The organism is Bradyrhizobium elkanii WSM2783, from assembly GCF_000472865.1.
Lineage (GTDB): Bacteria > Pseudomonadota > Alphaproteobacteria > Rhizobiales > Xanthobacteraceae > Bradyrhizobium > Bradyrhizobium elkanii_A.
On the sequence record NZ_AXAP01000026.1, the window covers coordinates 1 to 55,571 of the forward strand.

General features: G+C 63.4%; 56 protein-coding genes (1 of these 56 running past the window's edge). 25 read left to right on the top strand and 31 right to left on the bottom strand.

Annotation, left to right across the window (positions count from 1 at the left end; translation table 11 throughout):
• The 3 genes from YY7_RS58325 to YY7_RS0122060 all read right to left on the bottom strand — a co-directional run.
• A partial coding sequence (locus tag YY7_RS58325; RefSeq protein ID WP_283807016.1) for a helix-turn-helix domain-containing protein occupies nt 1–207 on the bottom strand: 207 nt, incomplete at its 3' end.
• A 61-nt stretch (nt 208–268) separates the two neighbouring features.
• Nucleotides 269–535, bottom strand: a complete 267-nt coding sequence (locus YY7_RS0122055) for a hypothetical protein (RefSeq protein ID WP_349642669.1) — start codon at nt 533–535, stop codon at nt 269–271.
• A 283-nt stretch (nt 536–818) separates the two neighbouring features.
• Nucleotides 819–1,145: a hypothetical protein gene (locus tag YY7_RS0122060; RefSeq protein WP_028165132.1), complete on the bottom strand. Its 327-nt coding sequence runs from the start codon at nt 1,143–1,145 to the stop codon at nt 819–821.
• 103 nt (nt 1,146–1,248) lie between these two features.
• On the opposite strand from YY7_RS0122060, the gene YY7_RS0122065 reads away from it, so the two are divergent.
• From YY7_RS0122065 to YY7_RS0122075, 3 genes are all read left to right on the top strand, one after another.
• On the top strand, nt 1,249–1,647 hold the full coding sequence (locus YY7_RS0122065; protein WP_028165133.1) for a metallopeptidase family protein: 399 nt from the start codon (nt 1,249–1,251) through the stop codon (nt 1,645–1,647).
• Between the two features lie 81 nt (nt 1,648–1,728).
• Nucleotides 1,729–2,334, top strand: a complete 606-nt coding sequence (gene leuD, locus YY7_RS0122070; RefSeq protein WP_028165134.1) for a 3-isopropylmalate dehydratase small subunit — start codon at nt 1,729–1,731, stop codon at nt 2,332–2,334.
• A 37-nt stretch (nt 2,335–2,371) separates the two neighbouring features.
• Nucleotides 2,372–3,157, top strand: a complete 786-nt coding sequence (locus YY7_RS0122075; RefSeq protein WP_028165135.1) for a hypothetical protein — start codon at nt 2,372–2,374, stop codon at nt 3,155–3,157.
• Nucleotides 3,158–3,166: 9 nt separating this feature from the next.
• Here YY7_RS0122075 and YY7_RS0122080 read toward each other — a convergent pair whose 3' ends face one another.
• Entirely contained in the window at nt 3,167–4,045 is an 879-nt protein-coding gene (locus YY7_RS0122080; RefSeq protein WP_028165136.1) for an HpcH/HpaI aldolase/citrate lyase family protein, read from the bottom strand.
• 95 nt (nt 4,046–4,140) lie between these two features.
• Here YY7_RS0122080 and YY7_RS0122085 point away from each other — a divergent pair, with 95 nt between their 5' ends.
• Nucleotides 4,141–4,791: a carbonic anhydrase gene (locus YY7_RS0122085; protein WP_028165137.1), complete on the top strand. Its 651-nt coding sequence runs from the start codon at nt 4,141–4,143 to the stop codon at nt 4,789–4,791.
• 44 nt (nt 4,792–4,835) lie between these two features.
• Here YY7_RS0122085 and YY7_RS0122090 read toward each other — a convergent pair whose 3' ends face one another.
• Together YY7_RS0122090 and YY7_RS0122095 are read right to left on the bottom strand one after the other, a co-directional pair.
• Entirely contained in the window at nt 4,836–5,387 is a 552-nt protein-coding gene (locus YY7_RS0122090) for a TIGR00645 family protein (RefSeq protein ID WP_028165138.1), read from the bottom strand.
• A gap of 40 nt (nt 5,388–5,427) precedes the next feature.
• Nucleotides 5,428–6,462 (bottom strand): aspartate-semialdehyde dehydrogenase, encoded by a 1,035-nt coding sequence (locus tag YY7_RS0122095; RefSeq protein WP_028165139.1) that lies wholly within the window; start codon nt 6,460–6,462, stop codon nt 5,428–5,430.
• 360 nt (nt 6,463–6,822) lie between these two features.
• Between YY7_RS0122095 and YY7_RS0122100 the strand changes: the two genes are divergently transcribed.
• Nucleotides 6,823–7,218: a hypothetical protein gene (locus YY7_RS0122100; protein ID WP_028165140.1), complete on the top strand. Its 396-nt coding sequence runs from the start codon at nt 6,823–6,825 to the stop codon at nt 7,216–7,218.
• 150 nt (nt 7,219–7,368) lie between these two features.
• On the opposite strand, the gene leuB is transcribed toward YY7_RS0122100, so the two are convergent.
• Nucleotides 7,369–8,481: a 3-isopropylmalate dehydrogenase gene (gene leuB, locus YY7_RS0122105; protein ID WP_028165141.1), complete on the bottom strand. Its 1,113-nt coding sequence runs from the start codon at nt 8,479–8,481 to the stop codon at nt 7,369–7,371.
• Between the two features lie 139 nt (nt 8,482–8,620).
• Between leuB and YY7_RS0122110 the strand changes: the two genes are divergently transcribed.
• Nucleotides 8,621–9,811 carry a YbfB/YjiJ family MFS transporter gene (locus YY7_RS0122110; RefSeq protein WP_028165142.1) on the top strand — a complete coding sequence of 397 codons (1,191 nt, stop codon included), beginning with the start codon at nt 8,621–8,623 and terminating at the stop codon, nt 9,809–9,811.
• A 237-nt stretch (nt 9,812–10,048) separates the two neighbouring features.
• Here YY7_RS0122110 and YY7_RS0122115 read toward each other — a convergent pair whose 3' ends face one another.
• The 4 genes from YY7_RS0122115 to YY7_RS0122130 all read right to left on the bottom strand — a co-directional run bounded on the left by YY7_RS0122115 (nt 10,049) and on the right by YY7_RS0122130 (nt 13,354).
• Nucleotides 10,049–10,834 (bottom strand): molybdopterin-dependent oxidoreductase, encoded by a 786-nt coding sequence (locus tag YY7_RS0122115; protein WP_028165143.1) that lies wholly within the window; start codon nt 10,832–10,834, stop codon nt 10,049–10,051.
• A 15-nt stretch (nt 10,835–10,849) separates the two neighbouring features.
• The gene (locus YY7_RS0122120) at nt 10,850–11,479 is read right to left on the bottom strand and encodes a cytochrome b/b6 domain-containing protein (RefSeq protein WP_028165144.1); all 630 of its coding nucleotides are present in this window, start codon (nt 11,477–11,479) and stop codon (nt 10,850–10,852) included.
• A 147-nt stretch (nt 11,480–11,626) separates the two neighbouring features.
• Nucleotides 11,627–12,181, bottom strand: coding sequence for a fasciclin domain-containing protein (locus tag YY7_RS0122125; protein WP_028165145.1), 555 nt, complete (start codon nt 12,179–12,181; stop codon nt 11,627–11,629).
• Nucleotides 12,182–12,592: 411 nt separating this feature from the next.
• Nucleotides 12,593–13,354, bottom strand: a complete 762-nt coding sequence (locus tag YY7_RS0122130) for an SDR family oxidoreductase (protein ID WP_028165146.1) — start codon at nt 13,352–13,354, stop codon at nt 12,593–12,595.
• An 89-nt stretch (nt 13,355–13,443) separates the two neighbouring features.
• Between YY7_RS0122130 and YY7_RS0122135 the strand changes: the two genes are divergently transcribed.
• Entirely contained in the window at nt 13,444–14,973 is a 1,530-nt protein-coding gene (locus YY7_RS0122135; RefSeq protein ID WP_028165147.1) for a malonate--CoA ligase, read from the top strand.
• 31 nt (nt 14,974–15,004) lie between these two features.
• On the top strand, nt 15,005–15,223 hold the full coding sequence (locus YY7_RS0122140; protein ID WP_028165148.1) for a hypothetical protein: 219 nt from the start codon (nt 15,005–15,007) through the stop codon (nt 15,221–15,223).
• A 50-nt stretch (nt 15,224–15,273) separates the two neighbouring features.
• Here the strand turns inward: YY7_RS0122140 and YY7_RS0122145 are convergent, their stop codons facing one another.
• A complete protein-coding gene (locus tag YY7_RS0122145; protein WP_028165149.1) occupies nt 15,274–16,134 on the bottom strand; it encodes a sulfite exporter TauE/SafE family protein in 861 nt (286 codons plus the stop codon).
• A gap of 112 nt (nt 16,135–16,246) precedes the next feature.
• On the opposite strand from YY7_RS0122145, the gene YY7_RS0122150 reads away from it, so the two are divergent.
• The 5 genes from YY7_RS0122150 (at nt 16,247) to YY7_RS0122170 (ending at nt 20,835) form a co-directional block, all read left to right on the top strand.
• On the top strand, nt 16,247–17,170 hold the full coding sequence (locus tag YY7_RS0122150; protein ID WP_028165150.1) for a LysR family transcriptional regulator: 924 nt from the start codon (nt 16,247–16,249) through the stop codon (nt 17,168–17,170).
• 209 nt (nt 17,171–17,379) lie between these two features.
• Nucleotides 17,380–17,778 carry a succinate dehydrogenase, cytochrome b556 subunit gene (gene sdhC, locus YY7_RS0122155; protein ID WP_028165151.1) on the top strand — a complete coding sequence of 133 codons (399 nt, stop codon included), beginning with the start codon at nt 17,380–17,382 and terminating at the stop codon, nt 17,776–17,778.
• Nucleotides 17,779–17,795: 17 nt separating this feature from the next.
• Nucleotides 17,796–18,170: a succinate dehydrogenase, hydrophobic membrane anchor protein gene (gene sdhD, locus YY7_RS0122160; RefSeq protein ID WP_028165152.1), complete on the top strand. Its 375-nt coding sequence runs from the start codon at nt 17,796–17,798 to the stop codon at nt 18,168–18,170.
• 3 nt (nt 18,171–18,173) lie between these two features.
• Nucleotides 18,174–20,015: a succinate dehydrogenase flavoprotein subunit gene (sdhA, locus tag YY7_RS0122165; RefSeq protein ID WP_028165153.1), complete on the top strand. Its 1,842-nt coding sequence runs from the start codon at nt 18,174–18,176 to the stop codon at nt 20,013–20,015.
• Between the two features lie 37 nt (nt 20,016–20,052).
• Nucleotides 20,053–20,835 (top strand): succinate dehydrogenase iron-sulfur subunit, encoded by a 783-nt coding sequence (locus YY7_RS0122170; RefSeq protein ID WP_028165154.1) that lies wholly within the window; start codon nt 20,053–20,055, stop codon nt 20,833–20,835.
• Nucleotides 20,836–20,954: 119 nt separating this feature from the next.
• Here the strand turns inward: YY7_RS0122170 and YY7_RS0122175 are convergent, their stop codons facing one another.
• The 8 genes from YY7_RS0122175 to YY7_RS0122210 form a co-directional block, all read right to left on the bottom strand.
• Entirely contained in the window at nt 20,955–22,199 is a 1,245-nt protein-coding gene (locus tag YY7_RS0122175) for a GGDEF domain-containing protein (protein ID WP_028165155.1), read from the bottom strand.
• 144 nt (nt 22,200–22,343) lie between these two features.
• Nucleotides 22,344–25,688 (bottom strand): adenylate/guanylate cyclase domain-containing protein, encoded by a 3,345-nt coding sequence (locus tag YY7_RS0122180; RefSeq protein WP_028165156.1) that lies wholly within the window; start codon nt 25,686–25,688, stop codon nt 22,344–22,346.
• Nucleotides 25,689–25,782: 94 nt separating this feature from the next.
• Nucleotides 25,783–26,655 (bottom strand): hypothetical protein, encoded by an 873-nt coding sequence (locus tag YY7_RS52395; protein ID WP_051396836.1) that lies wholly within the window; start codon nt 26,653–26,655, stop codon nt 25,783–25,785.
• 97 nt (nt 26,656–26,752) lie between these two features.
• On the bottom strand, nt 26,753–27,124 hold the full coding sequence (locus YY7_RS0122190) for a hypothetical protein (protein WP_028165157.1): 372 nt from the start codon (nt 27,122–27,124) through the stop codon (nt 26,753–26,755).
• Nucleotides 27,125–27,441: 317 nt separating this feature from the next.
• On the bottom strand, nt 27,442–27,876 hold the full coding sequence (locus YY7_RS0122195; RefSeq protein WP_028165158.1) for a cupin domain-containing protein: 435 nt from the start codon (nt 27,874–27,876) through the stop codon (nt 27,442–27,444).
• A 113-nt stretch (nt 27,877–27,989) separates the two neighbouring features.
• Entirely contained in the window at nt 27,990–28,874 is an 885-nt protein-coding gene (locus tag YY7_RS56695) for a LysR family transcriptional regulator (protein WP_051396837.1), read from the bottom strand.
• A gap of 264 nt (nt 28,875–29,138) precedes the next feature.
• Nucleotides 29,139–29,417 carry a hypothetical protein gene (locus YY7_RS60520; protein ID WP_028165159.1) on the bottom strand — a complete coding sequence of 93 codons (279 nt, stop codon included), beginning with the start codon at nt 29,415–29,417 and terminating at the stop codon, nt 29,139–29,141.
• A gap of 273 nt (nt 29,418–29,690) precedes the next feature.
• On the bottom strand, nt 29,691–30,164 hold the full coding sequence (locus YY7_RS0122210) for a DUF1348 family protein (protein WP_028165160.1): 474 nt from the start codon (nt 30,162–30,164) through the stop codon (nt 29,691–29,693).
• Between the two features lie 225 nt (nt 30,165–30,389).
• Here YY7_RS0122210 and YY7_RS0122215 point away from each other — a divergent pair, with 225 nt between their 5' ends.
• The 5 genes from YY7_RS0122215 (at nt 30,390) to YY7_RS58335 (ending at nt 36,787) form a co-directional block, all read left to right on the top strand.
• Nucleotides 30,390–32,534, top strand: a complete 2,145-nt coding sequence (locus tag YY7_RS0122215) for a hybrid sensor histidine kinase/response regulator (protein ID WP_028165161.1) — start codon at nt 30,390–30,392, stop codon at nt 32,532–32,534.
• Between the two features lie 71 nt (nt 32,535–32,605).
• Nucleotides 32,606–33,541, top strand: a complete 936-nt coding sequence (locus YY7_RS0122220) for a glutathione S-transferase family protein (protein WP_028165162.1) — start codon at nt 32,606–32,608, stop codon at nt 33,539–33,541.
• A gap of 17 nt (nt 33,542–33,558) precedes the next feature.
• The gene (locus tag YY7_RS0122225; RefSeq protein ID WP_028165163.1) at nt 33,559–33,942 is read left to right on the top strand and encodes a VOC family protein; all 384 of its coding nucleotides are present in this window, start codon (nt 33,559–33,561) and stop codon (nt 33,940–33,942) included.
• A gap of 129 nt (nt 33,943–34,071) precedes the next feature.
• A complete protein-coding gene (locus YY7_RS63315; protein WP_080663801.1) occupies nt 34,072–34,314 on the top strand; it encodes a hypothetical protein in 243 nt (80 codons plus the stop codon).
• 199 nt (nt 34,315–34,513) lie between these two features.
• Complete coding sequence (locus YY7_RS58335) at nt 34,514–36,787, top strand: OmpA family protein (protein WP_080663802.1); 2,274 nt, start codon at nt 34,514–34,516, stop codon at nt 36,785–36,787.
• A 226-nt stretch (nt 36,788–37,013) separates the two neighbouring features.
• Here YY7_RS58335 and YY7_RS0122250 read toward each other — a convergent pair whose 3' ends face one another.
• The 8 genes from YY7_RS0122250 to YY7_RS0122290 form a co-directional block, all read right to left on the bottom strand.
• Nucleotides 37,014–37,949, bottom strand: a complete 936-nt coding sequence (locus YY7_RS0122250) for a homocysteine S-methyltransferase family protein (RefSeq protein ID WP_028165168.1) — start codon at nt 37,947–37,949, stop codon at nt 37,014–37,016.
• Between the two features lie 225 nt (nt 37,950–38,174).
• Entirely contained in the window at nt 38,175–39,932 is a 1,758-nt protein-coding gene (locus tag YY7_RS0122255; protein WP_028165169.1) for an alkaline phosphatase, read from the bottom strand.
• Nucleotides 39,933–40,124: 192 nt separating this feature from the next.
• The gene (argG, locus tag YY7_RS0122260; RefSeq protein ID WP_028165170.1) at nt 40,125–41,462 is read right to left on the bottom strand and encodes an argininosuccinate synthase; all 1,338 of its coding nucleotides are present in this window, start codon (nt 41,460–41,462) and stop codon (nt 40,125–40,127) included.
• 101 nt (nt 41,463–41,563) lie between these two features.
• Entirely contained in the window at nt 41,564–42,319 is a 756-nt protein-coding gene (locus YY7_RS0122265) for a phosphatase PAP2 family protein (protein WP_028165171.1), read from the bottom strand.
• Between the two features lie 179 nt (nt 42,320–42,498).
• Entirely contained in the window at nt 42,499–42,990 is a 492-nt protein-coding gene (locus YY7_RS0122270; RefSeq protein WP_028165172.1) for a hypothetical protein, read from the bottom strand.
• 142 nt (nt 42,991–43,132) lie between these two features.
• Nucleotides 43,133–44,347, bottom strand: a complete 1,215-nt coding sequence (rlmN, locus tag YY7_RS0122280; RefSeq protein WP_028165173.1) for a 23S rRNA (adenine(2503)-C(2))-methyltransferase RlmN — start codon at nt 44,345–44,347, stop codon at nt 43,133–43,135.
• Nucleotides 44,348–44,411: 64 nt separating this feature from the next.
• Entirely contained in the window at nt 44,412–44,963 is a 552-nt protein-coding gene (locus YY7_RS0122285) for an invasion associated locus B family protein (protein ID WP_433994520.1), read from the bottom strand.
• Between the two features lie 191 nt (nt 44,964–45,154).
• Nucleotides 45,155–45,994 (bottom strand): SDR family oxidoreductase, encoded by an 840-nt coding sequence (locus YY7_RS0122290; RefSeq protein ID WP_028165175.1) that lies wholly within the window; start codon nt 45,992–45,994, stop codon nt 45,155–45,157.
• An 89-nt stretch (nt 45,995–46,083) separates the two neighbouring features.
• Here YY7_RS0122290 and YY7_RS0122295 point away from each other — a divergent pair, with 89 nt between their 5' ends.
• The 3 genes from YY7_RS0122295 to YY7_RS0122305 all read left to right on the top strand — a co-directional run bounded on the left by YY7_RS0122295 (nt 46,084) and on the right by YY7_RS0122305 (nt 49,469).
• The gene (locus YY7_RS0122295) at nt 46,084–47,058 is read left to right on the top strand and encodes an NADPH:quinone oxidoreductase family protein (RefSeq protein ID WP_028165176.1); all 975 of its coding nucleotides are present in this window, start codon (nt 46,084–46,086) and stop codon (nt 47,056–47,058) included.
• A 353-nt stretch (nt 47,059–47,411) separates the two neighbouring features.
• A complete protein-coding gene (locus YY7_RS52410) occupies nt 47,412–48,275 on the top strand; it encodes a hypothetical protein (RefSeq protein ID WP_051396838.1) in 864 nt (287 codons plus the stop codon).
• Nucleotides 48,276–48,293: 18 nt separating this feature from the next.
• Nucleotides 48,294–49,469 (top strand): TAXI family TRAP transporter solute-binding subunit, encoded by a 1,176-nt coding sequence (locus YY7_RS0122305; RefSeq protein ID WP_028165177.1) that lies wholly within the window; start codon nt 48,294–48,296, stop codon nt 49,467–49,469.
• Nucleotides 49,470–49,551: 82 nt separating this feature from the next.
• Here YY7_RS0122305 and YY7_RS0122310 read toward each other — a convergent pair whose 3' ends face one another.
• Nucleotides 49,552–49,941: a YkvA family protein gene (locus YY7_RS0122310; RefSeq protein WP_028165178.1), complete on the bottom strand. Its 390-nt coding sequence runs from the start codon at nt 49,939–49,941 to the stop codon at nt 49,552–49,554.
• Nucleotides 49,942–50,052: 111 nt separating this feature from the next.
• Complete coding sequence (locus tag YY7_RS0122315) at nt 50,053–50,352, bottom strand: 4a-hydroxytetrahydrobiopterin dehydratase (RefSeq protein WP_028165179.1); 300 nt, start codon at nt 50,350–50,352, stop codon at nt 50,053–50,055.
• Between the two features lie 172 nt (nt 50,353–50,524).
• On the opposite strand from YY7_RS0122315, the gene YY7_RS0122320 reads away from it, so the two are divergent.
• Together YY7_RS0122320 and YY7_RS0122330 are read left to right on the top strand one after the other, a co-directional pair.
• Entirely contained in the window at nt 50,525–51,967 is a 1,443-nt protein-coding gene (locus YY7_RS0122320; protein ID WP_028165180.1) for a TAXI family TRAP transporter solute-binding subunit, read from the top strand.
• A gap of 289 nt (nt 51,968–52,256) precedes the next feature.
• On the top strand, nt 52,257–53,804 hold the full coding sequence (locus YY7_RS0122330) for an alkaline phosphatase D family protein (RefSeq protein ID WP_028165181.1): 1,548 nt from the start codon (nt 52,257–52,259) through the stop codon (nt 53,802–53,804).
• Between the two features lie 78 nt (nt 53,805–53,882).
• Here the strand turns inward: YY7_RS0122330 and YY7_RS0122335 are convergent, their stop codons facing one another.
• A complete protein-coding gene (locus tag YY7_RS0122335; protein ID WP_028165182.1) occupies nt 53,883–54,263 on the bottom strand; it encodes a response regulator in 381 nt (126 codons plus the stop codon).
• A 200-nt stretch (nt 54,264–54,463) separates the two neighbouring features.
• Between YY7_RS0122335 and YY7_RS0122340 the strand changes: the two genes are divergently transcribed.
• Complete coding sequence (locus YY7_RS0122340) at nt 54,464–55,225, top strand: Crp/Fnr family transcriptional regulator (protein ID WP_028165183.1); 762 nt, start codon at nt 54,464–54,466, stop codon at nt 55,223–55,225.
• A 336-nt stretch (nt 55,226–55,561) separates the two neighbouring features.
• Nucleotides 55,562–55,571 carry the 5' portion of a translational GTPase TypA gene (gene typA, locus YY7_RS0122345; protein ID WP_028165184.1) on the top strand. Its footprint extends 1,817 nt past the window's final position, so 10 of the gene's 1,827 nt are visible here — the first part of the coding sequence; the start codon lies at nt 55,562–55,564; its stop codon lies off the right edge, out of view.

The following is a 55,571-nucleotide window of genomic DNA, read 5'->3' on the forward strand; positions in this document are numbered from 1 at the left end:
GCGGTATCCGCCTATCTTGCCGGGCGCCACTGAGCCCGTCGCACGATAGCGCTGTGACCACTTCACCACCGAGGACACCGCCACGCCAAATCGCGTCGCAACCGCCCGGCAGCTCTCGCCCCCACTTACAGCTGCAACGACACGTTCACGCAGATCATTGGAAAGAGGTCGGCTCATCAGATGCTGGCCCCCAGACCCAGCCAACATCTTGAATCACAAACCGGCCCGCAGGGGAATCCCTACCGATTCAGCCTAGCCATGAATCGCTCTAGCGGCGCCAGTGGCGGCGAGGATGCGGGCGGTGCCAACGGTGATGGCGGCGGGGCTGCCAGCGCACTTCGGTCGTCCCCGACATCTGCTTCGGAGCATCCTGAACCGCCGCAGCAGCGCCGGGGCTGTTCAGCGAAAGCGCGTGAGCGCGCTCGCCCGGCACGGCAAGAGCAAGCAGTGAACCGGCGGCAACCAGCCCCAGAAGTTTTGTCACTTTCATTTTTTTGTTCTCCCGAACGTCCTCGGATGTCACGTCTGCAACCATCGATTCGAATCGAGTGAGGCTGCCGCGACGCAGGTCGCAAGCGGAAGCGGACGACGTGAATGTGGAGGGAATGAATCTGCGCCGCGGACGTGAACGCAGGACTGCGCGTTTCAGTTCCCTGACAAAGTCAGGAATTCTGGCCGCCCGCGGTATTGGCGATTGGCGATGCGGCTAGAGCATGATCCGGAAAAGTGGAGACCGGTTTTCCGAAAAAGATCATGCTCAAACAAAGAGCTAGAGCGGGATGACGATTCGAAGAAAGTCATCACGCTCCAGCGGGAAGCTAACCGGGACGCCAGTAGCAGTGCATGCGCGGTGTGATCACGGTCCCGCTCGGCCGGTATTCCTGCACATAGTGGGCAGTGCAATCGCGCACGGCGTTCGGGCCCGGATTGTAGCGCGGAATGACATCCGGTTCCCAGTGATCCTGGCGGTAGATCGGAATCCGTCGCAGCGGCCGCCGACGTTGCGCGGAGGTCTCGGAGATGGTGGGCGTAGTCGCCTGCACAGCAGCCCTGGCCGATGGCGCCGTTTGCGCCTGCGCGCTCGCGACCGGCAGCGAGGCTCCCGCCAAAGCCGCCAGTAGCATTCCCATCACGATCCGCCGCATCACGCCCACCCAAAGTCCTGTTCGCGGGCCGTACGGTCTCCGATTGCCGCGACAAGGTCAACAGCGCTGGCGCCCTGTGCGAAACTCGCGCTAAACAGGCGCCATGTGGACCACAGCCAAAGCGCCGTCGCTCGCCGAAATGGAGGTCATGGCGCATGACGTTTTCGAGCGCCTGCCCCAGCGTTTTCGCAGTCTTTGCGAAGGCGTGATCATCCGCGTCGACGATTTCCCGACCGACGAAGTCATGGACGAGATGGGCTGCGAAAGCGAATTCGACCTGCTCGGCCTGTTCCAGGGCATAGGTCTGCCGCACCAGAGCCATGGCGACATCCCGCATTTGCCCAACATGATCTGGCTCTACCGCCGGCCGATCCTCGACTATTGGGCCGAGCACGAGGAGACGCTGGGCCACATCGTCCGCCACGTCCTCGTCCATGAGATCGGCCACCATTTCGGCCTCTCCGACGCCGACATGGAGGCAATCGAGGCTGCCGCAGGCTAGGATTGCGCAAATTAGCCTTTTTCCAGGTGGGTTTTCGGGATAAATAACCGCTCTCCCACCTTGAACCGGGAAGTGCGATCGATGGATAAGTTTACCAAGCTGGAAGGCGTCGCGGCGCCATTGAAGATCATCAATGTCGACACCGACATGATCATCCCCAAGCAGTACCTGAAGACCATCAAGCGCACCGGCCTTGGCAAGGGGCTCTTCTCGGAGCAACGCTACAAGGACGATGGCAGCGAGAATCCCGACTTCGTGCTGAACAAGCCGGCCTATCGCAATGCCAAGGTCCTGGTCGCCGGCGACAATTTCGGCTGCGGCTCGAGCCGCGAGCACGCACCTTGGGCGCTGCTCGATTTCGGCATCCGCTGCGTGATCTCGACCTCGTTCGGCGACATCTTCTACAATAACTGCTTCAAGAACGGCATCCTGCCGATCCGCGTTGCCCAGGAAGACCTCGACAAGCTGTTCGACGACGCTGAGCGCGGCGCCAATGCGACGCTGACGATCGACTTGGCGAACCAGGAAATCCGCGGTCCCGACGGCGGCGCCGTGAAGTTCGAGATCGACCCGTTCCGCAAGCACTGCCTGATCAACGGTCTCGACGATATCGGGCTGACGATGGAGAAGAAGTCGTCGATCGACGACTACGAGGCGAAGGCCAGCCGCGAGCGCGCCTGGGCCTGATCTTTCCGCTCCGGATCATGCTCTAGAGGGACGGCGCATGCGTCCGGACGTCGTTAGCTTCTGGCACGGTCCGCTCGACCGGCTGCGGCTGACCTGCCTGCGTTCGCAGGTCGCCGCCGGCCACAAGGTCACCGTCTACAGTTTCGATCCGCTGCCCGGCCTGCCCGACGGCGTCGGCAATGCGGAGGCCGAGGCAATCCTGCCGCATGCGTTCTCCGAGAAACTGCGCCCGCCGGGGCCGGACGGGAGCTGGCACGGCTGGACCATCCTGCAGTTCAGCGATTTCTTCCGCATGCGGCTGATGACTGAGCGCGCCGGCGTTTGGCTCGATGCCGATGTGCTGCTGCTGAAGCCAATCGAGATCGATCCGGCCAAGCCTTACTTTGCGTGGGAGCGGCCGCGCCAGCTCGGCAACTCCGTGCTTTATCTGCCGCCGGACGATCCGATCGTGCGCGCCTTCGAAGGATTGATGAAACAGGAGGAGCTGACGCCGGAGTGGCTCGCGCTTCGTCATCGCGTCGTCTTCGCGCTGCGACGCCTGCGCGGCGTTTCCGACCGTCTCTCCGACATCCGGATCTCGCTCTACGGGCCGCCGGCGATCACCGCGCTCGCCCGCCGCGCAGGGGAGTTGCAATACGCCCTGCCGAAGCAGTCATTTTACGCCGTGCACGCCGAACCGAAATTGTTCTTCGAACCGCGCGACTTCTCGAAACTGCTCAGCAACCCCGACGTCATCGGCCTGCACATCTCGCCGAAAGGCCGCGGCCGCGAAGCGCCGATCCCGGGCAGTCTCTACGCGTGGGCGGCGGAAAAATTTCGCTAACCCGTCGTCTCAACCCTTCATTGCTGCGATCGCATCCGCGATTGCGATCGTGCGGCGCGCCATCTCGGCGTGGAGTCGCTCCACCATGCGGCCGTCGATCTGGATCGCGCCGCGCGAGGCATTCTCCGGCTTGTCGAACGCGGCGAGGATCTTGCGGGCTTCCGCGACTTCTTCCGCCGGCGGGGTGAAGATCGCGTTGCAGGCTTCGATCTGGCCCGGATGGATCAGTGTCTTGCCGTCGAAACCGAGATCGCGCGCTTGTGCGCATTCGGCGGCAAAGCCATCGACATTGGCGAAATCGCTATAGGGACCGTCGAGGATCTCCAATCCGTGCGCGCGCGTCGCCAGGATGCAATGGGTGATCATCGGAATCATGATCGCACGGCCCGGCTGCATCTTGATCCGCGTCTCCCGCGAAATGTCGTTCGGGCCGAACACGAAACCGGCAAGCCGGGTCTCGGAATCCTTTGAGGCCGCGGCGAGTTCCTCGGCATGCAGCACCGCGCGCGCGGTCTCGATCATGGCCCAGACCCGGATCGAGGCAGGCGCGTTGATGTCGCTCAGGCGGTCGGCAATCGCATTGAGGTCGTCGACGCTGGAGACCTTGGGAACCAGGATGCCGTCGGGCTGCGCCTTGCCGGCCATGCCGATGTCGTCGACCCACCACGGCGTGTCGAGGCCGTTGATCCGGACCAGCACCTCGCGCTTGCCGAAGCCCTTGGCCGCCACAGCCGCAGCAATCTGGTCCCGCGCCAGGCCCTTGGCGTCCGGCGCCACCGAATCCTCGAGGTCGAGGATGAGACCGTCGGCCGGCAGGTTGCGCGCTTTCTCCAGCGCCCGCGCGTTGGATCCGGGCATAAACAACAGGCTGCGGCGCGGACGGGTCATGGTCGTTTCCTTTCGGTCGTTTCCATCCCGCCTATCATTTCGGCCATCGCTCCGAAAGCCTTGTTCCGGTCATCGGCTTGTGGTTAGGCAAGGGCATGGAGCTCTTCCCGAAAAATCTGCTCGACGGCTACCGGGCTTTCGCCACGCAGCGGCTGCCCACGGAACAATCCCGCTACCGCGAATTGTCCGTGCGCGGCCAGTCACCCGAGGTGATGGTGATCGGCTGCTGCGATTCCCGCGTCTCGCCGGAAGTGATCTTCGACGCTGGGCCGGGTGAATTGTTCGTGGTGCGCAACGTCGCCAACCTGGTTCCGGTCTACCAGCCCGACAGCGGCGCCCACGGCGTCTCGGCGGCGCTGGAATATGCCGTCAGCGTGCTCAAGGTGAAGCACATCGTCGTGCTCGGCCATGCCCAATGCGGCGGCATCCGCGCCTTTATCGATAAAATCCAGCCGCTGTCGCCCGGCGACTTCATCGGCAAATGGATGCAGATGTTCATCAAGCCCGGCGAGATCGTCGAGCAGCGCGAGCATGAGACGATGCAGGATTTCACCATCCGGATCGAGAAAGCCGCGGTGTTCCGCTCGCTGGAGAACCTGATGACGTTCCCGTTCGTGCGCGAGCGGGTGCAGAAGGGCGAGACGAACCTGCACGGCGCCTATTTCGGCGTAGCCGAAGGCTCGCTGTTCGTGCTCGACCGGACGACGAAGGAATTCGTGAGTGCGCGAATGGCGGGTAGCGAGTAGTGTAATTCCACTCGCTATTCGCTACTCCCTATTCGCCAATCAACCTAATCCGCCCCGTGGCCGGCGCCCCAGCGGTCCGACAACGCCAGGATCAGGGTCGAGATCACGAACACCAGGTGGATGCCAACCAGCCATCCGAGCTTCTGCGCGTCGAAGATCGCATCAATGTTCAGGAAGGCCTTCAGCACCTGGATCGCCGAGATCGCCACGATCGAGGACAGCAGCTTCTGCTTCAGGCCGCCGAAATCGACCTTGGTCATCCATTCCGGCCAGTCCGGATGGCCGGCGGGATCGATCCGGGAAACGAAGTTCTCATAGCCCGAGAACACCACGATCAGGATCAGATTGCCGGTCAGCGACACGTCGATCAGACTGAGCACGCCAAGGATGATGTCGGATTCCTTGGCGTAGGGCACGTGCAGGATGAACTCCCACAGCAGTGCGACGAATTTGTAGAGCAGCACGGCGAGGCTGACGACGAGACCGAAATAGAACGGCGCCATCAGCCAGCGGCTGTTGAAGATCAGGCTTTCGAAGACGGTCTCAACGCGTTTCAGCCTGGGATCAGGTCGATAGGGAACCGGCTCGTCGGTCATCGATTCCGGCTCCCCGGTCATTCACGATTCGCCGCTATTCTCAGGCCGCCTTTTTCTTGGCGATGAGCAACTTGCGGTTGATCAGGCATTCGGCGATCTGCACCGCATTCAGCGCGGCGCCCTTGCGCAGATTGTCCGACACGCACCACAGCACGAGCCCGTTCTCCACCGTCGCGTCCTCGCGGATGCGGCTGATATAGGTGGCGTCCTCGCCCGCCGCCTCATAGGGCGTGACGTAGCCGCCGGGCTCCTGCTTGTCGATGACGAGACAGCCCGGCGCATTGCGCAGGATGTTGCGCGCCTCATCCGCCGAGATCGGGTTCTCGAACTCGATGTTGACGGCTTCCGAATGGCCAACGAAGACCGGCACGCGCACGCAGGTCGCGGAGAGCTTGATCTTGGGATCAAGAATCTTCTTGGTCTCCGCCATCATCTTCCACTCTTCCTTGGTGTAGCCGTCCTCCATGAACACGTCGATGTGCGGGATGACGTTGAAGGCGATGCGCTTGGGGAATTTCTTGTTGATCAGCTCGTCATTGGTGTAGACGGCCTTGGTCTGTGAGAACAATTCGTCCATCGCGTCCTTGCCGGCGCCCGAGACCGATTGATAGGTCGAGACCACGACGCGCTTGATCGTCGCCTTGTCGTGCAGGGGCTTCAGCGCCACCACGAGCTGCGCGGTCGAGCAGTTCGGATTGGCGATGATGTTCTTCTTGGTGAAGCCCGCCGCCGCGTCCGCATTCACTTCCGGCACGATCAGCGGCACATCCGGATCCATGCGCCAGGCCGAGGAATTGTCGATCACGACCGCGCCGGCGGCACCGATCTTCGGCGACCATTCCTTCGACACCGCCCCGCCCGCCGACATCAGGCAGATGTCGACATCGGAGAAGTCGTAATGCTCGAGCGCTTTGACCTTCAGGGTCCGATCGCCATAAGAGACGTCGACGCCGACGCTGCGGCGCGAGGCCAGCGCGACCACCTCGTCAGCCGGGAATTTGCGCTCGTCCAGAATGCCGAGCATTTCCCGCCCGACATTACCGGTCGCACCCACCACCGCGACTTTGTAACCCATCGTTCATTCTCCGAGGAAAAATGCTCGCCCGCGCAGCCTGGCGGATCAGGAAGCGCAGCGCTTCTATGCGAGAAACGCCGTTAAGACAACGTTAGTTGTAGCGCTTTGCTGGTCCGGCCGCCTCGCCGTGACGCTATGTAATCACTTAGAGGCCGGCCGCCATCGGTTGCGGCGCCTTCGATGATGGCGTTATCGCGGCAAGGCACTGGTTTTCATGAAACTTTTGCGCTTCCCGCGGCATTATTGCGCGCGGGTGTTGCGCATTTGACCTAGTTGCGACCGTTGCGCCGAGGCTACAATATGGCCAAATCAGATGGGCGATCTGCCAGCCCCGCGTGCGGGCACAGTGACGAGGATGAAATGACTGCCAAATTTCCTGCTGCGACCAAGCTCGCGGTATTTTTTGCCACCGCCGCGGCCGTGGCCGGTCTCCTCGCCAGCCCTGCCGATGCCCAGAGCAGGCGTCAGGACCAGCTCCGGTATGACCGCGACGGCCGGGTCACCTACGGAGGCCAGGGGCCTAACCGCTCCTTCCAGCAGGGACCGCGCACCCGCGTCTTCGTGACCACCCGCTCCTGGCTCGATGCCGGCACCGAGGTGCTGCCGGGCGACCGCAAGTTCCAGGACTACGCGTTTCCGTCGCCGTTCGGGTACCCGGACTTCGCGCGTGAAAACCTCAATCGGCCGATCGATCGCCAGCCGCTTAACCCGCCGTCGGATCTGGGCGGCGAGCCGACCAGGTTCCCGCTGTATTGAGCTGACCCCACCTTGGTCGTCCCCGCGAAGGCGGGGACCCATAGCCACAACTGCGCGTCGCGGCCTTAACTGCGGCCCAGTCTTGCTTGATCACGTCCACCGGTGGTTATGGGTGCCGGCTCAAGGCCGGGACGACACCGGTGTTACGGCCTAAGCGTGCAGCTTCTGCAATTCCTTCAGGATTGCTTCGCCGATCTGCGTGGTCGAGGCTGATGTCGTGCCTTCGGACTTGATGTCTGCGGTGCGCAGGCCGCTTGCGAGCACGGCGGCGATTGCGGCATCGAGCTTGTCGGCGAGCGCACCCATGTCGAAGGAATAGCGCAGCGCCATCCCGAAGGAAGCGAGCATCGCGATCGGGTTGGCGAGGCCTTGGCCGGCGATATCAGGCGCCGAGCCGTGCACCGGCTCGTACAGCGCCTTGCGCTTGCCGCTCTTGGCATCGGTCTCGCCAAGCGAAGCCGACGGCAGCATGCCGAGCGAGCCGGTGAGCATCGCCGCGATGTCGGAGAGCATGTCGCCGAACAGATTATCGGTGACGATGACGTCGAACTGCTTCGGCCATTTGACCAGCATCATGCCGCCGGAATCGGCGAGCTGATGCTCCAGCGTCACATCGGGGTATTCGCGCTTGTGCACCTGGGTGACGACCTCGTTCCAGAGCACGCCCGATTTCATGACGTTGCGCTTTTCCATCGACGTCACCTTGTTGCGGCGCTTCTTGGCAAGGTCGAAGGCGACGCGGGCGATGCGCTCGATCTCGTAGGTGTCGTAGACCTGGGTGTCGATGGCGCGCTTCTGGCCGTTGCCGAGATCGGTGATGGTCTTCGGCTCGCCGAAATAGACGCCGCCGGTAAGCTCGCGCACGATCATGATGTCGAGCCCTTCGACCGCCTCGCGCTTCAGGCTGGAGGCATCCGCGAGCGCCGGATAGCACACGGCGGGCCGCAGATTGGCGAACAGGCCGAGATCCTTGCGCAGCCGCAGCAGGCCGGCCTCGGGCCGCACCTCATAGGGAACGCTGTCCCATTTCGGCCCGCCGACCGCGCCGAAGATCACGGCATCGGCGGCTTTCGCCTTGGCCATGTCGCCTTCCGAGATCGAGACCTTGTGCGCATCATAGGCAGCGCCGCCGACCAGCCCCTCTTCGGTCTCGAAGGTGGCGATTCCTTCCGCCTTGAGCCAGCCGATCAGGCGCTTCACCTCCGCCATCACTTCGGGGCCGATGCCGTCGCCGGGCAGGAGCAGGAGCTTGTGGGTCGCCATGGGGTGTTCGCCTTGAGATCTAAGGAAATCCGCGCGGAGTGCTAAAGCGCTGTTGCGCGGTTGGCAAGACACCATTCCCGGAGCTGGCCTGTGCAAGCATGGCCAGGCCTGCCACAATGCGGCCCTGCCGGAGTTCTCAGTGAAAGCCCCCGATCTTCCTCCATCTTCCGCGCACCCCGCGCGGCTGATTCTGATCCTGTCGCTGGCGCCGACCGCGGGGCTCGGCATCGGCCGTTTCGCCTATTCGCTGGTGCTGCCTGATATGCGCGAGCAGCTTGCGTGGTCCTATTCGGCGGCGGGCTTCATGAACACCATCAACGCCGCCGGCTATCTGATCGGCGCGCTGCTCGCCGCACGGCTGATCCGGCGCTTCGGGCTGGTGGCGTCGGTACGCTGGGGAACGCTGGCCTGCGTGGTGTCGCTCGCGCTTTGCGCCATCACCGGGAACTACGTGGTGCTGAGCTTTGCGCGACTGCTCGCCGGCCTTGGCGCTGCGGCCGGCTTCGTCGGCGGCGGCGCGCTTGCGGCGATGATCGCGCAGACACGGCCCGAGCGCGCCAATTTCCTGCTCAGCCTGTTTTATGCCGGACCCGGCAGCGGCATCCTGCTGTCAGGGCTGGTGGCGCCGTTCGTGCTGCAATGGTTCGGCCCGGGCTCGTGGTGGATCGTGTGGTGGGCGATGACGCTGCTTGCGGCCATCATGACCATTCCGCTCTGGCTCGCATCCTTCCCTTCTGACGCCATGACCAGGCAGGAGTCAGCGGCGAAGTTCGCGATCGCGCCGGTTGCGATCTATCTCGGCGGCTATTTCCTGTTCGGTGCCGGCTATATCGCCTACATGACGTTCATGATCGCCTATGTGCGCGACGCCGGCGGCGGCGCACTGGCGCAAAGCGCCTTCTGGAGCCTGATCGGGCTGAGCGCTTTCGTGACGCCGTGGGTGTGGCGAGGCGTGCTCGGGCTCAACCGCGGCGGGCTTGCCACCACGATCATCCTCGGCGTCAACGCGATCGGCGCTGGCCTGCCGATTTTCGGACACTCGCCGCTGTTGCTCACGATCTCCGCCCTGGTGTTCGGCGTCGCCTTCTTCGCGGTGGTGGGATCGACCACCGCCTTTGTGCGCTTCAACTATCCGCCATCGTCCTGGCCGACCGCGATCGCCGCGCTGACGATCTCGTTCGGAATCGGCCAGACCATCGGACCGATCGTCGTCGGCGCGATCACCGATGCGGTCGGCAGTCTGTCGGCCGCGCTGAACATATCGGCAGCGATGCTGGCGCTGGGCGCGATCCTCTCGGCGTTCCAGCGGAGGCTGGACGTGAAGGCGTAGGGACGACGTGGGAGAGTTCTGATTCAAATTTCAATTGGATAAGGAAAATCGCGCGAATCCTACGATGCCGTCATGCCCGGGCTTGTCCCGGGCATCCACGTCCTTTGCCTCCGTGGAGGGGAGAGACGTGGATGGCCGGGTCAAGCCCGGCCATGACGGGGGAGAGGATTGCGCAATGCGTCCCCTGTCATTCCGGGGCGTCCAAAGGACGAGCCCGGAATGACGAAGGGAGAGAGTTCAGCTTCCGCTAAACGAATTGTAGCCCTGGTCTTCCCAGTAGCCGCCCTTGTAGTCGTTGGTGACTTCCATCGAGATCACATATTTCGGGTTCTTGAAGCCGAGCTTGGTCGGGACCCGGATCTTCATCGGATAGCCGTAGGCGCGCGGGAGGATCTCGTCGGCGAATTTGAAGGTCATCTGGGTCTGCGGATGCAGCGCGGTCGGCATGTCCAGCGGCGAGTTGTAGCCGTCCTTGTCGGCGCACTGGAACCAGACATATTTCGCGCGGGTGTCGGCGCCGACGAGCTTTAAGAAATCGCGCAGCGGCGTGCCGGTCCAACTGCCGATCGCGCTCCAGCCCTCGACGCAGATATGGCGCGTGACCTGCTTGACCTGCGGCAGCTTATAGAGCTCCTCCAGCGTCCATGGCTTGTTGTTTGCGACCAGGCCGCGCACCTCCAGCTTCCAGTCGTTGCCGTCGATGTCGGGCGCTTCGTCGACATCGTAATAGCCGTTGAACGGAAACGGCTTGGTGATGGCGCTTTCAGGAAAGGTCGGCGCCAGCGCGTTCGGATTGAACATCCAGGCCTGCACCGCATCGTTGAACTTCGAAACCTGCGCCAGCATCGTTTCCGCCGAGGAACTGTCGATGACGTCGCAGCCCGTGAGCAGCGTCAGCGCCCCCAGGCTGGCGCCACCCGTGATGAAACGCCGGCGTGTCAGGTCAGGCATCAGCTTCACGGCGTCCTTGACCAGGAGCTTCTTGTCGACGCCGGGGATCAAGAGCTTGCGGATACGACCCATCGTCTTTCTCCCTTCTCAGCGGCCGATGATCATGGCGCGCAGACTCCTCGGCACCAGGATCGCCAGCGCGACATGGAGAACGAGGAAGGCGACAATCAGCGCCATGCAGATGAAATGGACATAGCGCGCGATGTCATAGCCGCCGAACAGCGCGGTCAGCCACTGCAACTGCACCGGCTTCCAGATCGACAGGCCCGACAGCACGATGACCACACCGACGATGATGATGCCGGCATAGAGCAGCTTCTGCACGTAATTGTACTTGGCGAGATCGTCGTGCGAGAGCTTGAAGGTCAGCGCCGCCTTGGTGTCCGAGATCACGCCCGCCGGCGTGATCGGCAGCAGCTTCCTGCGGAAGCGGCCGGTGACGAAGCCAAGCACAAGATAGACCAGGCCGTTGACCATCAACAGCCACATCGCGGCAAAGTGCCAGAGCAGCGCGCCGCCGAGCCAGCCGCCGAGCGTGATGCTGCGGGAGAAGGTGAAGTTGAACAGCGGCGAGGCGTTGTAGATCTGCCAGCCCGACATGATCATCAGGATCACCGCGACCGCGTTGATCCAGTGCACGATCCGGACCCAGGCCGGCTGGATCACCTTCGCCGTGCTGGCGGCGGCATGCTCGTTGCTGACTGCAAGGCTCGACATGGCTGTTTCCCTGCTCGGGGTTCGCTACCGATTTATACGCCCGGATCGGGGCCTTGTTACCGCGACACCTGATATCTATGCGACACGAACGGCGCTTCGCGGTCACAAAAAAGCGAGCCGGGTTTCGCCAGCTCGCTGGTCTCTCGCTTAGGAGGCAGGCATCAACACGGTGTCGACCACATGGATCACGCCGTTGGACTGGTTGACGTTGGAGATCGTCACCGTCGACCAGTTGCCCTTGGCGTCGCCGATCCAGACCTTGCCGTCCTGCTTCTTCACCGTCAGTTCCTCGCCCTCGACAGTCCTGAGCTTCTTGCCATCGGCAAGGCTGGAGGCCTCATACTTCCCGGGCACGACGTGATAGGTCAGGATCTTGGTCAGCGTCGCCTTGTTCTCCGGCTTGACCAAGGTTTCCACGGTACCGGCCGGCAGTTTGCCGAACGCCATGTTGGTCGGCGCGAACACCGTGAACGGGCCCTTGCCTTCCAACGTGCCAACGAGGCCGACGGCCTTCACCGCGGCGACGAGGGTGGTGTGGTCCTTCGAATTGACCGCGTTCTGGATGATGTTCCTGGATGGGAACATCGCGGCGCCACCGACCATCACGGTCTTTTCTTCGGCGCGAACCGGCGCCATCACGGTCGCGGTGAACGCCAGCGCACTGAACGCTGCGGCGGCGAGAAGTGCTGTACGTTTCAACATGGACAATCTCCCGTTTGGCTAACAATGACCGGCGGAGCTGCCGCCGGGATGAAAGGCAACGACGGTGCGGCTGTTCGATTGCGCCGTCGTTGGCCGCAGCTACGGGAGGGTTTTGGATGTGGTTTCGCGGGATAATTTATCGTGATGGCTGAAACTATCTGCGGGCGTGGCCGTGGGGTGCCGTAGCCGCTGGTAGGTTGGGCCCACCCTCTCGCCCCTCACGGTAAGGAGCGCGCAGCGCGTCTCGAGACGATGCTACGCATCGCTCGGAGAACCATGAGGCCCCGCCGGTGGCCTCGCCCTTCGAGACGGTCGCAACGCGACCTCCTCAGGGTGAGGGGATGGGTTGGTGCACACCATCCGTCCCCGTCATTGCAATGACGATGTCGTCCCAGGCGCTTGCGACGGTGGCTAGTCCCTGCTCGCCGGCGTCTGGATGAAGCCGCGGTTGTGGGTCGGGCTGATCAGGATTTCGTTGACGCAGACCCGCGGCGGCAGGCTGGCGACGAAGGCGATGGTGCGGCCGAGATCCTCGGGCTGCAGCATCCTGGCCTGCTCGGCTTCGCTCGGCACCACTGGCCGCAGTTTCAGGATCGGGGTTGCGACCTCGCCGGGCGACAGGCAGCAGGCGCGCAGGCCGTTGGCGCATTCGTCCATATTGAAGGAATGAGTCAGCGCCAGCACCGCATGCTTGGTCGTGGTGTAGGCCGGCCCCGGCATCTTCGAGACATGGCGCCCCGCCCAGGAGGCGACGTTGATGATGCAGCCGTCCTGCTGCTTGCGCATCGCCGGCAGCACCGCATGCATGCAGTAGAGCACGCCGTTGAGGTTGATCTCGACCAATCTGTCCCAGCCTTCCAGCTCCATATCGGCCCAGCTCCGCTTCGGCACGTTGATGCCGGCGCTGTTGACCAGGAGGTCGATACGGCCGTGGCGGCTGAGGATCTGCTCTGCGGCCTTGTTGACCTCGTCCTTGTTGCTGACGTCCATTGGGATCGCCTCGGCCTTGCCGCCCTTTTTGGCGATGCTGGCGACCACCCGGTCCAGCTCCGCCTTGCGGCGGCCCGAGACCACCACCGTCCAGCCGTCGGCCGCCAGGAATTCCGCCCCGGATTCGCCGATCCCGGTGCCGCCGCCCGTCACCCAGGCCACGCGTTTCCCATTATTTGTCATGCAAACTGTCTCCGTTGCTTTCCAAAGGGCGTTTTTGCTAAGCCAGCCGCCGGATTTTCCCGGCCTTTCCGCCCTTCAGGGGATGTTGCATGAACACCGCCGCCAACGCCAACCTGTTTTCCCGCCTGTTCGACGGTCTCGATGATCCGAACCGGCTCGCGATCGAGCAACTCGACGGCAGTCGGATCAGCTATGCGGACCTGATCGCGCGCACCGGTCAGATGGCGAACGTGCTGGTTTCGCGCGGCGTCAAGGTCGGCGACCGTGTCGCGGCGCAAACTGAAAAATCGGTGCAGGGCCTCGTGCTTTATCTCGCGACCGTACGCGCCGGCGCGATCTATCTGCCGCTCAACACCGCCTATACGCTGAACGAGCTCGACTACTTCATCACCGACGCCGAGCCGTCGCTGGTGGTATGCGACCCCTCCAAGGCTGAAGGGATTGCTGCGATCGCGGCGAAAGTCGGCGCCAAGGTCGAGACGCTCGGTGCTGACGGCAAGGGCTCGCTGACGGAGGCGGCCGACAAAGCGAGCCCGGAGTTCAAGACGGTGGCGCGCGGCAATGATGATCTCGCCGCGATCCTCTACACGTCAGGCACCACCGGCCGCTCCAAGGGCGCGATGCTGAGCCACGACAATCTGGCCTCGAACTCGCTGTCGCTGGTCGACTACTGGCGCTTCACCAAGGACGACGTGCTGATCCACGCGCTGCCGATCTATCACACCCACGGCCTGTTCGTGGCCAGCAACGTCACGCTGTTCGCCCGCGCCGCGATGATCTTCCTGCCGAAGTTCGATCCGGACCTGATCATCAAGCTGATGGCGCGTGCCACTGTGCTGATGGGCGTGCCGACCTTCTACACGCGCCTCCTGCAGAATCCCGCGCTGAACAAGGACACGACAAAGCATATGCGGCTGTTCGTTTCGGGCTCGGCGCCGCTGCTCGCCGATACCCACCGCGAATGGTCCGCGCGCACCGGCCACGCCGTGCTCGAGCGCTACGGCATGACCGAGACCAACATGAACACCTCCAACCCCTATGACGGCGAGCGCGTCCCCGGCGCGGTCGGCTTTCCGCTGCCCGGCGTCTCCGCGCGCGTCACCGACCCCGAAACGGGCAAGGAGCTTGCGCGCGAAGAGATCGGCGTGATCGAGGTCAAGGGCCCGAACGTGTTCAAAGGCTACTGGCGGATGCCGGAGAAGACCAAGGCCGAATTTCGCGACGACGGCTTCTTCATCACCGGCGACCTCGGCAAGATCGACGCCAAGGGCTATGTGCACATCCTCGGCCGCGGCAAGGACCTCGTGATCTCAGGCGGCTTCAACGTCTATCCCAAGGAGATCGAGACCGAGATCGACGGCATGCCCGGCGTGGTCGAATCCGCCGTCATCGGCGTGCCGCATGCCGATTTCGGCGAGGGCGTCACCGCCGTCGTGGTGCGCCAGCCCGGGGCCACGATCGATGAATCTGCGGTGCTCAACGGACTTGAAGGACGGCTTGCCAAATTCAAGATGCCGAAGCGGGTGTTCATCGTCGACGAATTGCCGCGCAACACCATGGGCAAGGTGCAGAAGAATATTTTGCGGGATACGTATAAGGATATTTATTCGAAGAAGTAGGGGCGCACAGCTGCTCCGGGGGACAGAGCTTATGAACCGAGAGCAAGCAGAAGAGATCCACGAATATCTGCTTGACGTTGTTGAGTCGCTCGAGCGAGCAGAGGGAGCGATCTCCACCCTCGGTGAGGAAGCACGAAGGATGTTCGCCAGCGGTCTTGGGGCAGCCGGCGATGCCGTGTACTACGAGCTACTGTTCGTGCTCTACAAGAAATTCCCGGATCTGAGACCGCCGGATAAAGAAGTGAGGTAAGGAAAAAGCCGTCGAACTGACCGTCCGCCGCTGAAAGCGCAGTTCGGCAACTACTGCCCGCTCACGAGGCTGATCACGAACCGGCCGCCAACGATGAAGAGGTAGGCGCCAAACGCCATCTCCAGCGCCCGCTTCGATAGCGCATGCGCGACCTTCACGCCGAGCGGGGCGGTGACCAGCGTGGTCGGCATCACCAGGATGGCGCCGATCAGCGAGACATAGCCGAGCGCGAACGGGACCTGCAGCGCAAGGACATCGGGAAAGCTCGCCGCCGCCGGCCAGCCGGCATAGACATAGCCGAGCGCGCCGGGGATCGAGATCAGCACCGCGAGTGCCGAAGAGGTCGCGACCGCCTGATGGATCGGGCGGCCGTAGAAGGTCATCAGCAAATTGGCGAACAGGCCGCCGCCGATGCCCATCAGGGTCGAGAGCAGGCCGACGAAAAAGCCGTAGACGCGCATCAGGAAGCCCTTCGGCAGTTCGTCGCCGAGCTTCCAGCCCTCGCGCGCCAATAGCAGCCGCGCCGCGGCCGACCAGGCCACCATCACGAACACGATCTTGAACAGCCGCTCCGGCGCAAACCGCGCGGTGACGCTGCCGGCGAGGACACCGAGCATGATCGGAATCCACCAGCGCTTCAGCACCTCCATGTCGACAGCGCCACGCCGGTAATGGGCGCGAAACGAACTGATCGAGGTCGGGATGATGACGGCAAGCGAGGTGCCGATGCAGAGCGGCATCCGCACCTCCACTGGCACCCCGGCCAGGCGGAAGCATTCGTAGAACACCGGCACCAGGATCGCGCCGCCGCCTATGCCGAACAGGCCAGCGAGAAAGCCGGACAAGGCGCCAACCGCAATCAGTAGCAACGCCAGTTCAACGAGTTGGACGAGATCCAGGCCAGCCATGATGTCCCTGCGAAGCGGCGTTTAATGCCTGCCGCTCCGTAAGGCTAGACCCTTGTTGAAGTCGGGAGTATCTAGCCTGCGTGGAGGGTACCTTTGCGAATTCCGGAAGGATCGGATGGACCAGCTTTCGGCCATGGCGACCTTTGTGCGCGCGGTGGAGACGGGCAGCCTCTCGGCGGCGGCCCGCTCGCTTCCGAGTTCGCTGACCTCGGTCAGCCGCCAGATCTCGGCGCTGGAGGAGCATTTCGGCACCAGGCTGCTGCTTCGAACCACACGGCAGCTCGCGCTGACCGATGATGGCCGAATCCTCTATGAGCGCGCGAAATCGATCCTCGGCGAGGTCAAGGAAATCGGAGCCGCGTTGTCGCGCAACCGTCACGAGCCCTCGGGACGGATTCGCGTCAGTTGCCCCAGCCTGATGGGGCGGCTCGTGATCGCGCCGCTGCTCGCCGAATTCCTGCGCCGCTATCCACTGCTGTCAGTCGATCTGCTGCTGGTCGATCGCGCGGTCGACATGGTCGAGGAAGACATCCATCTGGCGATCCGCGTCGGCCGGCTGCGGGATTCGCAACTGGTCGCGCGCAAATTCGCCGACCTCAGGATGATCGTGTGCGCCTCATCCGCCTGCCTCGCGCGCCGCGGCGTGCCGCAGACGCCGCGCGACCTCGCTAGTCATGACTGTCTCGTGTTCTCCGATGCACCCGGCAGCGCCGAGTGGCGCTTCGCGGAGAGCACGAAGGCAGACCGCAAAATCCGCATATCCGGTCGGCTCTGGATGAATAGCCTCGATGCGCTTGCCGCGGCGGCGAAGGAAGGCGCGGGCATTGTTCGCGTGCCGTCGTGGCAGGTCGACGCCGATATCAGGGCTGGCGCCTTGCGGCGCATCCTCGCCGACTACGAGCCGCCGCCCACGCCGTTGCACCTCGTGTTTCAGCCATCGCGGCTTGCGTCGCCAAAGACAAGGGCATTTGTCGATTATCTGGTTGAGCGATGGCGGGCCGCCGACCCGTTCGGCGCGCATACAGTCGCAGCCTTATAACGGAATCAGAATTCGTTTCTTGGACTGGATCGACCGCCCTGGTATACCAAGCCCCTGATCGGCTTGCTTCATCAATGGTGTAGCAATGAATACCCGTTCGTTTTGCAGGCATTTGGCCGTTGCGCTGTAAGGTTCGACTCCGTAAATAGAATTTATCTACCGCGCTCCCCGATGGGCCGGCCGCGGTCCCACCAAACTCAAAGTCGCTGATGACCGCCAGGATCGAACGACCGCTCTCGCCCCATATACAGACCTATCGCTGGACCCTGACGATGGCGCTTTCCATCGTCCATCGCGCCACGGGAATAGCGCTTTATGCCGGCACGCTGCTGCTCGCCTGGTGGCTGATCGCGGCGGCCTCCGGCCCCAGCGCCTACGCCAATCTGCAGGCTTTCACCGGCAGCTTCATCGGCAAGCTGATCGTGTTCGGCTACACATGGGCGCTGATGCACCACCTGCTCAGCGGCATCAGGCATTTCGTGTGGGACTTGGGCTACGGCTTCAAGGCCAATGAACGGGAAGCCCTCACCTGGGCCGCGCTGATCGGCGGCATCGTGCTCACGGTGCTGATCTGGATCATCGCTTACGCGATCGGAGGCGGACGATGAGCGACTCTCGTTCCTCGATGCGCACGCCGCTCGGCCGCGTCCGCAATCTCGGCGCCTCGCATTCCGGCACCACCGATTTCTGGCGCCAGCGCCTCACCGCTGTCGCGATGACGCTGCTGATCGTGCCGGTGCTGTTCGTGGTCCTGACGCTGGTCGGCCGCAACCATGCGGGCGCGACACAGATCCTCGGCTCGCTGCCGATCGCGATCATCCTCTTGCTCTTCATCGTCGCCAGCACCTGGCACATGAAGATCGGCATGCAGGTCGTGATCGAGGACTATGTGCATAACGAGAAGCTGAAGCTCGCCGGCATCATGGCCAACAATTTCTTCTGCGCTGCGGTGGCCTTGGCCTCGATCTACGCGCTCCTTAAATTATCCTCGGGAGTATGAACCATGGCCGCTGAAGGTAACGGCAAGGCCACCAATGGCAGTGGCCCGGCCACGAACGGCAAAGCCTATCCGATCGAAGACCACACCTACGACGTCGTCGTGGTCGGCGCCGGCGGCGCCGGCCTGCGCGCGGTGGTCGGCTGCTCGGAAGCGGGCCTGCGCACCGCCTGCATCACCAAGGTGTTTCCGACCCGCTCGCACACGGTCGCGGCGCAGGGCGGTATCTCGGCCTCGCTCGGCAACATGCATCAGGACGACTGGCGCTGGCACATGTACGACACCGTCAAGGGGTCGGACTGGCTCGGCGACCAGGACGCGATCGAATACATGGTGCGCAATGCGCCGGAGGCGGTCTACGAGCTCGAGCATTGGGGCGTGCCGTTCTCGCGCACCGAGGACGGCAAGATCTACCAGCGCCCGTTCGGCGGTATGACCATCGACTACGGCAAGGGCCAGGCGCAGCGCACCTGCGCCGCCGCCGACCGCACCGGCCACGCGATGCTGCACACGATGTACGGCCAGTCGCTGCGGCACGCCGCCGAGTTCTTCATCGAGTTCTTCGCCATCGACCTGATCATGGACGACCAGGGCGTCTGCCGCGGCGTGATCGCGATCAAGCTCGACGACGGCACGCTGCACCGCTTCCGCGCCCAGACCACCATCCTCGCCACCGGCGGCTATGGCCGCGCCTATGCCTCCTGCACCTCGGCGCATACCTGCACCGGCGACGGCGGCGGCATGGTGCTGCGCGCCGGCCTGCCGCTGCAGGACATGGAGTTCGTGCAATTCCACCCGACCGGGATCTACGGCGCCGGCTGCCTCGTCACCGAGGGCGCCCGCGGCGAAGGCGGCTATCTCGTCAATTCCGAGGGCGAGCGCTTCATGGAGCGCTATGCGCCATCGGCCAAGGACCTCGCCTCGCGCGACGTGGTCTCGCGCGCAATGACCATCGAAATCCGCGAAGGCCGCGGCGTCGGCAAGAAGAAGGACCACATCTACCTGCACCTCGATCATCTCGATCCGAAGGTGCTGGCCGAGCGGCTGCCCGGCATCTCCGAATCGGCGCGGATCTTCGCCAATGTCGACGTCACCCGCGAGCCGATCCCGATCGTGCCGACCGTGCACTACAACATGGGCGGCATCCCCACCAACTTCCACGCCGAAGTGCTGACCAAGCGGGACGGCGATGACAATGCGGTGGTGCCCGGCCTGATGGCGATCGGCGAGGCCGCGTGCGTCTCCGTGCACGGCGCCAACCGGCTTGGCTCCAACTCACTGATCGACCTTGTGGTGTTCGGCCGCGCCGCGGCGCTGCGCTGCGCTGAGAAACTGACCGCGAACGCCAAGCAGCCGGAGCTGCCGAAGGATTCCGCCGAGATGGCGCTCGGCCGGCTCGATCATTTCCGCTACGCCTCGGGCGGCACGCCGACGGCGAAGCTGCGCGACAGCATGCAGCATGTGATGCAGACCAATTGCGCAGTGTTCCGTACCGGCGAAGTGCTGCAGGAAGGCAAGAACCTGATCCACAAGGTGCATGGCGGCATTGGCGACATCGCCGTCTCCGACCGCTCGCTGGTGTGGAATTCCGACCTGATCGAGACTCTGGAATTCGACAATCTGATCGTGCAGGCCGTCGTCACCATGGATTCGGCGGCCAATCGCACCGAGAGCCGCGGCGCGCATGCGCGCGAGGACTTCCCGGATCGTGACGACAAGAACTGGATGAAGCACACGCTGGCCTGGCTCGATCAGAAGGGCAACACCACGATCGAGTTCCGCCCGGTGCACGATTACACAATGACCAACGACGTGCAGTATATCCCGCCCAAGGCGCGTGTGTACTGATCGCGCGTAGTGATGACGACAGCGAAGGCTTGCAAGCATGGTTGAATTCGCGCTTCCGAAGAACTCGAAGATCTCAGGCGGCAAGACCTGGCCGAAGCCGGCCGGCGCCACCGAGACGCGCGAGTTCAAGATCTATCGCTGGAATCCGGACGACGGCAAAAATCCGAGCGTCGACACTTATTATGTCGACACCAACGATTGCGGACCGATGGTCTTGGACGGCCTGATCTGGATCAAGAACCACATCGATCCGACGCTGACCTTCCGCCGCTCCTGCCGCGAGGGCGTGTGCGGCTCCTGCGCCATGAACATCGACGGCCAGAACACGCTCGCCTGCACCAAGTCGATGCACGACGTCAAAGACGGCGCGGTGAAGGTCAACCCGCTGCCGCACCAGCCGGTGGTGAAGGACCTTGTCCCCGACCTCACCAATTTCTACGCGCAATACGCCTCGATCGAGCCGTGGCTGAAAACCACAACGCCGACGCCGCAGAAGGAATGGAAGCAGAGCCACGAGGACCGCGAGAAGCTCGACGGCCTCTACGAGTGCATCCTCTGCGCCTGCTGCTCGACCTCGTGCCCGAGCTACTGGTGGAACAGCGAGCGCTTCCTCGGTCCCGCCGCGCTGCTGCAGGCCACGCGCTGGGTCACGGACAGCCGCGATGAGGCCACCGGCGAACGGCTCGACAATCTCGAGGACCCGTTCCGGCTCTATCGCTGCCACACCATCATGAACTGCGCCAAGGCCTGCCCCAAGGGCCTCAACCCCTCGGAAGCGATCGCCGAGCTCAAGCTGAAGCTGGTCGAGCGGCAGATGTAAGCTGCTCGAGAACGTTATAGGGAGGACGGCCCGCGATAACTTGCGCCGCGGGTCAAAAGCGCGGGTCGTCTTCGCTCATTCGGGGTACCGGTCTACCCTCGAAAGCGGTCATCAAACATTTAAGCGTCCGCGCCGACAACCCCGTTCCTGCCTGACGCCTTCGCCTGATAAAGGGCAGCATCCGCCTTCTCGAGCAGCTGCCGAAAAACCCTGGCATGGGTTGGAAAGGTGGCGATGCCAATGCTGACCGTCACCGCCCGCTCCAGTTCCGGATGATTGCTGTCGGCCACAGCCGCCCGAATGCGCTCAGCCAGCGCCATGGCCCCTGGGGGCGTCTGCGGGCACAGCAACGCGAACTCTTCCCCGCCATATCGAAACAGCTCGTCACCCTCACGCTTTGAGGCGCCAATCGTCTCGGCCACCTTGCGGATCACTCCATCGCCAACGACGTGGCCGCGGCTGTCGTTGATCGATTTGAAGTGGTCGATGTCGATCATCATGAGACTAAGCGACAGGCCCGATTGAGAAGCAGCCTGCAGCATTGCCGCCCCTTTGGCATCGAACTGCCCACGATCCTGAAGTCCGGTCAGCGCGTCCCTGCCAACCCGCTCAGCAAGCTTCTCGTAGCGATGCCGGTAAGTCAGGCGATCGAACACATCCGCGGCGCGACGCGATTGCACAGGAAGAGTCTCCCGTTCAACGATGCGGAGATATACGGTCATCATCAGGCTGAAGAAGGCAGCCGCGGCAACCTTGGCGATCCACCCGCCGTAGAATGCCGATTCCGGTACGCCTGTAACGAGATGCAGCCCCACGTAGAAGAAGGCCTGGTCGAAGCTCAACACAATCGCCAGGCTGATGAAGATCCGCCCGGGGATGGTGGTCGTCACCAATTTTCCAAGCCGTTCATAAATGATGACAAGGGCGATCAGATCGATGAACAGCAATAGGCTGCCCCAGACCATGAGCAAGCCCATTTGGTCGATGAAGCGGAGATCCGGATTATAGCCTGGCAAGCTCGCCGGATTGCTATAGAGGCGCAGGAGAAGCCCCAGCGCGATCATCAGAATGTTGCCGCTCAGGAGTCCGTAGATCGGCTGCCGCATCACCTCGGCGTCTTCCTTGATGTAAAGCAGCAGGAAAAAGGCGAGCTTGCCCGTGAACATCACGGTGGATCCTGGCGAGATCAGACCGAAGGGCAGTTCGATGAAGAAGGTGGCCGCCAAATAAGTCTCGAGGAAGTGCATCGTGCCGAGGAGGCAGAAGAAAACGCCAACTCCAATGCTCTGCCTTGCTCTGAAAATGCTCCCCATGACAATGAAATAGATGATGCCATGCGCGAGCAGGACGAGAGAACCGAACATACCGCCAAGAAGCCCCTACCGTGAAAGTCGACCTGTTCCTCTCCTTGCCATTTTGCTTTGCTCCCCTCAATGGGGCGCGTCGTCGGTGCAAGCAGTACCTTGAAATCCTCCGTTCCCCACATCCGCGGCCATCGCGCGTGAGGATCAGCGCACCGCAGCTTGAACGGCGCGCGCCCTTCTGAGGTCCGCCGTCTCGGCGCCCTCATCGAACCAGCGGCAGATCGGCTCCAATAACTCGCGCGACGCCTCAAGCTTTCCTTGCGTGCGCCAGAGTTCGGCGAGATCCATAGAGGCGCGCAGCTCCAAGGATTTCGCGCTTTGACCGCAGGCCACTTCGATGGACTTCGTCAGGCACGATTCGGCTTCCAGAATGTTCGAGGGGTCGATCGCCAGAAGAAGCTGCGCCTTTTGCCGATGCAATTCCGATTCCCATGACCTGCCGGTCACGTCATCGAGATTGGTCAGGGTCTGCTCGACGATCCATAACGCGTACTCGTTTTCTCCTGCCCTTGCGTGCATCTCCGCAAGCCAGCTCTCCATCATCGGCAACATGAAGCCGACATTGTTCTGCCGGGCCTCGTCGAGTCCTCGGGCAATCTCGGCGCGAGCCTCTTCGATCCGGCCGAGGTCGCCGACGGCCCGGCCGCGCGAAATTCGCGACAGGATTGCATAGAGCGAAAACCGCTGCTCCCGCGACACCTCGAAGCTCTTTTCGGCGTTCTCGAAGGCGAGATCGGCCTCGCCGCGCAACAGGTGCACGACTGACGTCATGTAGTGCGCGAACGCTATGGTGTAGGGGTGGCGAAGATCCCGTGCCAAGGCAAGCGCCTCCGAGACGCGCGCGAGCGCCTGGTCGGGATAGCCGAGGAACCACAAATCCCAGGACAGCAGCAGGAGCGAGGCCGCCTGCGGCTCGACCATGTAGAGATGGTATAGCGGCGGCCTTCCTTTGTTCATCGAGAGCTTGATCGATTCCTCGAAATGGTCCGCGGAGGAGCGAAAGTCCCCGATCGTCAATAGCGTGCTGCCCATCATTCGATGAGCGACCATGCGCGGCACGGCGTCCGGCAACGCCTGGGTTCGCGACATGAACTCATCGGCCATGGCGAGCGCTTCATCATTCTTGCCGGACATCCAGGAATTTCCCCACAACCCGAACAGCGCCTGGAAATATTCGGGAATATTGCCGAGCCGCAGGCACAGGGCCCGCGCCTGCGAAAAGGCTTCGCGGGTATCAGCGGAGGCATAGCCCTGCACCGCGATGAGCGGTATGCCCAACGCCAGTTGGATGTCGATCTCCTGCCTGGTCCGCTCGAGCGAGTCCGGCAGGCCGCTCAGAAGCTGAAGCGCCTTTCGAAAATTGGCGATGGCCTCGACATTGGCCGAATGCGCTAGCGCGCGTTGCCCGGACTTGAACCAGCAGCGAATGGCAAGCGGATGATTGCCGGCCTCCTGATGATGATAGGCGAGAACCTCGGGCTGATTTTCGGCGAGCTCCGGGAAATCATGCTCCAGGATCGCCGCGATGTCGGCGTGAAACTGCAGCCGCTTGCTTTTGAGCAGGGAGTCGTAGATCGCATCGCGCAGCAGCACGTGCTTGAAGGCGAAACGGACGAACGGCGAAACGTCGACCCGGTAAATGATATCAGCGCGTTCGAGCAATGAGAGCGCCGACAGCATATCCTCCTCGTCGACCTGCGATGCAGCCGACAAGAGGTCATAGGAGAATTCCCGTCCGATCACGGCTGCGATCTGCGCAAGCCGGCGGCTCGGTGCGACCCGGTCGAGCCGTTCCATCAAAGCGTCGCTTAGCGTGTCCGGAACGCGGAGCAAGGCCGGCTGCGCCTTGCGCTCGACGGCACCTCTGCTTCGCAAAGGCGCGCTCAACGTGCTGTTTGTCAGTTCCTCGATGAATAGCGGGACGCCATCGGCCTTTTCGACGATCTGGTCGAGCAACGGCTGGGGCATGCTCGCGCCGCTCAGGAGCTCCCGGATCATCGCCCTGACCTCGCTATGCGACAGCCGGGTGAGCGAGTGCAGAGTGGTGTTCGCGCGAGTGATCCACGCGGGGCGAAATTCGGGCCGGCAGGATACGATCAGCAGCACGCGGGCGCGGTCGATGCGGCTGGTGGCCAGTTCGAGCAGCTCGAGGGTCGACGCGTCAAGCCAATGCGCGTCCTCGAAAATGCACAGCGTCGGGCGCTGGACGGAAAATGCCAAGAGGATGTCGACAAGCGTAGAGATCGTCCTGTTCTTCACTTGCCGCGGCGTCAGACCTGACAGTTCGAGATCATCCTCCAGCGGGATCGACAACAGTTTCGCGATCAGGACGACCGGCTCCGCCGAGCCGTCAATCGGGCGCGGAAGGTAGGCCTTGAGCTTTGCAAGCTTGTCGGTATCGGGCTCGCGAGCCGTCAGTTGGGCCGCCTGTTCGATCTGCTCGATCACGGGAAAGAACGCGCTCTGACTGTGATAGGGCGAGCACTGATGGTGAAGCAGGACGTGCGGCTCATCCTCGACACGCGATTTCAGTTCGTGCAGAAGCCTCGATTTCCCGACTCCGGGAATGCCCGAAAGGAACACGACCTGGCCGTCGGCTTCCTTGGCTTTCTGCCACCTATCGAGCAGCAGGCTAAGCTCGCTCGAGCGCCCGATCAGCGGCGTAAGAGAACCCGCATGCGCCGCCTCGAAGCGGCTCGTGGTGTGCTTTGCCGAGAGCACGCGATAGACGTGAACGGATTCAGTTACACCTTTGAGCTCCTGCAGACCGAGGTCCTGAAAATCAAACGCGGCCGAAACTAGCCGTCTGGTCGATTCCGAAACGACCACCGTATTGGCGGCCGCAAGCGTCTGCAGACGCGCGGCGATATTCGGCGTCTCGCCCACCGCGTCCATCGACCACGTGCCGCTCTCTCCGGTTTCGCCGACCACGACCGGGCCGGAGCAGACACCCACCCGGCACGTCAGGGTGACCGGCCCTGGAATGGTCGCAACTCTGGAAACGATCTCCAGTGCCGCATGCGTGGCGCGAACGGCGTCATCCTCATGCGCATAGGGCCAACCGAAGAACGCCATCGCGCCGTCGCCGAAGTAGCGCGCGACCTCGCCTCCGTAGCGCCGGATCGCGGTGCTGCATTCGCCCCGATACGCGTCAATGAGTTTTTGCAGATCCTCCGGGTCCAGCGCCTCCGAAAGCTGCGTGGACCCCACCAGATCACTGAACATCACCGTGATCTGACGGAATTCGGCCTCGCGCTGCGGCACGACCGAGGCGGACGCGATGCCGAACTTCGCCGCCGTCAATGCTTCGATGGCCTTCAGCAGCTTCTTGCGATGACCTAAGGAAATAACGCCAAGCTTCCTGAGATCATTCTCGGTCAGATCCGGAAGGACGGAGTATTCGATATTATTCTCGGCGAAGGTCTGGGCGTACTGCCCCAGCCCGTGTCCACACAGCCAGTCGGTAACCTCGGTGGTTGTCCTCGCCATTGCGGAGGCCCTCGTCTCTTGTCGCTCGAGGCACGCCAGACTGCGACGACTGCCGTGCCGTTCTGCTCACGCCGAGGGCCGAGCACCGCGCCTCTTACTGTACGAAGGCCCTGCTCAGACGATACGGAAGCGCCTCTCCGACCGCCTGCTGAAGCTCGTCGAGCATCTCCGCCTCGGATTTGAGGAGCTCGTGATTATATCCCTCCGCCATGATCAATGCCGATTCATACGTCTCCTGGACGACCCTGATGCGGTCGCTCGGAGGAAGCGACGCGACGAACTCGATCGTCTCTTCCACATGGGCAACCTCGCTCCCAAGGCAACTGTGACTTCGCAGAAAGCGGGTCGCATCGACGCCGTCAGGGCATAGTGCCTGCACCTTCTCGATATCGGTCTTCTGCTTGAGCGCGGCGATGCGTTCCAGACAGTAGGAATAGCCGATGCAGCCGATCGGGTAGTCCTCGACGCAGAGCTCATCGAACCGCTCGCAGAGCGGCTTGATGCCGTCGGGGATGAAGTTGGCGACCAATCGCTCGGCGGGCAGGCCCAGCGCGCGAAGATCCTTGAGCGCAAGCCGGTCGTGACCGGTCTCCTCGCGCGCACGTTCTTCAAGATAAGCCGCCACTTCCGGCCGCCCCAGTTCGTTGAATCGCCTGGCGGCGCGCTGGAGATTTCGCGGCGTGTGGACAGACGTGTGGTAGGCGCCCACGATGGCGATGATGTAGCCGACAAGCGTCGGCGCCGGGCTGGCGAGGCGCTTTTCAATTCTGGAAAATCCGAGATTGATCGCGCCGTCGAGCAGCCCGATCGTGCTGCCCCTCGCGCCGACGCCTGTCATCGGCGTCGCAAACGGATCTGCGTATTCCTTTGTGCCGCCCGGGAGATGAAACCAGACCTCCCCGGACTCGCGAGCGATGATCGAAATATTGCCGCTAACATTGACCCACTCCGTGACCAGGGGCGCCATTCCACACCTCCATATCCGAGCGGTCGCGCGCGCAACGTTTCCCGCACGGTGCGCGCGAAACTCGCCAAAAATACAGCTCAGGCCAATCTCGACTGCGCTAGATTCCGTTCGGCGTAATGGCCATCAGCAAGCGCGCTGTCTCGAGCAGAGACAGGTGATGCGGAGGCTGCTCGACGCGCGATCGGTCCGGCACCACGAAAATGACTCCGGTCCCATCAGGGTCCGGGTTGTGACAGCCGTTATTATATTCTTCTTCCGTGAACACGATGGGGTTCGCGAGGAATATGCCCCGGGCCTCGAGCGACGCCTTGGCGTTTGGCGAGGTGCCGTCCGACTGCCGCGTCGTCAACCACTTTTCAAAATCTGGATCGGTCCACGCCTCGACGATCAACTGTGCGAGGGCATCGTTCTGATAAGAAAAATCGGCAACTCTTTCTTGGAGATTAGCGTCCCGGAAGATACCTGCCATAGCGAAGCCCTCCGTAAAATACAGGGGCGCCGTTCTGACGCCCGGTATTTTGGTAGCTTAGTTGTAGAACTCTGCGGTGGCAAGCCAGACTAGCGCCACCGAAAAGGCTGTAAGCATTTGGCGGTCGACGATGAAAGCTGGCCGCGGCCGAACCCCTCGCCGTCAGGGTTTCGCTGCGGCTTCCACGCCGTGAAGCTGGGTGGCTACGATCAATTCGCCGATCTTCCTGCCCAGCTGTTTTCCAACTTCGGTAGAAAACCGATAGTGAAAACCAGCCCGCGCCTGCGGCCATCAGGCGCAGGCCGAGCGCAGAGAACTTAAGGAAGAGGTCCGACGATCGCCTGATCGTGGCGTGCCGCGATGCCGGGCAAGAGATCCATATGCTCCTCCCGGGGATCGGGAATGCCGTGCAGGTCGCGGAAGAATTCTTCGTGGCGGCGCGGCGTGGACACCAGAATATGTCGCGCGCCGGCGTCCCCGACATTGGTGAAGCCGTGAACCGTGCCTCTCGGGACCAGGACGCGTGCGCCCGGCCCTGCCACGGCGGTGCGGTCGTCGATGAGGTACTTCAGTTGGCCTGCGATCACGATGAAGAGCTTGTCCTCGGTGGCGGAGATGTGCGCGGGTGCGCCGGCGCCGGGCTTGATCGTCATGTCGAGGATCGTGAAGGGGCTCGGATAGGGGTTGATGATCCCGGTGGTGATCCCGGCGAATTCTGTCGTTTCGAATTCCGTGGTGATATTGGCTTGCATGTTCGCTCCAGGGCAAGGTTGCGATCTGACAAACTGCATGTAGCGACCGCGCCCGCCCTGAGTAGCCCTGCCGGTCCGGACAGAGCGGCCAGGATACTGGCCAATCGGGCGCGTCACTGTCCGCCCGCCGCAGCCTCCAGGTGGCGCGCCAGGACTTGCGCGAACGCATTGACCTTGGGATTGAGGTCGGCGCGCGAGGGAAAAGTGAGATGCAGCCGGATCGATCCCGAGAACAGGTTCGGCAGCACGGGTAAAACGGCTTTCGACGCAAGCTCGGCTTGGCACAGCGATTGCGGCAGCAGCCCGACGCCTTGATGCAGCAAGACGAACTCACGCACCAGGGCGAAACTGTCCACTGCGACTTGGAATTGCGGGAACTCGACCCCGTTCTTGAGAGCACGGGACAGCAGGCGACGCAGCTCGGGCCGTTCGGGACCAATCAGCGTGCTCACCTGATGTATGTTGGCCGGCTCGCCGTTCCTGCGCAGATATTCGGCGCTGCCATAGAGGCCGAACTCCATGTCCAGAACGCCCCGGACAAGCGCTTCCTGCGGGTTGGAAGCGCCGATGCGAAGGGCGACGTCGATGTTTTCGGAGACGAGGTCGAGCACGTCGTTCGTGAGCAGCACCTCGAACCGCACGGCGGGATGCGCTTCACGGAATTCGGAAACGGCGCCGGCAATGAGCCCGGGCGGAAAATCCGCCGGCACCGTGAGACGGATTCCACCGCCATAGGGGCTGCCTGCCTTGCCCAGGCCGTCGAGCGCGCCGGCGAGGGAGGCCAGAGCCTCCGCAGAGCGTCCGTACAGTTCGGCGCCTTCCGTGGTGAGCGAGAAAGCGCGAGTCGAACGCTTGAAAAGGCGCACGCCGAGTGTCCTTTCCAAGGTCCGGATGCGCAAACTGACGGACGAGCGCGGGGTGTTGGTCTGACGTGCGGCCGCCGCAAATCCACCAGCCCGCACGACAGCGACAAAGGTTTGAAGAGAGTTGAGGTCCATTCGGCGCGCCTTTTGTCACGCCAAATTCGGATGTCGTCGCATCGGCCGGACCGAAATCACGCATGTCATATGATTTATCCGCGATCTGCGGGCAGACGGACGAAGCACGTCGTGGCGGAAGAGGATTGATGTGGTTGCCGGTTTCAATGACGTTGCGGAGCTACAGGATCGTTTCAACGAATCGGAGATGAGTTACATTCGAAATGTTGTCCCGTGCGTCACACCGGCCAGGACGCACGGGACCACAGATGCGGCGCACGAAACTCAACAACCGTGGCAGATCGTGAGCTTGCGATCGACAGCGCGATCCTCTTCGCTGATTTGCTCGAGCTCGTTCGTGTTCTGCGACGGCAGGTCCTTCGCATGGGGCTGACGATGGCCGACCGGCGCAGGCCACGGCAGACCTAACGTCCGCGATGAGGCATCGGACATGCCTGACGAGACGGCAGAGGGCGATGGTTTCGCCAGCCCCACCGTCTCGGCCGTGGCCGTGCGACCAGAGAGTAAAGCTGCCAGAAGCACTGCTCCGATCATCTCACGCATGATTGCTCTCCAAAGCTTCGATTGCCGTTGGTGTCATCGGCTGACCTCCTTCCGATAGGGAGCGGCCAGAATCGGCGCTGCTTGCTACAGCGTGATTTCAATCATTCGGGAGAAGAGTTGCGGTTGTAAGAACCGACCAGCTAGCCGTGATGAACTGCGGGCGAACGACCCGACGATCTGTTCTTGCACCGCCTAAGCAATAGGCACTCCGGCGCGTCGATAGATCATCGACGCGTGCTATGGATCGTGGGTTGCCACTCCGAACAGAGACGTTCAAAGCCCGAGGTCGGAAAGCCCCGGGTGATTGGCGGGGCGAGGTCCCGAACGGTCCCAGTGGTATTTGCGATCGGACTCCTTGATGGGGAGATCGTTGATGCAGGCGAACCGTTTTTGCATCAGCCCGTTCTCGGCAAATTCCCAGTTCTCGTTGCCGTAGGAGCGAAACCAGTTTCCGGAATCGTCGTGCCACTCATAGGCGAAACGTACGGCGATCCGGTTCTCGGTGAACGCCCAGAGCTCCTTGATCAGACGGTAGTCGAGCTCCTTGACCCATTTCCGCGTGAGAAACGCGACGATCTCGGCGCGGCCGTTGATGAATTCCGACCGGTTTCGCCAGTAGCTGTCCGGGCTGTAGGCGAGCGACACCTTTTCCGGATTACAGGAATTCCAGCCGTCTTCCGCGCCGCGCACTTTCTGCACGGCAGTCTCATGGGTGAAGGGTGGAAAGGGGGGACGGCTCTCGGCCATATAAGATCTCCATTTCTAGCTCGGCCCGGGTCCGGCGCATGGCACGCGAGTGTGCCCGGGCGGCTCATCCTTATCTTTCCGAAGCACGCGCCAGCTTTCCATAATGCACGATAGCTTGTGATGCGAGGGACGGAACTGGCGGCGATGGCGGCCCGGAAGCCGCGTCAGCTCCCCTTTCTTCCGAGCCGAATTTTGCGTTAAGGTTGCGGAGGATCCGGAGTGCCCGTGCAGACCGCACAACGCCATTCGCTGAAGTTGTTGCAATGGATGATGGCCGCTTCCCTGGCCCTTCCGCTGGCGCTCTTTGTTTTTGCTTCGGTGATCTCCTGGAATTCAATCAACCAGGCCGCCGACGGGGAAATCGAGCGCACGCTCGATGTCGCGCACGAGCACGCGCTGAAAGTGTTCGAGACCATCGACCGCAGCCTGTCGGAGATCGCGGAAATCATTCGCGGCCTTCCCGACGACGCGATCCGTTCGCGTGAAGAGAGCCTGCACGAGCGGCTGAAGCAGCTCACGGCATCGCTGCCCCAGGTGAAATCGGCGTGGGTCTTCGACGCCAGGGGCCATGCTCTGGTCAACAGCCTGGTGGCCCCGGCGCCCGACATCGATTTCTCGGACCGAGCGTATTTCAGGGCACATGCCGCCGGCGACGTCGGCACCCATATCGGCGACGTGCTGACGCCGCGGCCGCCCTACCGGGGCGCACCATTCTTCGGCGTCAGCCGTCGGCGGTCGACCGAGACCGGCGACTTTGCCGGCGTGATCCAGGCATCGGTTCTGCCCGAGTATTTCGAGAATTTCTACGCGCGGATCGGCCGCGAACCCGGCAGCTTCTTCGCGCTCGGCCGCACCGACGGCGCGATGCTGGCTGGCTATCCGACGGCCGACCGCGAGTTCCGCCTCGACCCTGACGGACCTGTCGGGCAGAAGCTTGCCACCGTGCCCGACGGCGGTCTGATCACCGTCACCTCGCCGGCCGACGGCATCGAACGCCGTCTCGGTTATCGGCGGCTCGCCGAATATCCGATCTATGTCAGCGCAGGGCTCGAGACCTCGGCGATCCGCGCGCGCTGGCTCGCGACCATCGGCCAGCACCTGATCTTCGGCGTGCCCGCCACCGCGCTGTTGTTCCTGCTGCTCGCCTTGGCGCTGCGGCGGACGCGACGCCTGCATGAGGAGGCCGAAAGACGCCAGGAAGCCGAGGAGGCGCTGAAGCATGGGCAACGGCTGGAGGCCCTCGGCCAACTCACCGGTGGCGTCGCGCACGACTTCAACAATCTGCTGACCGTGATCCGCGCCTCCATCGACATGTTGCGGCGGCCGAACCTGCCGGAGCAGCGGCGGCTGCGCTACATCGATGCGATTTCGGAGACGGTCAACCGGGCCTCGAAACTGACCGGCCAACTGCTCGCCTTCGCCCGACGACAGACGCTCAAGCCTGAACTGTTCGACGTCGGCCAGAGCGTGCAGGTGCTGGGCGAGATGATCGGAACGCTGGTCGGGCCGCGGATCGAGATCGTCACCAGGCTGCCGGACGAACCCTGCTTCATCAACGCCGATGCCGGCCAGTTCGAGACCGCGATCATCAACATGGCCGTCAATGCCCGTGACGCCATGAATGGTGCCGGCCGGCTGACGATCGCGGTGCGTCGCGCAGCCGAACTGCCCGTTGCCGATGGCCATCCGCCGGCGCCGCACGGCTATGTCGCAGTGGCGGTCGGGGACGTCGGCATCGGCATTCCGCAGGATCAGCTCGGGCGCATCTTCGAGCCGTTCTTCACCACCAAGCAGGTCGGTCAGGGCACGGGGCTCGGGCTGTCGCAGGTATTCGGATTCGCCAAGCAGTCCGGCGGCGAGATTGTCGTCGTCAGCGAGGTCGGCAAGGGCTCTACCTTCACGCTCTATCTGCCTCGCGCCGCGGCCACGGGTCCGACATTGCAGTTCGCGGCCGCGGATGCGCCGCCGGTCGACGGCAGCGGCATGTCGGTGCTGGTGGTCGAGGACAATATCGAGGTCGGCAGATTTACGGCCGATGCCCTCGCAGAGCTCGGCTACGCCGCGACCCTGGTCGAGAACGCTACGCGGGCGCTGGACGCGCTGGCCGGCGACGCCGCCCGTTTCGACGTGGTGTTCACCGACGTCGCGATGCCCGGCATAAGCGGCGTCGAGCTCGCCCAGGAAATCCGCCGCCGCTGCCCGGACCTGCCGGTCGTGCTGACCAGCGGCTACAGCCAGGTGCTGGCGCAGCGAGGCAGCTATGGGTTCGACTTCCTGCAAAAGCCGTATTCGATCGAGCAGCTCTCGCACGCGCTGCACAAGGTCTCCCGGCCGAAACCAACACGAACACCGACGGCGGCGTCGTCCTGACGCGCGCCGGTCCATTGTAACCGGTCCAGGCCGGGGTTAGCCTTCCCGCGGCGTCTATCCAGGAGGGAACGATGAGTCCCGACTACCCGGTCATCCTCCATCATTTTCCTCAATCGCCGTTCTCGGAGAAGATCCGCCTGATCCTGGCGCTGAAGAACGTGACATGGACGTCGGTGCTGATTTCCCGGATCATGCCCCGTCCGGATCTGATGCCGCTGACGGGAGGCTACCGGCGGACCCCGGTGCTGCAGATCGGCGCCGATATCTACTGCGACACCCAATGCATCGTCCGCGAACTGGAACGGCGCTATCCGCAGCCGACGCTGTTCCCGAGCGGGTATTACGGGCTTGCCGCCGCGACCGCGATGTGGACCGACCGTCCGTTCTTCCAGAACACCGTCAACCTGATCTTCGGCTCGGTGGCCGACAATGTGCCGCAGGAGTTCATCGACGACCGCGAAAAGCTGCGCGGCGCCAAATTTGATGTTGCCGCCATGCGGGAAGCGATCCCGCAGATGCGCGATCAGTTTCGTGCCCACCTGCAATGGATCGAAGCCCAGCTTCGCAACGGCCATAGCTGGATGTGCGGCGATCGCGCCAGCCTGTGCGACGTCAACGCCTACATGAACATTTGGTACGTGCGCACCAACCTTCACGACCTCGACAAGATGCTGTTCGAATTCCCTGCAACGCGATCATGGGAGGCGCGCATTCGCGCCATCGAGCACAAGCCATGCAAGGAAATCTCGCCCGCCTCCGCGCTCGAAATCGCCGCCAATGCTGCGCCGCGGACCACCGTGCTGGCCGACCCTTACGATCCCAACCACCGCAAGCCGGGCGACCAGGTCGAGGTGATGCCCGATGACTACGGCAAGATCAAAGTGAGCGGCGAGATCGTTTCCCTGTCTTCGCAGCATATCGCGATCCGCAGGCACGACCCCCGCGCCGGCGAGGTGGTGGTGCACTTCCCGCGGGCCGGCTTTCTGGTGTTTGATCAGGGCAGATAGGCCGAAGGAGTTGCTTGATGATCGATCACATCGGTTTTCCGGTTTCCGACTATCAGCGTTCCCTGGCGTTCTATCAGCGGGCGCTCGCGCCGCTCGACTACACGCTGATCATGGAAGTCACGCAGGAGAACGGCGCTGACCAGGCGGCCGGCTTCGGCGCGGGCGGCAAGCCGGATTTCTGGATCGGCGGCGAAGGCGGGCTTGAAAAGCCGCTGCATGTCGCGATCGTGGCAAAGGACCGCGCAACCGTGGATGCCTTCTACAAGGCAGCGATCGCAGCCGGCGGACGCGACAATGGCGCGCCCGGTATCCGCGCGCACTATCATCCCAACTATTACGGCGCGTTCGTGCTCGACCCCGACGGCCACAACATCGAAGCGGTCTGCCACGCGCCGGAATAGTTCCGGGCTTGGACCGCCGGAACATCACAGCATGCGTGCCGTTATCGTTCTTCCGAAACAGAAACGGAGCGAACCATGACGCGTGATGATCCGCGCGCCGCGATCGGAAACAACGGCACGGTTACCTAGATGCCGATCGAACCGCCCGAGGTTCCGCCGCCGACACCAGGCACGCCGAGCGAACCACCTCCCGGAATCCCTCCGGGGAGTCCGCGCCCTGAGGTGCCGCCGCCGGCACGTGAGCCCGGCGAACCGCCAGTACCTGACGAACTGCCCGGCAAGCTGCCGGATGAATTGCCGATTCGCGGGCCGAACGGACCGCCTTCGCCGAATCCGACCGATGCCGCGGAACCACGCAAGCAACAATGGTGAGATCGCGATTTGCAAGTCTCGTCTGAATGAGCAATGAACAAGTTTGCTTGCAAGTCATTGCAACGCTGAAATAAAAAGCCTTTCCCCTTTGTCGCCCGCCACATTGCGGCCTAACGAATAACCGTTGATCCGACCGCCGAGCTATTCGGCCCCCGCCCATCCTCCTTCCTTGCCAAGAACTTTCCCGGGACCTGCAATCATGACAAACCTCCGCCTCGTGCTGCTTGCCACGACCGCATTGACGGTGACGCAGCTAGCCAGCTTCGCATCGCGTGCGCAGACCGCGCCACTCGTCGTGGCACAGGCAGCGGCGCCGAAGGAAGAACTCGGCCCCGACGGAAAGCCGAAGCAGCCGCCGAAGGCAGCGCCGCCGGCCGGCGCGCCAAAGCAGCCCGCACCGCCGCCTGGCGCCGCTCCGCCTGCTCATCCGTCCGCTCCACCAGCCGCTGCGCCAGCGCGACCGGCACCACCGCCTCCGGCTGCTGCGCCGCCTCGTCCGACACCGCCGCCGGCCGCCGCTCCGGAACGACCAACGCCTCCGCCTGCCGCGCCGACACGGCCGACTCCGCCTCCAGCCGCTGCTCCAGAGCGGCCAACGCCCCCGCCTGCCGCCCCGGCACGGCCGACTCCGCCAGCCGCTGCTCCGGAACGACCAACAGCTCCACCTCCGTCTGCTGCTCCTCCAGCGCGTCCGACGCCGCCTCCGGCAGCAGCGCCGCACACTCCGACGCCGCCCACTGCAGCGCCGCCGGCGCGCACGCAGCCGCCCACGCCTCCATCCGCGGCGACGCCACCGGCTACGCCCACGACCCCGGCCACTCCGACGCCACCGCGCGGTGCGCAAAAGGAAGTGCCGCCCGCCGGCGCCAAGCAGCCCGCGGCTGCACCCACCGCCACGCCGACGCAGCCTCATCCTGCGCCCGCGGCAACGCCGACACCTGCAACGCCGCCAGCCGCGGGAAGTCCGTCTCCGACTCCTTCGCCGGCACGGCCTGGCGCAGCGACGACGACACCTCCCGCCGCCGGTGCGCCGACGAGCCCGCCTCCCGCTGCAGGCACGCCGCCCGCCGGCACCAAGCAGCCCGGGGCGGCCCCCACCACCACGCCGACGCAGCCTCGGCCTGCGCCTGCGGCAACGCCGACACCCGCAACGCCGCCGGCCGCGGGAAGCCCGTCTCCGACGCCTTCGCCAATGCGGCCTGGCGCAGCGACGACGACACCTCCTGCCGCCGGCACGCCAGCGAACCCGCCTCCGGCTGCAGGCACGCCGCCTGCCGGCGCACCCGCTGCCGGAACTCCGACTGCGCCGCCCCAGGCCGGCCTCCCGCCCCGGCCTGCAGCTCCTCCCCCCGGAGCCGCTGCGCCGACCGTCGTCCCTGGCACGCCCGCCGCAGCGCCACCGCCCAACAGGGCGCAATACGCGCCGCCGACGATTGCGCCGGCCTTCCGGGCGGCACCTACGGTCGCAGCGCCGCTGCCACCACCGCCGCGTCCGCCGCAGCGTGACCTGACGCCGCTCGCGATCGGTGCGGGCGTGGTGGCTGGCGCCGTGATCGGCGCGACAATCGCCGACCTCCGCAACCAGCGTCAGGAAGTCGTCGAGGGCGGCCGTACCGTCTACACCGAGCCGGATCGCATCATCATCCGCGACCCGAGTGGGCAGGAGTACGTCCGCGGCAACGATCTCTATCGCTTCCGCTATGGCGCTCGCGACATCCGGAGCGAGACGATCGGCGGCGAAACCCGCACCGTCGTGGTCCGTCCCGACGGCAGCGAGGTGATCACCGTGGTTGGTGCGGACGGTACGCTGCTGCGGCGAATCCGCAGGGATCCCGGCGGGCGCGAGATCGTCATCATCGACAACAGCTACCGCGATCCGCGGGCGGTCGGCGGCTTCTATGTCGACGTGCCGCCGCCGGTGGTCAACATTCCCTACGATCGCTACATCGTCGACGCCCAGGAGGCGTCGCCGGACGTGATCTACGAGACCATGGAGGCACCGCCGGTACAACGGATCGAACGGCGCTATTCGCTCGACGAGATCCGCTACAGCCCCAATGTTCGCATGCAAATGCCGAGCATCGACGTCAACACGATCAACTTCGAGACGGGGTCGTGGACTATCCCGCCGGACCAGGCGGCTCGGCTGCAGGTGATCGCCGACGGCCTCAACCGCGCGATCCAGCGCAACCCGCGCGAGGTGTTCCTGATCGAGGGACACACCGACGCGGTCGGCAACGACGTCGACAATCTGTCATTGTCGGATCGCCGTGCGCAGTCCGCGGCTGAATTGCTGACCCAGCAGTTCGGTGTGCCGGCGGAGAACCTGACGTCGCAGGGCTACGGCAAGCAGTATCTGAAGGAGCAGACGGACGGACCGAGTCGCATCAACCGGCGCGTCACTGTCCGCCGCATCACCCCGCTGCTCAACGGCGGCACCGCTTCGCTGCCACCACCCAGCACACCGCGCTGAGGCGAGCGATTTCGAACAAATGGCCGGGAGCGATCCCGGCCATTTTTGTTGCACCAACTACGACAAACTCGCTTCGAACGTTTGATGGGTTTTGCTTCGCTTCGCTCTGCCCATCGTCATTGCGAGCGAAGCGAAGCAATCCATTTCTCCACTTGCGGAGGCATGGATTGCTTCGTCGCTTCGCTCCTCGCAATGACGGGTTCGATAAGCGCACCAGTTCACCCTACTACATGCAGGCTTCGCAGATCGCTGCGACATGGCGATGGTCGGTGCCGCAGCAGCCGCCGAGAATGTGCATGCCGGGAAACGAGCGCCGGAGGTCGACATAGCGGCGGCCGAGATCGGTGGGATCGCCGGCATCGAGCGTCTCGGATTCGTCGAGCTCCTGGTGGCTCTTGGCCGACGCATTGGCCCTGACGCCATGGATGCGCCCGGCCCACGTGTCGCCCGCGCTCAACGCGCCTGCGAAATGGGACGGATGCGCGCAGTTGATCAGGAAATATTCCGGCCCGTTTTGCGTGGCGTGATCGACAGCCTCGATCGCCTCACGCAGCGTTTCACCCTTCACCAGACGACCATCGGTTTCGACGGTGAAGGAGATCGCCACCGGAATACTGTGTGCCTTGGCCGCGTGGACGATGCCGATCGCTTCATTGATTCCGTTCAGCGTGAACGCCGTCACCATGTCGGCGCCGCCTTCCGCGAAGGCGGCAATCTGTGGCGCATGATAGGCTTCCGCCTCCGATGCATCCATGTTGCCGGCTTTGTAGCCATCGCCGCGCGGACCGATCGCGCCATCGATGACACAGGGCATGTTCGGCCGCTCCCAGCCGGTTCGCAGCTGGTTCAGGAACTCAATCGAACGGACGTTGATCGATGTCAGCGCAGCCGCGTCGTAGCCGAGCTTGACGCCCCAATCCGGATTGGCGCGCCAGGTCGGGCTGTCGAGCACGAAACCGGTGCCCTTCTCGCGCGCAATCGCAAGGTAGGACTGGTAGTAGCGCTTGAGGTGCTCACGACCATCCGCGGAGTCGAGCAGGACGAAAGCGGCAAAGTGCGGCAGCTCGAGGCCGTGGTGGAAGATCAGCGTCGTTTCCATGCCGCCGTCGGTCAGGAAGATGCCGCCGCGCCGCTGTGGCAGGTCGTGCCGATACTTGGCCATTGATGCCTCCGTGATCAAAAGGGCTGTCACCGGTAGGTCGGCCAATGCCGGGTTTGGTTGGGCCGGCTGGTGCCTCATATTGTCGCGACTTCCAGATGGCTCCCGCGCGCAGAGGCGTGAACGCAGAACCTGTCGGGATGGGCAAAAGCGTAGCGTGCCCCCCTCCGAGCGGAGTGTTGATCGTGGGCACGCTTCGCTTCGCCCACGCTACAAGAGCTCGCGACGCTACGGCGCCGGTGCGGCGAGTCCAAGCGCATCGGCGATGACACGGAAGACTTCCGTGTTGTCCATCGAACCATGAACGCGTTCGCTGCCTGCACCGGTTGCGGTCAGGATGACGTCCTCTCCCGAATGCACGCTGGCGCCGATCATCGCCGGCAGATTGCCGGGACGGAGCACGGCGCCCGGAACGTCCTTGTATTTGTCGTTGGCCTTGAAAGTCCCAGGCTCATCGCCCTTTGCCGTCGGATCATTCGGGTTATCGAGCTTGGGGCGGAAGGTTTCGTAATGGTCCGGCAGGCTGGCCGAGAAAATCGCGAGCCGCCGGCTGACATCCACCCGCGAGGGATAGCCTTCGGCATCGGCAGCCGGATAGTTGGGGAATCCCGCCTTGTCATAGACGCCGACGCGTTCGCGGAACGGGACGTTGGGCGTCTTGGTCATGTCGTCATTGATGGTGCCGACAAGACTGTTGGGATGATTGTGGTCCGCCACCACCAGGATCAAGGTGTCATCGCCGCGGGCCTGCGCCCAGTCGCGCGCAAAACGAACGGCATTGTCGAGCATGATCGTGTCGTAGACCGCGCGCTCCATGTCCAGGAGATGAGCGTATTTGTCGATCAGCCCCGATTCCACCATCAGGAAGAAGCCGGCATCGTTCTTCGACAGCACTTTCAGCGCGGCCTGCACCTGCTCGGTCAGGTCGGGCTGTTCGGGAAACTTGCCGACGCTGCCGCCTTTGAGGAACTTGCGGTCCAGGACACCGTCCATGTTGCCCGAGGCAAACAGTCCCAGCAGCTTGCTCGTGTCAGGTTTTGCAGCCGAGGCATCAAGCTCGGACTTTGTCGTCACCACCTGATAGCCGGCATCGCGAAAGCGGGCGATGTAATCGATGTCGTCCTTGCGCTTTCCCGCTGCTGCTTGCGGCAGGAAATTCGCGCTGCCTCCTCCCATCAGGACATCGGGCTTGGCGGCGAAGAGCTGCGCGACGATCTCATCATAGGCGGCGCGGCGGCGGGTATGCGCGACCATTGCCGCCGGTGTGGCATCCTCGACTTCGGTATTGGTGACGATCCCGATGCCCAGACCAAGCCGCCGCTTCGCGACGCTGGTGATGGTTTCGACCTTGGGATCATCGAACGGGCTTATGGAGCGATCAGCGTAGACGCCCAACGCGTTGACGGCGGTCTTGTGGCCCGTGGCGTAGGCGCTGGCCGCATTCGCCGAATCGGTAATGATCGAATCGGAGCCCGCGGTTGCAACCAGCGCCATATGCGGCATGTCGTCGATGGCAAGCTTGCCGAGGCTTTTGCCTTCCGCAATTCCCTTCGAGAGCATACGCGCCGCAACCCGATGGGCCGGCGACAGTCCATCACCGATGAACAGGATCACGTTCTTGGCCTTGCGCGGACCGGTGTCGTAAACCGACCACACGACCGTGCGGCTGCGTGCGCCTTCAGTGACGTCCACCTTCACGCTTCCAGGCTTGGTCAATGCGACGTCGCGAACGATCAGCGCCGACTGCTCCTTGCCGTCTTCGCGCTCCACGAAGGTGCCGGGCTGGCCGAAGGCTGCGGAATAATCCGCGCCGTTCACCGTGACTTTCACATTCGCCGGATCAACGCGATCGGGAAACTCGACCTTGAAGTCGAAATGGGCGCCGGCGAGGATGTCGGCGCGGTCGATGGGATAGATCGTCTGGGCTAGCGTCGGCGATCCCGACAACAGGACGAGAAGAGCGGCACCGGCAAATGGCTTGATCATGATTTGCGCCCCACAATTGTTCGCCCGCGCCGTCCGGCTGCAGTACGGAGGTCACGGGCGCGCAGGCGACGAGACTAGCCGCGCCGAATGACGCGTCCATTACACATCGAGCCTGGATACCGGCGATGGATCGTCGCAGTCCGCAGCCCGGATGGAGCGCAAGCGTAGTCCGGGCTACGGAGTTCACACGGTTCAGCTCTTGTCGCTATCGAGCCTCAAGATGTTCGAGCCCTCGCCGAGCGACAGCAAGCCTGTCTCCGCGTAGAGATCCAGCTTGGTGCGGGTATCGGCGATGTCGAGGTTGCGCATTGTGAGCTGGCCGATACGGTCCGCCGGCGTGAACGCCGCATCCTCCACCTTCTCCATGCTCAGCCGCTCCGGCTGATAGCTCAGGTTCGGGCTCTCGGTGTTCAAGATCGAATAGTCGTTGCCGCGGCGCAGCTCGAGCGTCACCTCACCGGTGATGGCGCGCGCCACCCAACGCTGGGCGGTTTCGCGCAGCATGAGAGCCTGAGAATCGAACCACCGCCCCTGGTAGAGCAGCCGGCCAAGGCGCAGGCCGTTGATCCGGTATTGCTCGATGGTGTCTTCGTTGTGGATGCCGGTGATCAGGCGCTCATAGGCGATGTGCAGCAGCGCCATGCCGGGAGCTTCATAGATGCCGCGGCTCTTTGCCTCGATGATCCGGTTCTCGATCTGGTCGCTCATGCCAAGACCATGCCTGCCGCCGACGGCGTTGGCCTCGAGGAACAGCGCCACCGGGTCCGGGAAAGTCTGGCCGTTCAGCGCGACGGGCTGGCCTTCCTCGAAGCGCACGGTGACCTGTTCGGCCCTGACGACACAGTCGTCGCGCCAGAACGGCACGCCCATGATCGGATTGACGATCTTGATGCCGCTTTGCAGGCTCTCGAGATCCTTGGCCTCGTGGGTTGCACCGAGGAGATTGCTGTCGGTCGAATACGCCTTTTCGGCGCTCATCTTGTAGGCGAACCCTTGCGCGGTCATGAACGCCGACATTTCCGAGCGGCCGCCGAGTTCGTCGATGAATTGCTGGTCGAGCCAGGGCTTGTAGATCTTCAGGTTCGAATTGGTCAGCAGGCCGTAGCGATAGAACCGCTCGATATCGTTGCCCTTGAAGGTGGAGCCATCACCCCAGATGTTGACCCCGTCCTCCTTCATGGCCGAGACCAGCATGGTGCCAGTCACGGCGCGACCGAGCGGGGTGGTGTTGAAATAAGTGGCGCCGCCGGTCGAGATGTGGAAGGCGCCGGATTGGATCGCGGCAATGCCTTCGTGGACCAATTGCATGCGGCAATCCACGAGGCGGGCTTTCTCGGCGCCGAACTCCATGGCCTTGCGCGGAATTTCGTTGTAGTCGGACTCGTCGGGCTGGCCCAGGTTCGCGGTGTAGGCAAAGACGCGCGCGCCCTTCTGTTTCATCCATAGCAGCGCTGCGCTGGTGTCGAGACCGCCCGAGAAAGCGATGCCGACTTTTTCGCCCTTGGGCAGGCTTTTCAAAATCGTACTCATGGAGCGTCCAATCGGTCGTAAAGTCGTTTGCTGTTAAGTCGCGCGAATATCAAATTTCGCGCTGATGGGCACGTGATTAATGGCGACCTTTATGGGGTCGCTCATACCGACGGCCTGGGGTCCGTCTCGCGCCGGCGCCACCGCCGGGCGAACCGGGTCAGCGCGGCGTCAACTTGGGCATCCGTCACCCGCGTCGACGGCCAGCGGTAGATCAGGGCATAGGCGAGCCAGATCACCAGGTAGGTCACGATGCCGGCAATCGCGACGTCGGTGAAGAAATGCCCGCCAAAGGCCATCCGCAGGGCGCTGGTGGCGATACCGAACACGGTCGCCGCCGCAAACGCCAGGGCGCGCCATTGCGGCGGCGCCAGCGCTGCCGGCGCATAGGTCCAGAACGCAGTCGCCCCCTCGCCGGAGAAGAACGAGCAGTTGCGGCCGCAGGTACCGCGCGGATCCCACCACGGCACGAAGCTCTTGTCGCCGGCAAACTCGGTCACCGCCACCGGTCGCGGCCGGCCCCAATAGGTCTTGAAGGTGAAGTTGGTGAGGACGCCGGCGGAGAGCAGCAGCGTCACCAGGAGAAACGTCGCGGCGCGGCCCGAGATCAGCATCGGCCGGTCGGGCCGGATCATCTTGACGACGAACGCAGCGATCGCGGGCAGCGCAAATCCCCATGCGATCCACATCGCCGCATCGCGCGCAAATGACGCGACGGCGTTCAGCTTCAGCGGAAAGGTTTTTTGCGCGGCATCGTAGAACAGCGCACCGAGCTTCAGGTCGAGTTCGGGAAAGAGCCCGAACAACAGCCCGATCACGACCGCAAGCCCCAGCGCGATGAAAAGTCCGGTCCGGTTCATGGCGCGCGGTTTACCCGAGGCGGCGGGATGTGGAAACCCCGAATTCAACCGTCATTGCGAGGAGCGATAGCGACGAAGCAATCCACCTCTCCGCACGCGCGGCTGCATGGATTGCTTCGCGGAGCCTGTCGTCGGGCGGCGCTTCGCGCCGACCCGGTGGCTCGCAATGACGGCTCCATTCACGGCTGCGGCCGGGATTGTGACGGCAGTGGCGGGGGCGGCGGCAATTTGCGCGGCGGCTCGCGCCAGGCGCCGGCGGTGCGGCCCGCAATCAGCCAGTACACCAGACCCGCGACGATGCCGGCGCCGGTCATGATCTCGAGATGGCGATGCACGATGCCCTCGAACCGGAACGTATCGGGGTCGAACGGAACCAGGCCGAGATAACAGGCGGCCCCGACGATCGCGCCGCCGATCGCATAGCTCAGCGCGCCCCGGACATTGAAGGCTTCAGTGATCAGCACCACGATCAGCGCCGGCAGCAGCGCGAATCCGGAAATGAAGATGAAGCCGAAGCCGAGCACGATGTTGATGGCGTTCTGATCGATCTCACCGGTGCCGATATCGCTCAGCTCGGGATAAAGCACTGCGACGACGATGATCATGCCCGCCACCAGACAGGAGGCAAGGAAAGCGAACAGGATCAGGAAGACGCGGCCGATCAGCGCCATGGCTTCATTCCACCGTCAGACCGCACCCGCGATACGAATCTCTGCCGTCATGCCCGGGCTTCCACGCCTGCCTCGAAGCTTCGCAAAGACGTGGATGGCCGGGACGAGCCCGGCCATGACGAGTTTCGGTGCATAGATCGTCTCAATCCGTCATCGCCATTGCGCGCAGCGCCTGGCGCTCGCGGGCGGAGAGTTTTTCGGTCTCCGATTTCAACTGGCCGCAGGCGGCGAGGATGTCGCGGCCGCGCGGGGTGCGCACCGGCGAGGAATAGCCGGCGTTGAAGATATATTCGGAGAACTTCTCGATCTGCTCCCAGTCCGAGCATTCGTAACGCGTGCCCGGCCAGGGATTGAACGGGATCAGGTTGATCTTCGCCGGAATGCCCTTCAGCAGCTTCACCAGCAGCTTGGCGTCATCGAGCGAATCATTGATGCCCTTCAGCATCACATATTCGAAGGTGATGCGCCGCGCGTTGGAGGCCCCGGGATAGTCGCGGCAGGCCTGCAGCAATTCCTGAATCGGAAATTTGCGGTTGAGCGGCACCAATTCGTTGCGCAACTCGTCGCGCACGGCATGCAGCGAGATCGCGAGCATGACGCCGATCTCCTCGCCGGTGCGGATGATGTTCGGCACCACGCCCGAGGTCGACAGCGTGATGCGGCGGCGGGAGATGCCGATGCCTTCATTATCAGCAACGATGAGCAACGCATCGCGCACCGCATCGAAATTGTAGAGCGGCTCGCCCATGCCCATCATCACGACGTTGGTGACGAGGCGACCGCCGCTCTCGCGGTCGGCCCAATCGTTCAGCCGATCCCGCGCCACCATCACCTGGCCGACGATCTCGCCGGCCGTGAGGTTACGCACCAGGCGCTGCGTGCCAGTGTGGCAGAAGGCGCAATTCAGCGTGCAGCCGACCTGCGAGGAGACGCAGAGCGTGCCGCGGTCAGTCTCGGGGATATAGACGCATTCGACTTCATGCGGCTTCTCAAGATCGTTGCCGCTCGGCAGCCGCAACAGCCATTTGCGGGTGCCATCGTTCGAGATCTGCTCGGCGATCACTTCAGGCCGGTCGACGGTAAAATGCTTCTCCAGCTCGCTGCGCATCTCCTTCGAGACGTTGGTCATCTCGGCAAAGCTCTTGGCGCCGCGGAAATAGATCCAGTGCCAGAGCTGCTGGGTGCGCATCTTGCGTTGCGAGGCCGGCACGCCGATCTCGCCGAGCCGCTCGGCGATCTCCGTGCGCGACAGCCCGATCAGCGACGGCTTGGCCGGCGGCACATAGGTCTCGAGCGGAACTTTCTCCACGAGCGCGGTGCTGGCGCGATCGCTCTGGCTGGTGAGGGTGTCGGTCATGAAACATCAAATAGGCCTTCCAGCAGGCGCTGGAAAGGCGGGAAATGCGCGGATTTCAGGCTGATTAGCGCCTGCAGTCCTGCGCCAGCCGATCGAGCGCCTGCGACAGGCCCTTGAGCGAGAACGTGTCCGTCGTCTCGGTGCCCTTGGCCGAGACGCCTTTCACGGTCAGGTCCGCAGCCTTGCGCATGGCTTCGACCATGCGCTCTTCTTCTGCGGCGTTCTTGATCCAGAGCCCGTCGCCCTGGGTGTACATCGCATACGACCCGCCGCCGACTTCGAGCGTCGATTCCGACCCGGGCTTCAGGGTGTAGCCGATCATGATCGAGACTTCGTTGATGACCTTTTCCGCCGGACGGGTCGAGACGAAGGCGTAGGCCGGATCGCGCGGGCGATTCGGCGGATTGGTCTTCGACGACGACGGTTTTGCCAGCGCAAAACACACCTTCTTGCCGTTCGGGGTCGCGGTATAGGCGCCCCAGGTGCCGAACTGGCCAATCAGGGTCGGTTCGGCGCCCCCGACCGCGGCAGCCGCAGCAGCGCCCTCCGGCTTGGCCGGGGCCGCAGACTTTGCCGCGCCCTTGGTGGCCGCCTTGGGGGAACCGCCCTGCGCCATGGCAAGGGAAGTCGTCCCGCAAAGCAGGGCGCCTGCAACCAGAGATGTCAGTATTTGCCGCACGGACAACTGGTTCCCCTATCATTGTGACTGGAAGATGGCCCAACCGGCGTCGTCCCCGGCGCGATGCAATAGCCGGAAAAGGCCTTTTTGGGAAGGTAGTTAGGGGCGTGGCGCGCGGTTCCGCCGCATTAACTTTTGGTACGCGAGGCGCGCTGCTGTTCCCATTGCGCGTCGGTCCATTGCAGGAGGTCCTCCGCCCCGGAGCTGCGCAGATGCGCCCCGCCGTCCTGCACCACCATCTCGCCATTGATGTAACCGGCCTGGTCGGAGATCAGGAAACTTGCGAGGTTGGCGAGCTCGCCGTGCTCGCCGGGACGGCCCAGCGGGTTGCGGTGCGCCCAGCTCTCCTCGCGCCCTTCGGGTCGGAGCTGGCCGGTTGCTCCCGGCGTCGGAAATGCGCCCGGCGCGATCGCGACGGTGCGGATGCCCTTTGGCCCCCATTCCACGGCAAGGCTCTTGGTCATCGCGAGCACCGCCGACTTCGCCATCGCGGACGGCACCGTGAAGGCGCGCCCGGTGATCGTCGAGGTCGAGAGGATCGAGAGGATGACGCCTTTGTGCCCGCTCTCGATCCACCGCTTGCCGGCGGCAAGCGTGCAATACATCGTGCCGTGCAGCGTCGGCGCCAGGATCGCGTCCGCGGCACGGAATGAGAGATGCTCAGTCTGTGCAATGAAGGTTGCCGCCGCGTTGTTGACGAGCACGTCGATCGGCGCTTCCTGCCAAATCGCGTCCATCATCGCATCCACCGCCGCGCCATCGCGGATGTCGCATGTGATTGTAGTGACCTTGGCGCCGAGATCGTCGCGCAATCTCGTCGCCGCGTGCTGCAGTAATTCCGTCCTGCGGCCACAGATGATCAGTTCGGCGCCGAGCTCGGCAAAGCGTCGCCCCATCGCTGCGCCAAGCCCGGAGCCGCCGCCGGTGACGAGGATCCGCTTGTGCGCCAGCAGGCTCTTTTCAAACATTGTTTGATCCCTCCGCATTGTATTGTCGCCCGGCTTCAAATCCGGCATGAAGCGAGCAATCCTTCTGTGTCCGAAAATCAGGTGCATCCATGAAAGCCATTCTCTGCACGGAATATTGCCAACCCGACGATCTCGTGCTGGCTGACGTGCCCGATCCCGTGGCCGGACCGGGCGAAGCGGTGATCGCGATCAAAGCCGCGGCCCTGAATTTCTTCGACATCCTGATGATCCAGGGCAAGTACCAGATCAAGCCGCCGTTCCCGTTCTCGCCCGCGGCAGAAGTCGCTGGCGTGATCGAGAGCGTCGGTGACGGCGTTACTGATCTCAAGCCCGGCGATCGCGTGGTCGCCTCCTGCGGCCACAATGGCGCGCGCGAGAAGATCGCGCTGCCGGCGAATTCGATCGTGAAGATTCCCGACAATCTCGATTTCGATCGCGCCGCCGGGATCATCATCATCTACGGCACCGCGCTGCACGCGCTGGAAGATCGCGCGAGCCCGAAACCGGGCGAGACGCTGGCCGTGCTTGGCGCCGCCGGCGGCACGGGGCTTGCGGCCTGCGAGCTCGGCAAGCTGATGGGCCTGAAGGTGATCGCCTGCGCTTCCTCGGACGCGAAGCTTGAGTTTGCCAAGCAGCATGGCGCCGAGCTGACGCTCAATTACGCCAAGGAAGATCTGAAAGAGGGCCTGAAGGCGCTGACGGGCGGCAAGGGCGTCGACATCATCTTCGATCCCGTCGGCGGGACCTACGCCGAAGCTGCGCTCCGCGCCATCGCCTGGGAAGGCCGCTTTCTGGTCATCGGCTTTGCCGCCGGCGACATTCCGAAGATGCCGCTCAACCTTGCGCTGCTCAAAGGCTGCGATATCCGCGGCGTGTTCTGGGGCGCGTGGACGCGGCTCAACCCCGAGAAGAACCGCAAGAACCTGCAGAAGCTCGTGCAGTGGACCGCCGAAGGAAAAATCTCTTCGCATGTCGATCGCACCTTCCCGCTGTCGCAAACGGCGGAAGCACTGAAGGTGCTCGCCGGCCGCAAGGCGATGGGCAAGGTGATCCTGCATCCATAAAGAGGCGACACGCGCGTGAGTTGTGGCGCCATCCAGGCGCCGCGCTCTCCTATTACGGAATCACGCGCACTTACCCCGTGACCCCAATTCATTTAACTATGTGAATTAACTGACCGGGTTAGTTCCGAACGCGGAACTTATTCCCAAAATCACCATTTTTAATTTAGTGAATAGGGCATTTTTGCCATAATCGAACCAAAATAAGTCCCAATTCCCGCAGGTCAGGGCCGTTTTTTGGGCTCATTCGCAGTGCGTAAGTTCCCGTTAGCGGGCACTCGGGGAAAGCCGACAAGAAGCAAGAGACAACCAGAGATGCCCCATGCGTTGCGTATTGTGTAACGGGAAGCGTCAAAATGGTGGATATTTCATCACGCGTCACGCCGAGACAGGCGCATGACGTAGATATCGATGATCCTGAGCTGGCAGAGTATCGCTACCAGCGGTCGTATCGATCGGATACCGACATCGACACAGACGAGCCCGCCCCGCTGTTCCTGTCGTACCCTCTCGACGAGGACAGCGGTGCGAAATATCGGCGAGGTTCTCTCGAACGTTCGCTCGGCCGCTCGTTGCTCACGAGTGGTCTTCTCATCGCTGCCGCCGCAGCGGCGGCTGTCCTGCTGGTTTCGCTGGACGTCACGCATAACATCACGGCCACGGCCAAGACGTGGCTGCTCGGCACCTCGCAGGTGCAGGCCCGAACCGTCATGGCGGGGCTCCCGCAACCCATGAGCGAGCCTGTACCGCCGCCGGCCAAATCAGATCCGCCGTCGCGCGAGCAGATCACGGCCGCGTATCAGGAGGCGATCAAGGGCGGCCAGGCTGTGGTCCGGTCGGTGACACCGCCATCTGGCGCTCAACCGGCACCAGCAGCCGCTCCACCCGCGCCATCCGCCGCAGTACAAGCGGCACCGCCCGCTGCGCCGCCGGCAAGACTGCTCAGTCCCGACGAGCTCGGCGCACTGATGAAGCGGGCGAACAGCCTGCTTGCGATCGGCGATATCGCAGCCGCACGGCTGCTGCTCGAGCGCGCCGCCGATGCGCAGGAAGCCGACGCGGCGCTGCTGCTGGCCCGGACCTACGATCCCCTGGTGCTGGGAACGAAGGATGCGCGCGCCATCACGCCCGATCCGGCTCAGGCGCGGATCTGGTACCGCCGGGCGGCCGAGCTTGGCTCGCAACACGCCCAGCAACGTCTCACACAAATGCAAGATTGAACCTTTTTGGGGTAGCACATGCTGCGATTGTTTGGAGTGGCGTTATTCGCCCTGACGATGATTTGTGGCCCGACCGTACGGGCTGAGGAAACCGAATATGATCCGGCCAAGGTCAGCGACAGCCTGAGGGCCATCTTCCAGTTCGGCTCGGCCGCCACCAAGCAGAACCTGAACGCCAACACGGTGACGCTGATCACGGGCACGATCGGCGGCACCTACGTCCAGTTCGGCGCCGACCTCGCTTCCGTGCTCGACGACGGCAACAAGTTGCGCGTACTGCCGATCGTCGGGCGCGGCTCCGTGCAGAGCGTCGCCGATATCCTGTTCCTGCAGGGCGTCGATCTCGGCATCGTCCGAGCGGACACGCTCGACTATCTCGAAAGAAAGGGCTTTGCGAAGGACATCAAGAGGCAGTTCGCCTATGTGACCAAGCTCTATAACGAGGAGATGCATGTCGTCGCGCCGAAGACGATCAAGACCCTGAAGGATCTCGACGGCAGGATCGTCAGTGTCGACCTGCCCAATGGCGGCACCTTCGTCACCGCGCTGACGGTGTTCGAGCGGCTCGGGATGAAGGCGAAATTTCTCTACATCGAGCAGCGCATCGCAATGGAGAAATTGAAGGCCGGTGAAATCGACGCCGTGATCGTCACCGGCGGCAAGCCGTACAAATCCGTGAGCACATTCAACAATGACGGCCGCTTCCATCTCGTCACCGTCAACTATGACAAGCCGCTGCAGAACGACTATCTGCCGGCGACGCTCACCTCGAAGGATTATCCGAACCTGATTTCGGATCAGGAGCGCGTCGACACCATCGCCGTTCCTGCCGTGCTCGCGGCCTATAATTGGGCGCCGAACACCGAGCGCTCGCGCAAGCTGGCGCTGTTCGTGGACGCTTTCTTCACGAAATTCCCGGCCTTCCAGAATCCGCCGTTCCATCCGAAGTGGAAGGAGGTCTCGCTGGCTGCACCGCTGCCCGACTGGACCCGGCTGCCGTCGGCCAAGCAATGGCTCGAGAAGCACAGCGTGGAAGCGGTGACGCGCAGTCGCTTCGATGAATTCCTGAAGCAATCGCCGGGCGCAGCCAAGCTGCAGACGGACGCCGACAAGGAGGCGCTGTTCAAGCAGTTCCAGGCCTGGGAAGCGGAGAACAATGCCCGCGCGCAGGTGCGCACAGGCGAGAAGCGCTAGATGTCTTGTTTGAGCATGACCTCTGCGCAAACGCTTCGCGTTTGTCGCGGGAAAACCGGTGCCCACTTTTCCGGGTCATGCTCTAGCTCTGCACCTCTTCAGCCGTCTCGATGCCGCGCTTCAGCGCGGCACGGGCGGCTTCGCGGTGCTCCGGCGTGATGTGGCTTGCGACCATGCGTATCGCGGTCGCCAGGATCGCAGCATCATCGGTGAAGCCGAGAACCGGCATCACGTCCGGCACGAAGTCGAACGGCAGGACGAAATAGGCGATGGCGCCAAGCAGCGCCGCCTGCACATGGCGCGGCGTCTCTTTATCGAAGGCGCAATAATAGGCCGCCAGTAGATCTTCGGCGAAAGGCAGTTTCGCCGCCACCCGCTTCAACTTGATCCAGAAACGCCGTCGCACGCTCTCGCGGTCCTGCGCCAGCCGATCGGCCGGCTCGAAACCGACAGTGTGTTCGGATGATGTCATCGGAAGAAGCTCCCTCGGACCACAGCCGCCAACCGGTCCCGCGACCCCTGACGCAAAAGGTGGGGACCTCCCGCCTGCCCTGCAAGATCATCCAAGGAGAAGTCGCCTCTCTCAGCCAGCCTGCTTCGCGATCGCCTCCATCGCCCTGGCCAATTCGATGTCGCGCGCCGTGACGCCGCCGGCGTCATGGGTTGCGAGCACCACATCGACCGTCTTGTAGACGTTCCTCCATTCCGGGTGATGGTCGCGTTTCTCCGCGATCAGCGCGACGCGCGCCATGAAGCCGAAGGCCTCGTTGAAATCCCTGAACGTGAAAGTCTTGGCGATCGCCTCACGTCCCGGCACCTCGGACCAGCCGGATAGTTCCTTCAGCGCCGATTTCCGCGCCTCCGCCGATAACCGTCCTGCCATGGCAAATCTCCACTTCACTCGTTCACACCCTAACACCGGCAGCCACCAGCGGGATCCATGCTCACGACGCGGCCGCAAAGCGCGTCCTATCGCCGCTGGTAACCATGACGGGATTGTAACCTAGCCGCTGCCGGAATTTTGTTACAATGCAAAGGATAAACGCGTCGACGGGATGACCCAGAACCTCAAACGGCTGTTTGCGCGATCGATGACCGAGCCTGACTTCGTCGCCGCTCCAGCTTCGCCTCCGCCGCGTTCGGCGCGGCGTCGGCTGAGTTTCGTGATGATTGCCGGCGCGCTTGCCATCATCGGCGCACTGGCCGCCGGCTATTACTTCGCGATGCGGCCGGTGAACTTGAAAATCGCGGTCGGACCCGCCAACAGTGACGACCTCAAAGTGGTCCAGGCGCTCGCCCAAGCCTACAACCAGGGCAACAGCCAAATCCGGCTGCGTCTGATCCAGACGGACGGCGCGGTAGCGAGCGCCGAGGCGCTGGCCGGCGGCAAGGCCGACCTCGCCATTATCCGCGGCGATCTGGATGTCCCCAAGAATGCGCAGGCGGTGGCAACGCTGCGCAAGAATGTGGTGGCGATCTGGGTGCCGCCGCAGGGCAAAGGCAGGGGCAGGAAAGCAGCGCCAAAAATCACCAAGATCGCGCAGCTCGCCGGCCACCGCGTCGGTGTCGTCGGCCGCACGCCCGCCAACGTCAACCTCTTGAAGGTGATCCTGCAGCAATATGGCGTCGACCCCGCCAAGGTAGAGATCGTCCAGTTTCCCGCCAATGAGACGGCCGAGACCATCAAGGGCCAGAAAGCGGACGCCTATCTCGCCGCCGGACCCGTCAACAGCAAGATCACAATCGACGCGATCACAGCTTCGACCCGCGGCACGCCGACCTTCCTCGCCATCGACGCGGCGGAAGCGATCGCGCAGAACCATCCCGCCTATGAAGCCTCGCAAATCCCCGCCGGCTCGCTCGGCGGCGTCGACCGCCCTGCGGACGAGGTCAAGACCATCAGCTTCTCGCACCATATCGTGGCGCGCAGGGGCATTTCCGAATCGACCATCGCCATCTTCACCCGGCAGCTGTTCTCGATCCGGCAGTCGCTGAAGAACGATTTCCCGCCGGCCGCCAGGATCGAGACGCCGGACACCGACAAGGACGCCACGATTCCCGTGCACCCTGGGGCTGCGGCTTTCGTCGATGGCGACGAGAAGACCTTCCTCGATCGCTACAGCGATTACATCTGGTGGGGGCTGATGCTGGTCTCCGCAATGGGTTCGGCCGGCGCCTGGTTTGCCGGCTACCTGAAGAAGGACGAACGCAGCATCAACACGTCGCAGCGCGACCGGCTGCTCGACATGCTCGCTGCCGCGCGCCACAGCGATTCGATGGAAGAACTCGACCAGATGCAGGCCGAAGCCGACAACATCCTGCGCGAAGCGCTGATCTGTTTCGAGCACGGCGGAATCGAGCAGGGCACGCTGACCGCCTTCAACATCGCGCTCGAGCAATTCCACAACGCGGTCACCGACCGCAAGCTGCTGTTGATCAGCATGCCGCAAAACCTGCAGCGCGCCAGCGCGCAATTCCGGGCGGCAGGGACCGCTTAGCCACGGCGGGACGCAATCGGGTTCGCTTCAGTTCCCTGTTTGCGGGGCACGCGACCTCTCTTCCGTCATTCCGGGATCCGCCGAAGGCGCAGGCCCGGAATCCATCCGGCCGCAAACGATGTGGATGAATGGATTCCGGGCTCACGCTTCGCGTGCCCCGGAATGACGACCAGATGCAATTTCTCTGCGATCATGTGGAGATGGCCGCCGTAATCGCTTCGTCATAGAATCCTTCTAGGTCTGTTGCGACATTTCGGCGCATCCGGTGCCGGACCGACGGAGGCTTGCCATGACGATCAGGATTTCCCGCCGAAAGTTCCTCTCTTCAGCCGCTGTCGGCGCCGGCGTCATCGCGATGCCTCACCTCTCCCGCGCCGCCGACCGGCCGGCCGTCACCCATGGCGTGCAGTCCGGCGATGTCGGAGTTGACGGCGGCGTGGTCTGGGCGCGCGCCGACCGGCCGTCGCAGATGATGGTCGAGGTCGCGACCACCGAATCCTTCAAGGACGCGCGCGCACTGCCGCCGATCGCGGCCCTGCCCGAAAGCGATTTCACCGCCAAGATGCTCCTGGAAAACCTGCCCTCAGGCCAGGACATCTTCTACCGCGTGCGCTTCCGCGACCTCGCCCATGTCAACGTCCTCGGCGAGCCCGTAACCGGCCGCTTCCGCACCGCGCCCGCCGACCGGCGCGATGTCAGCTTTGTCTGGGGCGGCGACGTCGCCGGCCAGGGCTGGGGCATCAATCCCGACGATGGCGGCATGTTCACCTTCGCCACCATGGCCAAATACAAGCCGGATTTCTTCCTGCATTCCGGCGACACCATCTATGCCGACGGCGTCATTCCGTCCGAGGTGAAGCTTGCCGACGGCAAGCTGTGGAAGAACCTCACCATCCCGGAGAAGGCCAAGGTCGCCGAGAAGCTCGACGAGTACCGCGCGGCGCACAAGTACAACCTGCTCGACGAGCATGTGCGCGGCTTCAATGCAGAAGTGCCGATCTTCGTGCAATGGGACGACCACGAGGTCACCAACAACTGGTCGCTGTCGAAACAGCTTCCTGCCGCCTACAAGGAGCGCGACATCAACGTGCTGGCGGCGCGTGCGGCGCGCGCCTTCCACGAGATGTATCCGATGCGCGAAAGCATCGTCGAGCCGGGCCGCGTCTATCGCACGCTCAGCTACGGACCGCATCTCGACGTGTTCATGCTGGACGAGCGCAGCTATCGCGGACCCAACGGGCCAAACCAGCAGACCAGCTACGGCCCCGATGCTTATTTCCTCGGCCCGGACCAACTCGCCTGGCTGAAGCGCGGACTGCTCAACTCGCGCGCCACCTGGAAGGTGATCGCCTCCGACATGCCGCTCAGCCTCATCGTCTATGACGATGCGGCCAACAGCAAAGGCTCCGAAGCGTTCGCGCAAGGAGACGGCCCGGCGCGCGGCCGCGAGCTCGAAATCGCCGAGATCCTGCGTTTCATCAAGACCGCCGGGATCGTCAACACCGTGTGGCTGACCGCCGACGTGCACTACGCCGCCGCGCACTACTACAATCCGAACAAGGCGCAGTTCCAGGACTTCGACCCGTTCTGGGAATTCGTCTCCGGCCCGCTGCATGCCGGCACTTTCGGCCCCAACGAGCTCGACAACACGTTTGGACCCGAGGTGAAGTTCATCAAGGCGCCCGGAGCCGACAAGCAGAACCTGCCGCCATCGGCGGGCATGCAGTTCTTCGGCCACGTCAAGATCGACGGCGCGACCGGACAGATGACAGTAACCTTGCGCGACCGCGCCGACGTCGCGCTGTGGTCGACCACGCTCGACCCGAAGCCGGTGTAACATCGTAATGTAGTGACGTAACGTGGGACGGTCTATCCGCGAACCCAGGACCCCGGATTGCGCTGCGCTCCATCCGGGCTACGGATCCAAAACCCGCCTTCGGAGCGCTGCTTCCAGCGCTTCGGTCGAGCATGGCTTGACCAGGCGCGGCTTGCCGGCCAGCGCAGCGGGAAGCTGGACGTCAGCGCCATAGCCGGTGACAAAGAGATAGGGGATCCGTAGCCCGTCGAGCTCTTCGGCGAGCGCAAAGGTGTTCTCGCGGGCCAGCACGACATCCAGCAGCGCGAAGTCGGGCCGGCGATAGGCGATCATCTGAAGTGCTCGCGCGACGCTGGTCGCTGTCCGCACCGTCTTCACCCCGAAGCCGAGGATCGTGTCCTCGAAATCGATGGCGATGATCGGGTCGTCCTCGACGATCAACACGTCGGAAGGCATGCGGCTGAAGAGGGCCGGTTTCATATGCGCGCCAGGTCCTGTTTTGAGGCATTGATCTGATGGTCCGGACATGAGCCGCCAGTCGGCACGCTGCCGGCGCCTCTGAAGCACACCGGCGGTTCCCGCATTGAAACCACCACACTGCGGTCCCGGCGTCTGTTCACTTGTGCACACAACAGGAGGAACGGGTTGACTATCGTCGCGGTTGGTGAGGGGGAGACCCGATGCTTCAACAACGCAGCCAACCGGACAGAGCTGACCGGCCCTTTAACAACCTGTTGCGCCGTCTGAGCGACGCCGATTATGGGCTGATCGCACCGCACCTCGCGCGCGCCGAGGCCAACGCTAACGACCTGCTTTACAGCCCCGGCGACGACGTCGAGACCGTGTATTTTCCCTGCGGGCCCGGCCTCGTCTCGTACCTCGTGACCAACGAGGACGGCCGCGACGTCGAGACCATTCTGGTCGGCCGCGAGGGTGCCGTCGGTGGCATCGTCAGCCAGGGATCTCTTCCCGCCTATACCCGCATCATCGTCAAATTCGGCGGGCCGTTCGCGCGGATGACGGTCGGCAGGCTGGAAGCGGCCAAGCTGAAATCGCCCTCGATCCGCAACGTCTTCGCGCGCTACGCCGATTGCATGCTGGCGCAGATCTTTCAGTCGACGGCCTGTAACGCGATCCACTCGATCGAGCAGCGCACCGCCAAATGGATCATCTCGGCGATGGAGCGCACCAATGGCGATGGCGCAGTACCGCTCACGCATGAGCAGCTCGCCACCCTGCTGGGGGTGGGCCGCAGCTATGCCAGCCGCGTGATTCAGTCCTTCAAGGCCGAGGGCGTGCTGGAGACGCGCCGCGGCGCGATCCTGGTCCGAAACCTCGACCTCCTGCGCCTCCGCTCCTGCCTGTGCAACGAGGCCGTCAAGGACCACTTTGAGGAGGTGCTCCGTGGGGTCTATCCGAGCGAGGAAAAGGAAGCCGGATAGGCATCATGAAATCAGGCTGAATTGCATCCCCGGCCACGGTGCGCCCCCTCTCCCGCTCGCGGGGAGGTGAAGGAGGACCCCAAAGGGTTCCAAAAACGGCGAGTACCCGGCAAACAACGCATTGTTTTTTGACGGTTTCTGACTATATTGCGCCGCAAACGCGCAAGCTTTGCCCGGTCCCTTCTGGCCGGGCTTGCTTTTTGAGGCGAGCCGCGCCCCGCGAGATTTCAAAGGCTTGAGTGTGATCCGGACCCGGAGGGGCCGTAGTTGCCAAAGATCGATCCCGGCTTTCCGGCGAGATCGCTCAAGACCTGTGCACGACTGAAAAGCAGAGCCATGAATCTTC

Coding starts and splice junctions, on each gene's coding strand:
- YY7_RS0122180 (WP_028165156.1), bottom strand. CDS start 25,688: ATGGCGAGGACAACCACCGAGGTTACCGACTGGCTGTGTGGACACGGG.
- YY7_RS0122080 (WP_028165136.1), bottom strand. CDS start 4,045: ATGACCCGTCCGCGCCGCAGCCTGTTGTTTATGCCCGGATCCAACGCG.
- YY7_RS0122305 (WP_028165177.1), top strand. CDS start 48,294: ATGCTGCGATTGTTTGGAGTGGCGTTATTCGCCCTGACGATGATTTGT.
- YY7_RS0122340 (WP_028165183.1), top strand. CDS start 54,464: ATGCTTCAACAACGCAGCCAACCGGACAGAGCTGACCGGCCCTTTAAC.
- YY7_RS0122320 (WP_028165180.1), top strand. CDS start 50,525: ATGACCCAGAACCTCAAACGGCTGTTTGCGCGATCGATGACCGAGCCT.
- YY7_RS0122135 (WP_028165147.1), top strand. CDS start 13,444: ATGAACACCGCCGCCAACGCCAACCTGTTTTCCCGCCTGTTCGACGGT.
- YY7_RS0122085 (WP_028165137.1), top strand. CDS start 4,141: ATGGAGCTCTTCCCGAAAAATCTGCTCGACGGCTACCGGGCTTTCGCC.
- YY7_RS52410 (WP_051396838.1), top strand. CDS start 47,412: ATGGTGGATATTTCATCACGCGTCACGCCGAGACAGGCGCATGACGTA.
- rlmN (WP_028165173.1), bottom strand. CDS start 44,347: ATGACCGACACCCTCACCAGCCAGAGCGATCGCGCCAGCACCGCGCTC.
- YY7_RS0122310 (WP_028165178.1), bottom strand. CDS start 49,941: ATGACATCATCCGAACACACTGTCGGTTTCGAGCCGGCCGATCGGCTG.
- YY7_RS0122175 (WP_028165155.1), bottom strand. CDS start 22,199: ATGTTCGGTTCTCTCGTCCTGCTCGCGCATGGCATCATCTATTTCATT.
- YY7_RS0122065 (WP_028165133.1), top strand. CDS start 1,249: ATGTGGACCACAGCCAAAGCGCCGTCGCTCGCCGAAATGGAGGTCATG.
- YY7_RS0122100 (WP_028165140.1), top strand. CDS start 6,823: ATGACTGCCAAATTTCCTGCTGCGACCAAGCTCGCGGTATTTTTTGCC.
- YY7_RS0122115 (WP_028165143.1), bottom strand. CDS start 10,834: ATGGGTCGTATCCGCAAGCTCTTGATCCCCGGCGTCGACAAGAAGCTC.
- YY7_RS0122090 (WP_028165138.1), bottom strand. CDS start 5,387: ATGACCGACGAGCCGGTTCCCTATCGACCTGATCCCAGGCTGAAACGC.
- YY7_RS0122170 (WP_028165154.1), top strand. CDS start 20,053: ATGGTTGAATTCGCGCTTCCGAAGAACTCGAAGATCTCAGGCGGCAAG.
- YY7_RS0122150 (WP_028165150.1), top strand. CDS start 16,247: ATGGACCAGCTTTCGGCCATGGCGACCTTTGTGCGCGCGGTGGAGACG.
- YY7_RS0122075 (WP_028165135.1), top strand. CDS start 2,372: ATGCGTCCGGACGTCGTTAGCTTCTGGCACGGTCCGCTCGACCGGCTG.
- YY7_RS0122210 (WP_028165160.1), bottom strand. CDS start 30,164: ATGGCCGAGAGCCGTCCCCCCTTTCCACCCTTCACCCATGAGACTGCC.
- YY7_RS0122095 (WP_028165139.1), bottom strand. CDS start 6,462: ATGGGTTACAAAGTCGCGGTGGTGGGTGCGACCGGTAATGTCGGGCGG.
- YY7_RS0122285 (WP_433994520.1), bottom strand. CDS start 44,963: ATGGCGCAGGGCGGTTCCCCCAAGGCGGCCACCAAGGGCGCGGCAAAG.
- YY7_RS56695 (WP_051396837.1), bottom strand. CDS start 28,874: ATGGACCTCAACTCTCTTCAAACCTTTGTCGCTGTCGTGCGGGCTGGT.
- YY7_RS0122330 (WP_028165181.1), top strand. CDS start 52,257: ATGACGATCAGGATTTCCCGCCGAAAGTTCCTCTCTTCAGCCGCTGTC.
- YY7_RS52395 (WP_051396836.1), bottom strand. CDS start 26,655: ATGGCGCCCCTGGTCACGGAGTGGGTCAATGTTAGCGGCAATATTTCG.
- YY7_RS0122315 (WP_028165179.1), bottom strand. CDS start 50,352: ATGGCAGGACGGTTATCGGCGGAGGCGCGGAAATCGGCGCTGAAGGAA.
- YY7_RS60520 (WP_028165159.1), bottom strand. CDS start 29,417: ATGCGTGAGATGATCGGAGCAGTGCTTCTGGCAGCTTTACTCTCTGGT.
- YY7_RS0122120 (WP_028165144.1), bottom strand. CDS start 11,479: ATGTCGAGCCTTGCAGTCAGCAACGAGCATGCCGCCGCCAGCACGGCG.
- YY7_RS0122195 (WP_028165158.1), bottom strand. CDS start 27,876: ATGCAAGCCAATATCACCACGGAATTCGAAACGACAGAATTCGCCGGG.
- YY7_RS0122060 (WP_028165132.1), bottom strand. CDS start 1,145: ATGCGGCGGATCGTGATGGGAATGCTACTGGCGGCTTTGGCGGGAGCC.
- sdhA (WP_028165153.1), top strand. CDS start 18,174: ATGGCCGCTGAAGGTAACGGCAAGGCCACCAATGGCAGTGGCCCGGCC.
- YY7_RS0122270 (WP_028165172.1), bottom strand. CDS start 42,990: ATGGCGCTGATCGGCCGCGTCTTCCTGATCCTGTTCGCTTTCCTTGCC.
- YY7_RS0122295 (WP_028165176.1), top strand. CDS start 46,084: ATGAAAGCCATTCTCTGCACGGAATATTGCCAACCCGACGATCTCGTG.
- YY7_RS0122220 (WP_028165162.1), top strand. CDS start 32,606: ATGAGTCCCGACTACCCGGTCATCCTCCATCATTTTCCTCAATCGCCG.
- sdhD (WP_028165152.1), top strand. CDS start 17,796: ATGCGCACGCCGCTCGGCCGCGTCCGCAATCTCGGCGCCTCGCATTCC.
- YY7_RS0122055 (WP_349642669.1), bottom strand. CDS start 535: ATGGTTGCAGACGTGACATCCGAGGACGTTCGGGAGAACAAAAAAATG.
- leuD (WP_028165134.1), top strand. CDS start 1,729: ATGGATAAGTTTACCAAGCTGGAAGGCGTCGCGGCGCCATTGAAGATC.
- YY7_RS0122125 (WP_028165145.1), bottom strand. CDS start 12,181: ATGTTGAAACGTACAGCACTTCTCGCCGCCGCAGCGTTCAGTGCGCTG.
- YY7_RS63315 (WP_080663801.1), top strand. CDS start 34,072: ATGCCGATCGAACCGCCCGAGGTTCCGCCGCCGACACCAGGCACGCCG.
- sdhC (WP_028165151.1), top strand. CDS start 17,380: ATGACCGCCAGGATCGAACGACCGCTCTCGCCCCATATACAGACCTAT.
- YY7_RS0122265 (WP_028165171.1), bottom strand. CDS start 42,319: ATGAACCGGACCGGACTTTTCATCGCGCTGGGGCTTGCGGTCGTGATC.
- YY7_RS0122250 (WP_028165168.1), bottom strand. CDS start 37,949: ATGGCCAAGTATCGGCACGACCTGCCACAGCGGCGCGGCGGCATCTTC.
- YY7_RS0122130 (WP_028165146.1), bottom strand. CDS start 13,354: ATGACAAATAATGGGAAACGCGTGGCCTGGGTGACGGGCGGCGGCACC.
- YY7_RS0122255 (WP_028165169.1), bottom strand. CDS start 39,932: ATGATCAAGCCATTTGCCGGTGCCGCTCTTCTCGTCCTGTTGTCGGGA.
- YY7_RS58335 (WP_080663802.1), top strand. CDS start 34,514: ATGACAAACCTCCGCCTCGTGCTGCTTGCCACGACCGCATTGACGGTG.
- YY7_RS0122290 (WP_028165175.1), bottom strand. CDS start 45,994: ATGTTTGAAAAGAGCCTGCTGGCGCACAAGCGGATCCTCGTCACCGGC.
- leuB (WP_028165141.1), bottom strand. CDS start 8,481: ATGGCGACCCACAAGCTCCTGCTCCTGCCCGGCGACGGCATCGGCCCC.
- YY7_RS0122190 (WP_028165157.1), bottom strand. CDS start 27,124: ATGGCAGGTATCTTCCGGGACGCTAATCTCCAAGAAAGAGTTGCCGAT.
- YY7_RS0122140 (WP_028165148.1), top strand. CDS start 15,005: ATGAACCGAGAGCAAGCAGAAGAGATCCACGAATATCTGCTTGACGTT.
- YY7_RS0122335 (WP_028165182.1), bottom strand. CDS start 54,263: ATGAAACCGGCCCTCTTCAGCCGCATGCCTTCCGACGTGTTGATCGTC.
- YY7_RS0122225 (WP_028165163.1), top strand. CDS start 33,559: ATGATCGATCACATCGGTTTTCCGGTTTCCGACTATCAGCGTTCCCTG.
- argG (WP_028165170.1), bottom strand. CDS start 41,462: ATGAGTACGATTTTGAAAAGCCTGCCCAAGGGCGAAAAAGTCGGCATC.